A 57,671-nucleotide genomic window follows, 5' to 3' on the forward strand; every position below is an offset into this window, starting at 1 on the left:
AACTGGTACAGTACAATGTTTTAAAACCCGAACAAACTACCACTGAATTGTACGACCTTTCAACAGATATTGGCGAGGAACACAATGTGGCAGATAAACATCCTGAGATTGTAAAAGAACTTCTGGAACAGATGAAATCTGCACGAACTGAATCGGAAGTGTTTACTTTTCAGTCTCCAACGATTATCAAGTAAATTACTAAATGGAACAGTTAACGCCGGCTTTTTATAATTTTCAGATAAAAAATCAACTAAACATAAAAATGAGACCGCAAAAATCGCTATTCTGGTTGTTCTTGATTCCCCTGTTTTTATCGGCTTGTAAAAAACAGGCGGAGATAGTTCCCTCGCCTCAAAAAATCGATTTCGACTGGCAATTTCATTTAGGCGATGTTAAAAATGGCGAATTGCCGGAAACTAAAACTGAAAACTGGCGGGTACTGGATCTTCCTCATGATTGGAGTATTGAAGGAGAATATAGTCAGGAAAATGGAAGTGATTGGCAGTCGGGCTTCCTCCCGGCCGGAATTGGCTGGTACCGGAAAACGTTGTTCTGGTCGCCCGAATGGGAAAAGAAACAGGTGAAAATTTATTTTGAAGGCATTTACATGAACAGCGATGTTTGGATTAATGGTCACCATCTTGGTCACCGGCCCAATGGTTATGTAAGTTTTGAATATGATTTGACTAATTATCTGAAAAAAGGGGAAAATATTATTGCCGTAAAAGTAGATCATTCCAAACCCTTGTCGGGACGTTGGTACACCGGTTCCGGAATTTACCGGCATGTTTGGCTAAAAATTAAGGATCCTGTTCATATCGCAAATTGGGGGGTGCGGGTTACGATGCCCGATGTCACCAGAGCCCAATCTGCTTATAATGCTTTTGTTAGCATCGTAAATGAAGGGAATAGTAAAAAAACAATGGAGCTTAAGTTAACATTGTTTGATAAAGAAGGAAATAAAGTTTCGGGCATAACAAGCGAATTTAAACCGGGAGAAAAAGGAGACAATATTATTGAACTGAGTGGAATTCTTAAAAATCCACATCTTTGGTCGCCGGAAAATCCTTATTTGTATAAATTAAAAACAGAAGTATACCAGGGAGGAAAGTTGAAGGATGAAAATATTCAAAAAGTAGGCTTCCGAAAATTGGAGTTTGATCCGAATTTGGGTTTTAAATTAAACGGGGAAGTCACAAAACTAAAAGGAGTCTGTGATCATCATACGGCAGGAGCAGTAGGAGCTGCAGTTCCCGACGATGTTTGGTTATACCGCTTAAAACTATTGAAAGAAATGGGATGTAACGCCATACGCACTTCTCATAACCCTTTTTCTCCCGCGTTTTATAACATTTGCGACAGCCTTGGACTGATGGTGATGAATGAATTTACGGATGGCTGGGAAACAGAAAAAGCAGCCTCTGATTACGGACTTTATTTTGAAGAGTGGTGGAAGACAGACGCTGCGGATTTTATTAAGCGCGACCGGAATCATCCTTCTGTAATTATGTGGAGCATCGGAAATGAGGTAAGGAAGCCTACCCGGGAAACCCAAAGACAACTGGTCGATTTTTTTCATCAGAGTGACCCAACACGACCGGTAACACAGGGAGGTATCGATCCAACCCGCAATATGAAAGGGGATAATCTACCCTCTCTTCTGGATGTAAAAGGGTTCAATGGTGATGGTGAGGAAAAAAATGTACTGGAAGATTTTCATTCCCGTGAGCCCGATATTCCGGTGGTTTGTACAGAAGTTCCACATACTTACCAAACCCGCGGAGTATACCGCACTACAACACAGTGGCGGCGGCGCGATTTCCCTGCGATGTGGGAAAAACAAAGCTGGGATGGAACGATGCGTGGACTGGAAAAGCGGATTTATCCTATCCCTAATTTGGCGAAGAAAGAAGTTTTTCCCGAAGAAAAATGTTTAACATGGTATAAAGATGGCAAAGCATTCCCGCTTCAAATTACCCATAAATATGAACCGCATTTATACTATCAATCTTCTTATGATAATGCTTCGGTTCGTAGTAGCGCAAGAAAAGCCTGGCAGCGTACCCGCGATCTTGATTTTGTAATGGGACAGTTTCGCTGGGGCAGTTTTGATTATCTGGGCGAAACAAACGACTGGCCAAGCCGATTTGCTAATTTTGGAGTAATCGATATTTGCGGATTTCCAAAAGACCACTTCTTTTTGTACCAAAGTATGTGGACAACCGAGCCTATGGTGCATATTCTACCGCACTGGACACATCCCGGAAAGGAGGAAACAAAAATTCCGGTAGTAGTATATACCAATTGCAATGAAGTGGAACTTTTTTTGAATGGAAAATCTCTCGGCATGCAGAAATATGAAGATGAACAACTGGTTTGGATGGTTCCATACACGCCGGGAACAATAAAGGCTGTTGCCAAACGAAATGGGAAAGTTGTTGCAGAAAAGAGACAAACAACTGCGGGCAAAGCAGCAGAAATTAAACTTTCGGCAGATAGAACAAAAATTCGCGCGAACCGGACAGATGTTGTTTTTATCAGCGCGGAAATAACAGATGAAAATAGCACTTTTTGCCCAATGGCTGATGACAATATCGAATTTGAAATTGACGGCCCGGGGCGGATTATTGGTATTGATAACGGAGATCCAATCGATCTTTCAAAATATAAAACGAACGAACGAAGGGCATTCCGGGGAAAAGTGATGTTGATGATACAATCAACAGATAAATCCGGTGTTTTAAAAATAAAGGCACATTCAGGAACAAAAAAATCGGAAACGTTAGCGATAGACGTCCTCTAGCTAAAAAAACAAAGTAGAAATGGATGGTTACGATAAAAATGACTTTGATGAATAACAATCAATAAAATTGCAATTATGAGAAATGCTTTTTTTACTATAATTTTTATGAGCTTTCTGTTTTGTATTCATTCAGAAGCGCAGGTAGAAAGGCCTAATATTCTTTGGATATCGCATGAAGATTTAAGTCCCATTTATGGGTGTTATGGCGATAAATACGCCACTACGCCAAATATTGATAAACTGGCAAAATCGGGGATTATTTTTTTCCGTGCTTTTTCCAATGCGCCGATTTGCGCCCCTGCCCGGACAACATTAATTACGGGAATGTATGCACCTTCTTTGGGAACTCAGAATTTACGTTCAGATATCCCTGTTCCTGAAGACATGAAAATATTGCCGGAAGTTCTTAGGGGCGCCGGTTACTACACTTCAAACAACGTAAAAACAGATTACAACTTCAGTTTTGAAGGGCGGTGGGACGATTGCAGCAAAACAGCCCATTGGCGAAACAGGCCGGAAGGAAAACCGTTTTTCAGCGTTTTTAATTTTATGATTACTCATGAAGGGCCGATTAATGCTTTGCGTAGCGAGGATACTGGGCAATTGAAAAAACATCACGATCCGGACAAAGCAAAGTTGCCTCCTTATCTTCCTGACAGTCCGAAAATGAGAAAAATATGGGCACACATGTATGATTTGCTTTCTGTTTTTGACAACGATGTTGCTCATCTGTTGGAACAGTTAGAAGAAGACGGATTGCTGGAAAACACCATAATTTTTGTTTTTTCTGATCACGGACATGGTCTTCCGGGGCACAAGCGCTGGCTGGACAATTCGGGCCTGCAGGTACCTTTTGTCCTTCATGTGCCGGAAAAATACAAGTACTTGGTTTCTAATATCAATACGCCAAAAACAGATCAGATAGTAGGCTTTGTAGATTTTGCACCAACGGTAATCTCTCTTGCCGGAGCACAAGTGCCGGAGATGATGGAAGGTAAAAATTTTCTGGGAGAGAAAAGTCAATCAAAAAAATATACGTATGGCTACCGCGACAGGGCGGATGATTGTTATGACATGTCTCGTTCTGTCTGTGATGGCCGGTATATTTATGTCAGGAACTTTATGCCGCAGATGCCTTATTTTCAAAATGCAATTATTTTTCATAAAGCGGGGAGTTATGAAGAAATACACCGGCTTGAGAAATTGGGGCAGTTGCCTGAAGGCACCCAAAAGATGCTCCGGCGGAAACCCGCGGAACAATTGTTTGATCTTAAAAATGATCCTTTTGAACAAAATAACCTGATTGACAAAAGTAATTTACAGGATGTAGTTGCCAATTTAAGTGAAAAGCTGAACAGCTGGATGCTAAAACATCATGATACCGGTTTGTTTAACGAAGGTGAAATGATGCAAAGAGCAAAAAATTCTCATACCAGCGTTTTTGAAATGGCACGGGATTGCTCGGATCAGGATTTTGCAAGGATTCTGGAAGCGGCTCAAAAAGTTGGTAAAATAGAAGATGTTAAAGAATTGATCCCTTATCTGAAAGATGAAGACAGTGCCGTCCGCTACTGGGCAGTAGTTGCACTTGATGCTTTCGACGGGGACATTTCCGCGGTAGATGACATCCTTACTTCTTTGCTTGATGATAAGGCTGAAAGTGTGGCGATAAAAGCAGCCGAATTAAAAATTAAAAGACAGAATGACGAAAAAGCGTTGGATACCCTGGCAAAAATGTTAAAGCTCGATTTTGAACCGATGGTTTTGCAGGCAGCCATCAGTACGAGGTTGATTGGAGACAAGGCGGCTCCTTTAATCTCCGAAATTCAAAATGAAATTATGCCCCGTTACTCCGGGAATGTTTGGGGGAGATACCAAAACTGGTTATACCCTATGTTTATTGGTATGGCCCTCGATCAAACTCAAATAAATTGTGGTTATAAAGTTGAAATAAATAAATGACCTCAAGAATATTGAAAATAATTTTTTGAAAACGAACACTTTCAAATCCAATTAAATTTGATACTAAAGAGCTTGTTTTTTTATAAGCAGGCTCTTTTTGATGTTTTATATTGATTTACAAATCTTTTTTCTGTTATTCAATGAGGGGAGGGGATAGGATAAGGCTTTTTTGTCGGTCTGCAGGGATTCGAACCCTGGACCCGCTGATTAAGAGTCAGCTGCTCTGCCAACTGAGCTACAGACCGATTAGTGAAGCAAAATTACAATATTCTTTTTGAGAAAGACATTTTTCGCTATAATTTTAGTACAACCGGTTTACTCAGTTCGCTTTCGTTATTTAAACGGTCGAGTAATGAAATACGAATTTCGTATTTTTTCTTTTTCCGGTTAAGGCGTTCAAATTGATATTCGTCTCCCTTCAAAATTGAAATAAAAGAGTTAGGATCATCTATATCCAGGTTTGTTCCTTTTTCATTGATATAAATCAGAATTCTTGTAGGAGTATTCATTTCGTCTTTGGTATCACAAACTTCCCATTTTATTTTTTTGCCTCTTTTTTTGATTTTTACAACCGGTTGTGGGGGAATACTGTCGAGCCACGGCATGGGTGGTACAAGCGCCGTAGTTTTGTATAAGTGGTTTTTTAAGCTGTCTTGGAATCCCATTAAATCGCGCAAGAAATGCTTGCTGCTGTAAAATGCAGAACCTCCAATTCCCCGGATTTTTCTAAGTGTTTGTATTTGTTTTGGCAGTTCGTCGGCCATAGTCCACTCTTTTATTGTTGATGCCGGGTCGCTTTTATAAACACCATGGCCAATGTACATCGCCCGCCTGTATGCATGGTTTTTCCACCAGTTGGCAAGCAATTCAAAATCCACCAATGGGTGACCAATTTGCCAGTATACCTGTGGCAGGCAATAGTCGATCCACCCTTTTTCCTGCCATTTTATAATGTTGGCATACAAATGGTCGTAATTGGTTGCTCCTGCTTTGGTGTCTGAACCAAGCGGATCATCTGCTTTGTTGCGCCATACGCCAAAAGGACTGATCCCAAATTTCACCCACGGTTTAACAGCTTTAATGGTGTCGTTGAGCATTTCTATAATAATGTCTACGTTTTCGCGTCGCCAGTCGGCCTTATTTTTCAGAAAGAAACCACGACTGTATATTTTAAATGAAGTAGTATCTGGAAATTCTTCTGCAAGCGGGTAAGGATAAAAATAGTCATCAAAGTGAATGGCATCCACATCGTAGCGTAAAACAATGTCTTTTACAACCGAAGTTACAAACTCGCGTGTTTGTGGTAACCCGGGATCAAAATAGAGTTTATTGCCGTATTCTAAAATCCATTCCGGATGTTCAAATGCAATGTGGTTTCCTGCCAACGGTTCATCTGCTTTTTGTGCAACCCGGTATGGATTTAACCAGGCGTGGAGTTCCATTCCTCGTTTATGGCATTCGTCGATCCAGAATTTTAAAGGATCATAAAAAGGCTCGGGTGCTTGCCCGGGTATTCCTGAAAGGTAACGCGACCAGGGTTCCAGGGTTGAAAGATAAAATGCATCTGCTGCCGGGCGGACTTGCAGTATTATGGCGTTCATTCCTAAATCCTGATGCAGGTTTAAAATATCGGTAATTTCCTTTTTTTGCTGCTCTGTTGAAAGTCCTGGTTTTGAAGGCCAGTCAATATTATTTACTGTGGCAACCCAAACAGCCCGGAATTCAAATTTGGGTGAGTAAACCTGGGTCTCGGTGGGATAAACCAGAAAGAAAGTGACAAGAAACAGTAAATATCGCATTTTGGTAAATTCAATTTTTTAATTTAGCAAATGTATACATTACCCAAATAGCAAAAAATCATTTTACTGATTTCTTAAAATGAAAAGTCTGACACGTTAATTTTTCTAATTTTGAAGTATGATTTTAATTGCAGACAGCGGATCTACTAAAACGAAATGGTGTTTTATTTCTGATAAAAATAAAACAGAATTTTTGTTAACCAACGGTATAAATCCTTATTTCCGGACGACGGAGGACATTGTAAAAGAATTAAAACAGGAACTTTTACCTAACCTCTCCGGGCGGGTAAGAAGCATCCACTTTTACGGAGCAGGAATTGTAAACCCGGAGGTCGCTAAAGTCGTTGAAGATGCATTGAAAGTATTGTTCCCCGGAGCAACAATTGAAACCAACAGCGATTTGTTTGCAGCTGCACGGGCTACACTTCAAAATAAGAAAGGGTTTGCCTGTATTTTAGGAACAGGTTCAAACTCGTGTTTATACGACGGAGAAAAAATCGTTGAGCACGTTCCTCCTCTTGGATTTATATTAGGAGATGAAGGCGGAGGAGTTGTTTTGGGCAGGAAGATTCTGTCCGATTTTTTAAAAGGTTTGATGCCAGAGGTTTTGACGGAAAAATTTCGTCAGAGTTATCCTTTTCAATACGCAGATTATCTTCAAAAAGTGTATAAAGAAGAACGCCCCAATAGATTTTTGGCTTCGTTTGTTCCTTTCATCCATCAGAATATTCAGAATGGATACTGTAAAAAATTAGTGGAAAAGTCATTCGAAGAGTTTTTAATTCGGAATGTTTTTCAATATTCAGGCTTTCAGATACATCCCGTTTGTTTTATTGGTTCTGTTGCATTTTATTTTGAAGATATTCTGAGGGCTGTTTTGCTGAAGAATGAGCTTAATTCCGGAATTATTTTACAGGAGCCGATGGAAGGATTGATAAAATTTCACACAAAAAATTAAAGTAAAAATCAGATGGTAAATATAACTGAGTCGAGCTCAAATTACGATAATCTGGAGAAAATGTCGATCCGTGAGCTTCTGGAAGGAATTCATTCTGAAGACAAAAAAGTTTTACCGGCGGTAGGGAAAGTTATTCCGCAAATTGAGAAATTGGTTGCGGAAGTTGTTCCCCGTGTAAAAAAAGGCGGGCGCTTGTTTTATGTTGGTGCCGGAACCAGCGGGAGGTTAGGAATTTTGGATGCTTCAGAGATTCCTCCAACTTACGGCGTCGGTTATGGTTTGGTGGTTGGGTTGATTGCAGGGGGAGACCAGGCTATCAGGAAAGCTGTTGAGTCGGCGGAGGATGATGAGAATCTTTCCTGGAAGATATTAAAAGAGTATAAAATCAATGAATTGGATACTGTAGTTGGAATAGCAGCTTCGGGCAGAACTCCCTATGTAATTGGCGCCGTAAAAAAAGCTAAAGAAAACAAGATTTTAACTGCATGTATAACAAGTAACAAAGAGACGATTCTCGCTCAAAATGTAGACATACCGATTGAAGTTATTGTTGGCCCTGAGTTCGTTACCGGAAGTACCAGAATGAAATCAGGCACTGCGCAAAAGCTGGTTTTGAATATGATAACCACAGCGTTGATGATTCAACTGGGGAAAGTGAAAGGAAATAAAATGATTAACATGCAGTTAACAAACCGAAAACTGATTGAAAGAGGTACAAAAATGATTACGGATGAGCTCGGATATGCTGAATCAAAGGCGAAACGTTTGTTGCTTTTACATGGCTCGGTTCAAAAAGTACTTGATGAGTTTAAAGCAAAAGAGCTTTAAAGAAGTCTTTTAGTTTTGGTTATTCAAGTAAGAAAAAAATTGATATCTTTGTCAACTATACAGTAAGAATATTTCTGTATATTTATTTGAAATAAAGGAATAGTAACAATATTTAAGAAAAATCATCGGGCTTACCGTTCTGGTAAGTTTGTGGTTTATTAGGTTTAGTTGGTTTAGGTTAGTTCCCGTGTAGGGGACAAAAAAGGCTGTCAGGGGACAGCCTTTTCTTTTTTTAACAGCTGCATTCAGAAAGGAAACCCTTAACTTTGTAAAAAAAGAAGATGAAGACACTGATTAAAGATGCGACGATTATTAATGAAGGATTAAAGTTTAGGGGAAGTGTATTAATTGGTGAAGACAAGATAGAAAAGATTTTTTTGAAAGTACCTCCTGTAGATTTTGATTTTAGTGGTGTTGAAGTTATTGAAGCTAAAGGTTTGCTTCTTATCCCCGGCGTTATTGATGATCAGGTACATTTTCGTGAACCCGGACTAACCCACAAAGGCGAAATAGCTACAGAGAGCAGGGCTGCTGTGGCCGGTGGTGTTACAACATACATGGAAATGCCAAATACCAATCCGCAATCGGTTACACAGGAAGAGCTCCAAAAGAAATACGACAGGGCGGCCTTGGTTTCTCCGGCTAATTTTTCGTTTTACATGGGGGCAACCAACAATAATTTGGAGGAGGTATTAAAAACAGACCCTTCAACTGTTTGCGGAATAAAAGTTTTTATGGGTTCTTCCACCGGAAATATGCTGGTTGACGACGAAGAAACATTATCTGAAATTTTTAAAAATGCACCAACTTTGGTAGCAACACATTGCGAAGATGAAGCAACCATTCGTAAAAACAGCGAAATAGCACGTCAACGATATGGCGAGAATGTACCAATTTCACGTCATTGCCATATACGCAGCGACGAAGCTTGTTATATTTCTTCATCAAAAGCAGTAAGTTTAGCTTCAAAATTTAATACACGTTTGCATGTCTTACATCTGTCCTCAGCAAAGGAGATGGAGCTTTTCTCGCCAGGAAAAGTAACTGAAAAAAATATTACAGCGGAAGTTTGTGTGCATCATCTTTGGTTTGATGAGCGGGATTATATTACTCACGGCACAAGAATAAAGTGGAATCCATCTGTTAAGTGTGAGAGCGACAAGGAAGCACTTTGGGAGGCGTTGCTTGATGATAGATTGGATGTAATTGCCACCGACCATGCTCCTCATACATTTAGCGAAAAAAACAATACTTATTTTAAAGCACCATCCGGAGGCCCACTGGTTCAACATTCTTTGGTGGCCATGCTCGAAATGAGTAAAAAAGGGTTTATTCCAGTCGAAAAAGTAATTCAGAAAATGTGCCATTCCCCGGCTGATTTATTTAGGATAGATCGGCGCGGTTATATTCGCGAAGGCTATTTTGCTGATTTGGTTTTGGTGGATCCAAATAAATCGTGGGTGGTTTCTCCTGAAAATATCTTGTATAAGTGTGGTTGGTCTCCGTTTGAAGGGAGTGAATTTACTCATCAAGTAGTAAAAACTTTTGTTAATGGCATATTAACGTTTGAAAATGGACAAATTACAGATGATGTATTGGGGCGCAGAGTAGGCTTCATAAAACAATAACAATTTATTTAAAATTGTAAAATTCTTTTTATTGAAAGCATAGTTAATTTATATTTGCGCAAAATTTGAATTTTGGAAACTGCGCAGTTTCTTCCATATTTAAAGGGGCACAAAAATTTTATCGAACTTCAGAAAAAACTAATTGCCCCCCCCGGTGAAAAAATTTACCTGCAGGGATGCATTGGCTCTTTTAAGACGACTTTACTTGCCAGTCTTTTTCGACAAGTAAAAAAGAACTTTATCGTTTTTCTGAACGACAGGGAAGAAGCCGCTTATTTTTACGACGATTTAAATAATCTCGGTTGGGGCGAAAATACTCTCTTTTTTCCTGCTTCATTCAAGCGTTCCATTCAGTACGATTCAACCGAACAAGAAAATATTGTTCAGCGTACCGAAGTGCTGAACAAGTTATTGGATAAAGAGAATTCCTATTTTTTGGTTACTTATCCCGAGGCTGTTATCGAAACCGTAATTTCACAGGCAGGGCTTGAAACAAATACGTTGCAAGTAGCAACAGGTGATAAAATTTCAATTGAGTTTATCAACGAATTTTTATTTGAATACGGTTTTGAGCGTGTGGATTTTGTTTATGAACCCGGACAATTTTCAGTGCGAGGTAGTATTGTCGATATTTTTTCATTTTCACACGATGATCCGTATCGTATAGATTTTTTTGGCGATGAAATTGATTCCATTCGCAGCTTTAATATCGACAACCAGATTTCAAAAGATTCTTTTAAACGGATTACAATTGTTCCGAATATTCATAACTCAAATATCGAGGGACAAAGAATATCTCTGATTGAGTTTTTAAATGATGAAAATATTTTTGTCGGGAATAATTTGGAACAGTTTTTTGATTTCGTTACTGAAATTCACCGGCAAACAATATTGGCAAAGGCTGATGTTGAAAATATTCTGGAACAGGTTATTACCGGCGACGAGTTAAAGAAGCAACTGCAGCAGGAAACTGTTTTCGACTTTGGCAGCGACCTGTTTTTTGAACCCGATTCTGTTTTGGAATTTTCAAATTCGCGCCAACCTGTTTTTAATAAAAATTTCGATATGCTGGGAGAAAATCTGGTTGAATATCGGAAAAATGGTTATGAGATATTTATTCTTTCCGGAAATGAAAAACAAATTGAGCGCTTAACGGCTATTTTTCACGATACAGACATTAATGTCAAATTTACGCCGGTAAACTTTGTTTTACATGAAGGATTTGTGGATAACGACTTAAAAATTTGCTGTTATACAGATCATCAGATTTTTGAACGTTATCACCGTTTTAAGTTAAAAAACCGGAAAGCAGAGAGAGAGGCAATTTCTTTAAAAGAATTAAACAAACTTCATCCGGGTGATTATGTCGTTCATATCGATCACGGGATTGGAAAATTTGCCGGTTTGGTAAAAACTGAGGTAAACGGAAAAATACAGGAGGCAATTCGTCTGGTTTACAAAGACAATGATTCGTTGTTGGTAAGTATTCATTCGCTGCACCGGATTTCAAAATACAAGGGAAAAGAAGGAGCAGAACCAAAAATAAATAAGCTGGGCACCGGAGCGTGGCAAAAAATGAAAAACCGCACCAAAGCGAAGGTGAAAGATATTGCCAAGGAATTAATCGCGTTATATGCCCAGCGTAAAGCTGAAAAAGGATTTGCATTTTCAGACGACACATACTTACAAACCGAATTGGAGGCTTCATTTATTTATGAAGATACTCCCGACCAGGAAAAAGCTACAATTGCGGTAAAAGAAGACATGCAAAAAAGCATGCCGATGGATCGCCTGGTTTGTGGTGATGTAGGCTTTGGAAAAACCGAGGTGGCAATTCGTGCCGCATTTAAGGCTGTTGCCGATAGTAAACAAGTAGCAGTGCTTGTTCCCACTACAATTTTGGCATTACAACATTACAAAACTTTCTCTGAAAGGCTGGAGGATTTTCCTGCGAAAATTGAGTTTGTAAGCCGCTTGAAATCTACTTCTGAAATAAAAAGTACCTTAAAAGATTTAGCGGACGGGAAAATAGATGTTATAATAGGAACACACCGGCTCGTGAGCAAAGATGTGAAGTTTAAAGATTTGGGTTTGCTCATTATTGATGAAGAACAGAAATTTGGAGTCTCGGTAAAAGAAAAACTGAAACAGTTTAAAGTAAATGTTGATACACTTACGTTAACGGCAACTCCTATTCCGCGAACTCTCCAGTTTTCTTTGATGGGCGCCCGTGATTTGTCGATTATACAAACACCGCCACCAAATCGTTATCCTATTCATACCGAAGTTCATGGATTTAATGACCAGTTAATTCGTGAAGCAATTTCCTACGAAGTAGAGCGGAACGGGCAGGTATTTTTTATTCACAACCGGGTTCAGAATATCTATGAAGTTGAAGAAACGTTAAAACGAATAGTGCCGGGAATAAAAACAGGGGTGGGGCACGGACAAATGGATGGCCCGAAACTGGAAAAAGTAATGCTTGACTTTATAAACGGCAAGTTTGATGTTTTAATAGCAACTACGATTATTGAATCAGGACTTGATATCCCGAATGCTAATACCATTATTATAAACCAGGCGCAGAATTTTGGATTAAGCGACTTACACCAGTTGCGGGGCAGAGTAGGGCGCTCAAACAAAAAAGCATTTTGTTACCTGATAGCACCACCGCTTTCAACTATTAATGCCGAATCCCGTCGACGGTTACGTGCTCTGGAAGAATTTTCTGATTTGGGTAGCGGATTTAACATTGCCATGCAGGACCTGGATATCCGTGGTGCAGGAAATATGCTGGGGGCCGAACAGAGTGGTTTTATTGCAGATATTGGTTTTGAAACCTACCATCGTATTTTGAATGAAGCTATCCAGGAATTAAAACAGGAAGAGTTCAAAGGAGTTTTTGACGAAGAGGATTCAAAACAGACACAGGCATTTTTAAATGTGAAGTTTGTTAACGATTGCCAGATTGATACCGATCTCGAATTACTCTTCCCCGCAGATTATATCCCGGGAACTTCAGAACGAATGTTGCTGTACCGCGAGCTGGATAATATTGAAACCGAAGAACAATTAAAAGAGTTTGAAAATAATTTGATTGACAGGTTTGGAAAATTACCACAGGAAAGTTCTGAATTGTTGGGAGTTGTTAGTCTGAGATGGAAAGCGATAGATTTAGGAATGGAAAAAATTATCCTAAAAAATAAAAAAATGATCTGTCATTTTGTTTCCGACCAGCAATCCGCATTTTACCGGTCCGATGCATTTATTCAAATTGTTCAGTTTATTCAAAAAAGAAAACTGGATGGGAAAATGAAAGAAAGTGACCAGAAATTAAAGCTTACATTTTCGAACGTTCCGAATATTGAAACAGCAGCTTTTTACCTTCAGAGAATTATTGATGAAATTAAACGTTAAATAAAAAGTACGCTGTACGCAACCCTTTTATTAAAATCACATCTAATGTTCAGTAAAATAATGAAGGGAAGAACGTTTTACATTTGTATAATATATTAAATTGATTAAATATGAATTGGAAAAGACTTTTATCAAACGTATTACTGGTTACAATGATTTTGGGATTTACTTCCTGCTTCGATGATGAAGAAGAAGCATTTAGCATTGAGGCAGATGTATACTACATTAATAAACTTGTAGACGGAGAATGGATGCATGGAACAACTTATTATGTATATGGAAATGAAAGCATGTCGTCGGCGAAAGTTACAACACCGGTTACAAACGAAACCATCGAACTTGAAGCAGCAGCGGCCTATTATAATGTAATGGTTAATTCACCTGCGCAGGAAGACTACTCAGTAAATATACCGGAAGAAGGTAATTTTCAGTTTGAAGCAACAAATCAAAAAGGCGAAGTATTATATAGCACAGATGCACAGGAATTTGTTAATCTTGAAGGAGCAGAAATTGATAGTATTGGATTTGATAACAATAATTTTTTAATGTACGTGACCTGGAACGAGATAGAAGAATCAGATGGCTATTATTTAAAGATGTATGATTCTTCAGATGAGCTTGTTTTCGAAGGTTATGGTGTACCTAGCGACGAGACTGAGTTTATCATTTCTGAGTATTATTCTACAGGAAACTGGATAAAAGACCCGGTTGAAGGTGATGATTATGAGCTTTTATTACAGACCTTTGTTTATGATGACGATGCTACAAACAGTAATTTAGCATACAATATTAAAGAAGTAACGGTTACAGATACAATGATAAACTGGGATTTCTGACACATTTATACCGATAATATTGGGAAAGCTGCCTGTTTAGGTGGCTTTTTTTTGTTTTATGTAGTCATTTACTATGGAAATAGTAGAAATATTATAAAAATAGTTTTTATTCTAGATTTTTAGTACTATGTTTGTAGTAGTAGTTTTTAGTATTATGAAATCACTTACCAAGGCAGAAGAACAAGTTATGCAGATCCTTTGGGATTTAAAAGAGGCTGTAGTTAAACAGGTTGTTGAGAAATTTGATAATCCGCAACCGGCTTATACAACTGTTGCAACAGTGATGAAAGTATTGGAGAAAAAAGGTTTCGTTTCTCATAAAAAGATAGGGAATACACATCTTTTTTTCCCGGCCGTTAGTAAAAAGGAATACACAAAATTTCAGTTCAGTTCTCTTTTGAAAGATTATTTTAATGGTTCCTTTCCTAAAATGGCAACTTTTTTTGCCAAAGAAAATAACATTAGCATCCAGGAATTGGAGGAAATGCTGAAGATGATGGAAAATGAATTAAATAAAGACGAAAATACGAAATAAACATGGAAGCATTATTTACATTTTTGGTAAATGCATCTGGAGGAATTATCCTTTTTTACGTCGTTTACTGGGTTTTTCTTAGGAATGAAACTTTCTATAATGCAAACCGGTGGTTTCTTTTTATGGCTTTAATCTCAGCTGTTTTATTGCCATTGTTCCCATTAAAATACCAGGTTATAATTGAACCTGAAAATAATGCAACAGTGTTAAAAACCATTTCAGATACTTTTAAACACATTCCTGTCGTCTCCGGTACAGAGTTTGAACGTCAGGGATTTAACTGGCATCAGGGAGTTTTGTTGGTCTATTTAACCGGAGCTTCAATATTCCTTTTACGACTATTGATTCAGACTTTTATTCTTATTTACCTAATAATAAAATACCGGGTAAAATCGCTGGATGGAATCCGAATTGTAGAAAACGAAAAATATGGTTTACCATTCTCTTTTTTTAATGTTGTATTTATAAATCCGAAATTTCATAAACAGGAGAACCTGCCGGAAATTCTGGCTCACGAGAAAGTGCACATTCGTGAGAATCATTGGTTCGACCTGCTATTTATAGAACTGTTAACAGTCATCTTTTGGTTCAATCCATTTATATGGTTTTTTGAACGATCAATGAAACAAAACCACGAGTACCTTGCCGACAAGGGTGTAGTTTCCATGGGGTACAGTGTGGCGCGGTATCAGGCTTTATTGTTAAACCAGTTAATGGGCATGCAGATTATTGGAATTACCAACAACCTGAATTTTGCCCTTAACACAAATCGATTAAAAATGATGACAAAAACGAAAACTTCCGCTCTGGGGCGGGTAAAATTGTTGTGGGCTTTGCCCGCAGTGGCATTATTGCTATTTGCTTTTGCGGAACCTGAATATAGAGTATCGTCTGCACAGAATAATAAGAATACTAATACAATAGTCGATTTTTCAGGACAAAAAAAGATAACGGTCAGGGGAATAGTTTTAGATGAAAAAGGAGACCCTCTGCCGGGAACATCTGTAGTAATTAAAGGAGGTACCAGGGGTACTGTTTGCGATATGGATGGAACATTCAAACTGGATGTGCCGGAAAATGCCAGCATTGTGCTCTCATTTGTCGGGAAGAAAACCATTTCTGATTCCTACGCAGAAATTACATCCGGAGAACAAAAAGGTGATACTTTTAACCGGAAATACACGATGAAAAATTTTATAACTACTATTGTTAACAACTCCTACGACGGAGATTATAGGACCTCTTACGACGGAGAACGGCTTGCTCCTCCACCTCCGCCACCACCACCTCCGCCAAAAGAAGCTGTGCCTGCAAATGGAAAAACACCACCTCCGCCAAGTGTAATACAAGGTGACGAAGAAGTGTTTTATATTATAGAAGTTATGCCCCATTTTCCGGGTGGTTATTATGCCAGACAGGATTACATTTTGAGGATGCAACAAGAAATTGCAAAAGCAGAAGGCATAAAAGGAAAAGCAAAAGTATTATTTACCGTAAATGCTAAAGGCAAAGTTACAGATATCAAAATAGTGGAAAAAGATAATGAAGGAGCAGCCAGGGGGGCAGTCATGCTGGTATCGGGAATGCCCGACTGGACACCTGGGAAACAACGTGGAAAGGCTGTCCCGGTAAAATATTTGCTGCCGGTAGTATTCAGATAACAGAAAATTAGAAATACTTATTTTATTTACCCGGTGTACATAATGTTAAGGAAAATGAAAAAAAATCAGCTAATTGCGATTTTACTGCTTTCAATTTTTGTTTTTTCCTGCAACGAAAAATCAAAACAAACTCAATTAACAGTAAAGGTTGAAACGCTTGAACCTAATGTCAATATCAGTGAACTTACTTCTGATTTTATGAAATGGTGGACGTATTATTCCTATAACATTTCTTTATCATCAGATTTTACAGGTTTAAACGAACAGTCAGAAACGATTGACAAAAAACAATTTTTGGAAAAACTAATTACAGGCAATTATATTCCTCTAAAAATAAAATCGGACAATAAAATCGAAACATATAAACTTTATCAGCTCGACTCTATCGCAGACAAAGGAATTGGAAGCACAATAAAAAATGTATCAACCAGAGTCTATGGTTTATATGAAATGGAAGGAACGCCCATTCCACAGTTTAACTTTATCGACCTGGAAGGAAATAGCTACACCAACAAAAATACAAAGGGGAAAACGTTAATTCTAAAAACCTGGTTTATCCACTGCGGAGCTTGTGTAGCCGAATTTCCGGAACTAAATGAATTTGTAGAAAAATACAAAGATAGAAATGACATCATTTTTCTGAGTTTAGCGTTGGATACTAAATCGGAATTAGAGAAGTTCTTACAGCAAAAAGAGTTTGATTATAAGGTAGTTCCTAATCAGAAGGAGTTTATTATTAAAAAATTATATTTGAATGCCTTTCCGACCCATCTGGTTGTTGATGAAAATGGAACAATATTAAAAGTGGTAAATAAGGCATCAGAAATGATTGCCTTTCTTGAAAATGGAAAGAAATCAACAGACAAAAAATTACCACCGCCATCTTCAGCAGCACCGCCGCCACCACCACCACCACCACCGCCACCTTCGAAATAAAAACTTACATCAACCTTTACAAACAATTTTGAAATAGATGCGAAAAGGAAATATTAATCTTTGGATTTTGGGTGTTTTATTTGGTTCGATACTGGCATATACAGGTTGGACTGGGGTGGGGACACAAACGTTTTTAATGGGAAAAACCAGTGAAATTTCAGGAAAAGTAATCGAGGTATTTCCAAATAAAGAAGTACAAAATTTCAGTCGAAAAATTAAATATGTTTACTCAGTAGATGACAACTTTTATGTTGACTTTAAAAAGCTCGGAACAGAAGATGCAAAGCAAGAAATTGGAAATGATTTGAAACTTATTTATTCGATTAAAAAACCAGAAAGAAATAGAGTTCAAAGACTTTCTTCAAACTATGACAATTCAGTCGGAAAAAAATATTATTCGACCAAAGAAAATGGTTATATAGAGTTACGACTGATTAACGGAATCTTCAAATACAAAGAAGCTGCAGTAGGAGGTAAAATAATTCATGACTTTGTTGGAGAATATAAAATCATCAATGACTCCATAAAATTCGAGAATTATATATTTGAGACTGATAATGAGCATAAAAACAGGCCTGAGCTTTTTGTGCTTTCACCAGGCAATCACCGTCAATTAGTTGATGTAAGCACAAAAAAAATTTTTAAAAGATTTCATTAGTTGTGATTAAATTAAAAAAATTATGCACAATAAATACATATAGCAGGGCAGGTTTGGTGGTATGCTAACTGCGCCCTGAGGCTTTGGGATCGTTTCGAGTTCTACCGATAACTATCGGACAAGAACGCTCACCGAAATCCGCCTCAACAAAAGAAGCAGTACCTTCCATTGGAAAAAAATCATCTCCACCCCCCTGTAAAACAAGGTGAAGAAGAAGTATTTTATATTGTGGAAGATATGCCCCATTCCGGTTGGTTGTTATGCTATGCAGGATTACATTTCGAAAATGCAACAAAAATTGCACAAACAAAAGGAATAAAAGGAAGAGCAAAAGTATTGTTTGCCGTAAATGCTAAAGGCAAAGTTGCAGATATCAAAATAGTGGGAAAAGACAATGAAGGAGCAGCCAGGGGGGCGGTCATGCTGGTATCGGGAATGCCTGACCGGACACTTGGGAAACAACGTGGAAAGGCTGTCCCGGTAAAATATTTGCTGCCGGTAGAATTCAAATAACAGAAACGGAAATAGTTATCTTATGTTTTACCCTGATTCTAAAAAGTCAGGGTATTTTTGTTTCAGGCTGATGAATATAGTCTGCTGCTCAAATTGATGTTCTTCATATGAAAAAATGCAACCAGAGTATTTTATTAATAAATGAGATTTGAATTTATTCCTCATTTTCAAATCAAATTGGTAAATTGGACGCAAAAATATCTAAACCAATTAAAATCAAACAAAAATGACTGAAAGACGAGATTTTATTAAAAAGACCCTGGCAGGAACAGCAGGAATTGCAATTGGAGGAATAGGGTTCAGTGCCAAATCTTATGCTTCGATTATGGGAGCCAACGAAAGAATTACCATGGCTGTAATTGGTATTCGGGGGCAGGGAAACGGGCACATCAGCCGCTGGTGTGATTTGAAAGAAAACAGAAATGTGTTTTTGAAAACCATTTGCGATGTGGATGAAGAATTGTATCCGGAAAGAGTTAAAAAAGTAGAAAATGCTATTGGTACAAAACCGACGACAGAATGGGACATGCGCCGTGTGTTTGACGACAAGGATATTGATGCAGTTTCCATTGCAACTCCAAACCACTGGCATGCACTGGCAACCATTTGGGCTGCTCAGGCCGGGAAACATGCCTACTGCGAAAAACCAGCCTGTCATAATGTTTTTGAAGGGCGGAAAATGATAGAAGCTGCCCGGAAATACAATGTTCGGGTACAAATTGGTTTCCAAAACCGCTCCATTGCCAATGTGATGGAAGCTATGAAATTTTTACATGAAGGCGGTATTGGCGACGTGTACATGGCAAAAGGATTATGCTACAAACCACGCGATTCGTTTGGTATTTCGGAAGACAGTTTGCCACCGGAAACTTTACATTACGACATGTGGCTCGGACCCGCAAACTGGCGCGCTTACAACGAGAAGAAAGGACACTATAACTGGCACTGGCACTGGGATACAGGAAATGGTGATACCGGAAACCAGGGACCACATCAGTTTGATATTGCCCGTTGGGGACTGAATAAAAAGGAACATCCGGTTTCGATTTTTTCCGCCGGAGGTATTTATGGAATTAGCCCGAAAGAATGCTCACAGGAAACGCCAAATACACAAACTTCGTTGTTTACATACGAAGACGGTAAAGTTTTGGAGTTTGAAACCCGCGGACGTTACACAAACGGCGAATCGAGCTTGAGTGTGAAAATCGGAAATATGTTTTATGGAACCGATGGTTATCTGGAACTAAACGGAAGTACATGGAAAGCTTTCCGTCAGAGGGAAAAAGAACCTTTTGCCGGCTCTGATATGAAAACTTCTGAAGTTCCTACTGATCCAACATTCTTGGCACCTCCGGGAGGAACAGAACATTACGCAAATTTTATTGATGCAATTCGCTCCGGAAGTAACTACGATTTACACTGCGATGTAAATGAAGGTTTCTATTCATCGGCCTTGCCTGCTTTGGCTAATATTTCATATCGCTTAAAAAGGGAATTGAATTTTAAAGGCAAATATGAAAAATTTGCCAACGATCCGGAAGCTGATATGATGTTGTCGAGAAATTACAGAAAGCCTTATGTAGTGCCGGATGAGGTTTAAAGAGTAAAAACAAATGTGATTTAGTTTATTATAAATGAGAAGGGGATTTTCAATTGAAAATCCCCTTTTTCATAACTAACTTAAACTAAAATTTAGATTTCCACACAAAAGTGGAAATATTTTAAGCAATCTTTTATTCTCCATCGACTTCGCCAATAGCTACCATTGGGTCGACGTTAGGCTCACCGGCAGGCTGAACAACATGTGTCAATGGCTCAATGTTATTTTCAGAACCATCATATCCTGTAGTTTGATTCAATATCGCACCTACATTGCCTATAATAAAATCTTCATATACAGGCCAAAAGATATGTTTCGGGTCCATGGTGTATTTTATGTCAGGATAGGTTGACCACGCAACATTTTCTCTAAAGAAATTATTTTTTTCTATCATCCTGTCGTAGTAGAAATTGTTTTGCGACAGCGATTTTTCCATGTCCTTGCCATCCCAGGAATAAGTCTTGCCATTGTAGCATGTTTTCCCTGTTTTGGCAAAGATTACCGAAATCCGCGCCAGTTCAAAGTGGCGGTATTCTTCTCCATACAACTCACGGGCACGTTCATCCAATATTGCCCCGATTCCCATGGATTGTAAATCTCCGGCAGTATACATTTCCTTTGCATTGGCACGCTGACGAATGACATTCAAATCATCGGCTGCGCCTGCATAATTTTCCTGCCAGAAGCGGGCTTCTGCTCTTATCAGGTAAACTTCTCCCATACGCATTATATACATATTCTGTTTCCCACCATCCTGGCGTTTTACCTGGTCTTCATAGTTGTGTGCCCAGAATTTGTATATCGGGTAACCAAACCAGCAGCGGATGGAATCTTCGCATAATAATGTGCCATTGTACCATAGTCTTGCCGGCTGGAGATACCATTCCGTCTCACTTAGGTCTGGATTGTCATAAACCATCATATCCATGTCAAACCAGTTGCCTCTTTTATGACGGTAATCCTGGTTGTCCATTTCTCCTCCCTTAAACTGCCAGAGTTCATATTGCCCGTAATTGGTTGTGCGCGAAAACCCCTGACCACGGCCAAACTTCATCATTTGTTTTGTAACTTGATCCTGACGGATGTCCATCCCGGTTACCGTTCCTGATGGTGGAGCTTTTACCCCCTTGGTTGTACTTACGAAGTTAGGCCCCCATGCCCGAGGACGGGCTGACCTTCCCTGGCTTCCATCGACAAATGGTGCATTAACTATAGTATATATTCCTTCCGGGTTATTTACCTTCTGGTTGTTTTCATTATCGAACAGTAAATTTACCGGGTCGGCAGGCTGCTCGCAGTCAAATCCCGGAATCAACTCGCCGGTGAAAGGATTTTCGTTGTTTCCAACCATCACTGTTTTTACGCCTGATGCATCCACGTCGGCCTGGGTAAACAAACGTGCTTGTCCACTGCTTATCACTTCATTCATCATGGCCTCCGCATCCGAAAATCGCTGGTTCATCATATAATATTTGGCCAGCAAAATTCTTACGGCATTTACAGGAGGTTGGCCTATTGGTAACTCGCTTTTGGGTTTTACCCATTGTTCTGCCCATTCCAAATCGGCGATCATCTGGTCCCAGATACCCTGCATGTAAAATGCTTTAAAATCCTGGCGCGCTTCCGAAATTACATTTAACGGGAAAGCTACGTTCCCGTATCCCAATGTAAGTTGAAGGTAGAAAAAGGCGCGGCAAAAATACGCGCTTCCCAACAGATGGTTCCTTTCCGGATCATTTGCTCCGCCTGCCCATTCAGGGAAATCAATATTGTCGATTACTGTGTTCGCATTCTTAATCTGTTGATAATCCTGGTCGTAGATACGCCGCATGCCGCGCATCTCACCATCATAGTCAGTCTGCGGTGTGCAATACGTCCTCATGTCAACAGATGGCATATTGGGATTATCCGTTTTACCTGTTGTTATGTAATCGCCCATGGCAGCGTCAAACTGCAGGTCTCCTGCATCACCATTCCACTGATTGAAAATCCCTTTTAACGCTGCATCCAGCGCGGTCTGTAATCCGCTCTGATTTACAAATGTATTCTCCGGGCTTAAGGTAGATAACGGTTCCTGTACAAGAAAGTTATCATTACATGACATGGTAAATACCAGCAAAAATGCTAAAGCCAGTCCTGCTATATTCTTTATTTTTTTCATCTCTTATCTTTTTTTCAGTTATGTATTTCTTTCATTTAAACGTATTACAATGAAATGTTCACGCTAAAGGAATAGGTACTGGGCATATCGGTGGTTGATTCCGGGTCGCCCTCTAACCACTTTGTGAAAACGGCCGGATTATCGGCTGTAAAAGCTATCCGTGCACTCTTGAGCTTAAGCGGTTCCAATAAATCTGACGGGATGGTATACCCCAGTGATATATTCTGGATACGCAAGTAGCTCCTCGATTGCCAAATCTGTGCACTTGCCAAGTTAATGGAGTTGATCCTGGCAGCGGTATTGATCGGATTGTCGGGCGTCCAGTAAGGAAGGTTCCACCAGTTATGATTTTTAATATACGACTGAGAGTTGTTAAACGGCTGTGAGGTTCCACCGTAATAACCCAACTTGGACAACAATATCACTCCCAAGTCAAAATTTTTGTACTCGAAATTGTTAGTCAAAGTCATGTACCACGGCGCGGAGGTTAGTCCCTGGAATACCCTATCTTTTGCATTGATGACTCCATTATCATCCTGGTCAACATATTTGAAGTCTCCGGGAAACAACCCATACTTGGCAGCTTCTGTTTCCTCTCCTATCTGATAAACTCCATCCATCTCATAATCCCAGATGATATCCTTGTTCTCACCGATAAACCAGCCATTGGAAATATCGTCCGGTTCTTTCATCACTGTGTTGCCATTTTCATCAACCGTCGCTACTTTTTCACCGGTAAGCGATACAATCTTATTCGTGCTGTAGCTTAAATTGTAATTAGTGGTCCATCTGAAATCATTACTCTCAATATTTATCGTGTTTACCGATAAATCTACTCCGCCGTTTTTCAAACTTCCTACGTTGGTGGTAATCTGTTGAAAACCCGTTAATATCGGGAGCTTTTTATCTAACAGCAATTCTGTGGTTTTTGATGTATAAACATCTATTGAACCTCTTAATCGTCCTTCCCACAAACCATAGTCAAGTCCGATATTGTAAGCCTGGTTTTTCTCCCATGCCAGGTTCGGATTGGCCATCCGGTTTATATAAAGGTATGGGGCAATAAAGTAACCTCCGTTATAATTAAGGTATTTATTATCGCTCAAAGTAGCATAGGCTGCATACTTGCTTAGACCACTACTGTTCCCGTTTACTCCCCAACTACCGCGTAGTTTCAGGAATGTCAACCACCCCGGTCGGCCGGCCATAAATCCTTCGTTGGTAAGCGTCCATCCTGCTGAAATGGATGGGAAAGTAGCATGTTTTTTATTTAATCCAAAACGAGAATAGCCGTCGCGACGGATAGAGGCTGAAAGGTTGTAGCGGTTACCATACGAATAGTTCACACGTCCCATTAATGCATCCCTGGTGATAACTTCGTCATCCGAATCTGCGGTAGGAATCAAACCAAACGCAATCGCATGGAATCCTAGCGCTTCGGTAGGTGAAAAATTCGTTGCGGCGGATTCGGTATACCACGACTGGCTCTTTTCAGTATTTACCAAACCCGTTACATCTAAACGGTGCTGTCCAAATTCCTTGCTCCAGTTCAAGATATTGTCCAACTGATACTCATAAGACTGATTGTGGCGTCTTTGTACATATCCCCCGTTATTCCAGACAGGGTTGGCGCTGTCTTCGTAACGTAATCTCTTCTGGAAATCAAAACGGGGAGAAAAATTTGAAGTTAACTGGATTCCAAATGGAAGCGTTAACTTGGCATACAATGTAGTAAATATCCTGTAACGATCGTACTTGCGGGTTGTATAGGCAGGATCCAGGTACGGGTTGCCCCGGTTCGAACCGGCTCCCGCTGTTTTTAAATATTCCCTCGGATACTTATTCGGCAAATCACCGATGGTCGGAATATTATCATTATAGACTACATTTTGCCACGGGGCATCGTACGGTGATGCGGAGCGGACATCAGCATCAATTGGTTCGTCTCCTTCATCCTGGTAGGCAAAATTAGCTTTTATCCCTAAATTCAAAAAACTGGTTGCTTTTACATCGAGGTTTAACCGGGAGGTAATTTGTGAAAAACTTTCTGCCATAACTACCGACTGACTGTTGGTATAACCCAAGGACCAGTAGTAGGATACATAATTGTTTCGTCCGTTCACACTCAGGTCATAATCCTGGCGGATACCGGTATGGTATAAAAAGTCATTCCAGTCAAAAGTTCTTCCCAACAGGTAGTTTTCTTTTTCATTGGTTTCAAAACCAAAGGCATTAAGCCAGGCTGTGGTAATAACCGTTGGATCGGTTTCTCCAGATATTCCGTTGGCATCCAGCCAGTCGGACTGATATTCTGATGGAACATTCTCATATTTATCAAATTTAGACCAGGGATTCTGTGACAGGCTGTTGATAGATTCATTCATATCAGTCAACCAGGTCATAACTTCATCCCCTGCCTCGTGCCAGTTTAAATGTTTCCCGCGGGTAACAATACCCAGTTTGGCACTCGCTGTAATGGTTGGTTGCCCTGTACTACCAGTTTTCGTGGTAAATACAATTACACCGTTCGAGGCACGCGAACCGTAAATGGCTGCTGCACTGGCATCTTTTAATATGTCAACAGTGGCTATGTCGTTGACATTGATTGCGGTAATGTCTCCGTTAAAAATAACTCCATCCAGTACTATTAATGGTTTGTTGGCTTCTGCTTCTTCATCAATATCATCATCAACATCTGCTTTAATGGTATTGTTTGCCCGTATCTCAAAATCAGGGGTGTTCTTGGCACTCGTACTGTAGCCAACCTTTAATCCCGGCACTGCTGAACGAATCAACTCCTGCACGTTGGCCGGCTGGTACTTGATCATCTGCTCCGCATTCACAGATGAAACTGCACCTGTAAGGTCCTGTTTCTTTGCAGTACCATATCCAATTGCTACTACTTCTTCAAGGCCAATTGCATCGGTTTCCATTGTAACGTCAATTGTTGATTGGTCAGTGACTTCAAATTCCTGTGTTTTCATCCCCACAAATGAGAATGCGATAGTTGCACCGGAAGGAACATTGGAAATGGTATAATTTCCGTCGATATCAGTTACTGTACCATTTGTAGTTCCTTTTTCTACTACGGTAACACCCGGAACGGGAGCTCCATTTTCACCAGTAACTGTTCCTGAAATTGTTGTGGTTTGTTGGGCATAACCTGCAAATTGGATGAATAGAAAAACTCCAATTAGAAAAATTTTAGACAAGAGCCCAAAGCGTATTACACACAAAGAACTTTGCGTTGTGTTTCTTTTCATAGGTTTAATTATTAAGTGAGTAAAATATCGATACTTGTAAGCAAATAGATGCTAAGTCTATGTGTTTCAAAAGAATTATATCATTGAAAAAAAAAAGAAAGGTATCTACATAGGCGTACTGGTTTTAGTTATGTTAATTACGTTTAATTTACAAAAAAATACAACATATAAATGCCGCTTCTAGTTTTCGTTTACTTTCATTGTAACCTGGAATCAGGTGTTTCCGTTAGCGTTACCGGAAAATTACAACATTAACTTCAAATAAAAAAATATCAGGCTATATGTCATACAGCATGTTTTCTCTATGTTTGTTTATAAATTGTTGATATTTAGGTGTTTTGTGTGTATCGGGAGCATGGAAATTAACTTTTATTTTTTTTAAATATTTTTTGAAAATAATGAAGGCTGTGCAGTTGGTTGTCTTTCAGTTATTTATATTACTTTTCATATTTATTAAACCAGCTGCGCAGTTTCATTTTTAAAACACCCCACAAAGCTTCGTTAAAAATTCCTCCACTCATTTTTGAAGTACCTTCCTGTCGATCGGTAAAAACAATAGGAACTTCAACTATGTTAAAACCAAATTTATATGCTGTAAATTTCATTTCGATTTGAAAACCGTATCCTATAAGTTTAATTTTTTCAAAATCAATGGTTTCCAGAACTCTTCTGTGGTAACATTTAAAACCTGCGGTGGTATCTTTTACGTTCATTCCGGTTACAATGCGAACGTACATTGATGCAAAATAAGACATAAGTACCCGGCCAAGCGGCCAGTTAATAACATTTATTCCAGATATATATCTTGAGCCAATTGCCAGATCTGCGCCATTGACAGCAGCCTGGTATAATCTTTCCAAATCATCCGGATTGTGAGAAAAATCGCAATCCATTTCAAATATATAATCGTATCCATTTTCCAGAGCCCAATTAAAACCTGCAATGTAAGCTGTTCCCAAGCCCAGCTTTCCTTTTCTTTCAAGAATGTGTAATTGATTTGGAAACTCTTTTTGTAATCTTTTAACAATGAGAGCTGTTCCATCGGGAGAATTGTCTTCAACAATCAATAAATGAAATGGTACATTTAGCGAAAAAACTTTTCGCACCATTTTTTCCACATTTTCTTTTTCGTTATAAGTAGGAATAATTACAAGGTTCTTCGACACTTTTCTTTAAGTTTTGAATTCGTAAACGAAAATACACTTTTGTCAGTTAATTAAAATGCATCGGGTTTAATATTTATTTTAAAAAAACTTAAAAAGCAGCCTGTGACCCTTCATTAAAAGAACATCTTTTTAAAATTCAAGTTAAAAAAATGTATAAATGTCATTATTTATTTTGTTTTTGTGTCATAAGTTTTCAATAATATTCATTTTTGTAGAAGTTAGGTAGTAAAAGAATTGGTTAAATGGAGATAAAATGCAGAAAAGCAGGTGACGAATGTTATGGGCTAAGAGAAATGATCTTGCTCTTTGACATTAGCCAGCGTTTAATTCAAACCCGCCAACTCAAGAATGATTTACCCACCATCCTTCGTATGATTGTTGAATATCTCGAAGCAGAACGAAGTTTTCTTTCAATTTTTAACAGGGAAAGTTCAAAAATATATATTGAAGCAGCATATGGACTAAGTTCGGCTCAACAGGCAAAAGGAAAGTATGAATTGGGAGAAGGAATAACAGGAAAAGTAGTAGAAATGGTACGGCCTGTGGTTATTGAAAAGATTTCAAAGTCCAGTCTGTTTTTGAATAAAACAAACCAGGAAATTCATAAAGACGGAAAAGAACTTTCAATAATTTGTGTGCCCATTGTAGATAGTGCGAAAGTTGTTGGAACTTTGAGTGTTGTGAGGATTTATAATCCTCGAATTTCTTTTGATGAAGACATTCGAATGCTGACAATCATCGGTTCTTTAATCGGGCAGGTAGTGCGGTACCGGCAGGAAAAGATGGAAGAGTTGGAGCTACTGAAGCAGAAAAATCTGGAACTGGAGACAAAGCTCTCAGGTATCAAGAATTTAAATATGATTGGGAATTCATCAAAGATGCGTGATGTTTTTTCATTGGTTCAGATGGTTGGGAAAACAAATTCTACTGTACTTATACGTGGAGAAAGTGGTGTTGGTAAAGAACTTGTTGCCGATGCCATTCACATGGCCAGCGCGCGAAATGATAAAACCTTTGTAAAAGTGAATTGTTCTGCCCTGCCCGAATCACTAATTGAAAGTGAATTATTTGGACACGAGAAAGGAGCTTTCACCGGAGCCGATTCACAACGAAAAGGGAGGTTTGAACTGGCAAATAAAGGAACCATATTTTTGGATGAGATTGGTGATATTCCACTGTCGGCGCAGGTGAAAATACTGAGAATAATTCAACAACGGCAATTTGAAAGACTTGGTGGAACCGAAACAATAAGCACCGATGTGCGGATAATTGCAGCAACCAATCGGAATCTGGAAGAAATGATAAAAGGCGGAGAATTTCGCGAAGATCTATATTATCGTATTAATGTTTTTCCGATTTTTATTCCATCGCTTCGCGAGCGCAGGAATGACATTCCGTTGTTGGTCGATCATTTTATTGAAAAGTTTAACAAAGAAAATAATTCAAAAATAAAACGAATTACTACGTCTGCACTTAATATGTTAATGGTATACTCGTGGCCAGGTAATATCCGCGAGTTGGAAAATTGTATCGAACGGGCCTGTATTTTAAGTGGCGATAATGTAATTCATAGTTACCATTTGCCTCCTTCGCTTCAAACTGCTGATTCAACAAATACTTCGGCCAAAGGGGGAATGATTTATACCGTGGAGCAGGTAGAAAAACAATTGATACGGGAAGCATTGACATCAACCAAAGGCAACATTGTAAAAGCTGCGGAAAATTTAAAAATTACCGAAAGAATGTTGGGTACCCGGCTAAAAAAGTATAATATTGAAGCTTGGAGATTTAAAGTTTAGAAAAAGCAAAAAGCATTAAACTGGGGTGATGAAAAAAAGAATTGTTCAGGTTGATTTAAACGATATAAGGCACTGCGATGCATTGCTCCAGCTTTTGAATGACTATATGCTCGATGAAATGGGTATTGGAGAACCAATGCCGGCAGAACTGGGACCCAAAATCATTAAAGGCCTGAAAAATCATTCGGCATATATCGGTTTTTTTGTTTGTATTGGCGACGACTTTGCTGCCCTTGCCAATTGTAACCTTAATTTTTCAACCTGGAAAGCTAAACCTTTGATTAATATTCACGATTTTATCGTCTGTCCAAATTACAGAAAATTAGGCGTTGGTCTTTTTTTGTTGAACGAAATAGCTGTTTACGCATCAGAAAAAGGATATTGCAGGATAAATTTGGAAGTCCGAAACGACAATTATAAAGCTCAAAATCTTTACAGAAAGGCAGGTTTTAAAGAATGTAATCCGCCAAATTATTTCTGGGAGAAAAAGTTATAATTTTTTTGTATAAATTTTTCGGAATTAATGAATTAAATGCCCGGACAAGATTTTTTATTTAAGAGCAACAAAGAAGTTTTTAAGGATATTTTTCTTGATTACTACCAGCCACTTTGCCATTTAAGTAGCTACTATCTTGAAAATGAAGATGAAGCAAGGGGTGTGGTGCAAGAAGCTTTTATAAAATTATGGGAACTTAGGAATGAGTTAGGACAAGATTCTAATATAAAAAACTTTTTGTTTACTCTTGTGAAAAATGGTAGTCTGAATGTTTTAAAGCGCCGAAAAGTTCTTTTGAAACATCACAACAAGATAAGAGAAGCAGAAATTCACTATCAATTTGAAAGTTTGAGTAGAATTAACGAAGATTATCTGGAGTTTAAAGAGCTAAAAGAAAAAATTGATGTTGCCATAAAAAATCTTCCTGAGCATTGCCGTGTTGTTTTTGAAATGAGCCGGTTTAAAGAAATGAAAAATCGCGAGATTGCTGAAAAACTTGGAATTTCCCAAAAAGCAGTAGAAGCTCGGATGACCAAAGCGTTAAAAATACTAAAAAATGAACTGAAGGATTATTTGCCTGCAGTGCTTTTTGTTACCTTTTTTCTCCCGTAGCTTTTTATAAAAGTTATTTTTTTTACTTTTTCGCAAGGGTATCCTTTTGTTTGATTGTTTATTCATAAAATAACAATCTGCTCATGAATGAAGGCTTGTGGCTGCATATTATCACAGGAGAGGCCACAGATAAAGAAAAGGAAGTGTTTTTCAATCATTTGAAAAGTGATAAAAATGAAGAAGAACTATTTTATAAAGTAAAAAGTCTCTGGTTAAGGACCTCGATGCATCATACGGATGCAGACGTTGAATCAGAGTTTGAAAACGTATGGCGAAAAATTAAACTGCAAGAGAATAAAAAGACACCCGTAGCAAGTGCAAAGATGTTTCGCTTAGCGGCAGTTTTTATTTTACTGCTTGGGATAGGAGGCATCGCAGGTTATCTGGTTTCTCAGAAAAACTTTGGCTATCGCGGACCAGGACTCCAAAAATATATCGCCACCCGCGGAAGTGTAAGTATTTTGGAATTATCTGATGGAACAAAAGTCTGGCTGAATTCTGAGTCAGAGATTACCTTTTACGAAGATTACAAAAATAATCAACGCTATGCAGAACTGGCAGGAGAAGCCTATTTTGAAGTTACGCATCGTGAAGATTGTCCGTTGATAGTAAAAGTTGGTAATCTTTTGGTTCGCGACTTAGGGACAACTTTTAATATTAAAGCTTATCCTGAAGACGATTATATTGAAACATCTTTGGTAGAAGGCAAGGCTGATATTTTAACCACTTCCGGAAAAAAAATTATTGCACTCAACCCGGGTGAGAGCGCCATGTATCATATCACTGAAAAAAAGATGGAACTCCGAACAATTGCTGATAATGTTCTGTCGGCATGGAGAGAGGGTAAATTTGTTATACGAGATCAGAGTTTGGAGGATATTTTTAAGGAACTCAGCCGTTGGTATGGTATCAAGTTTGAATTTCAAAATGATGACCTGCGGGATTACCGGTTTACCGGAAATATTAAAAAATCTACTACTGTTTTGCATGTTCTGAAAGTTTTGAAGGCAGCTACAGATTTTAATTATAAAATTATTGAGAATGTAGACAAGCCCGATATAGTCATAGTTTATTAGCTTGAGTTAATTTTCTTACAACCAAATAATTTAAAATGAGAAAGCCTATGAAATATTTATAAACAAAACAAAACCGGGATGCTGACAACATCCCGATCTATTCTTTTTGAAATTTTGGTTTTGGCAATTTACCGGTTACCAAAACCGCATTATTAACAAATAAGCAAACAAAATTATGAAGAAAAAACGATTTTTCCGAGCCGGAGCATGGCCTGGGATTAAGAAATTATTGGTAATCATGAAACTAACGACTTTTTTATTGTTTTTTTCTGCAATGGCGATGGCTACCGGAAGCTATTCACAAGATATCCGGTTTGATTTAAGTGTTAGAGATGCCTCTATTGTGCAAGTACTGGAGGAAATTGAAAAACAAACAGAATTCGGATTTTTATTTAAAACGAATCAATTAAACCTGGATGAGCGATATACGCTCGATTTGAAAAGGACGAAAATAGAAACCGTTATGAGTAAGCTCCTCAATGGTGAACTCTATTCTTATCAAATAATGGATCGTATTATTGTAATTTCAAAACAGAGTACAGAGGTGTCAACTGATGGGGAGCAGCTCTCAGAGCGGGTTACAGGGAAGGTTACAGACAATAACGGGCAACCGCTTCCCGGAGTTACCGTGTTGGTAAAAGGAACAACCAACGGAACAGTTACCGATGCAGATGGACAATACATTTTGTCTAATGTACCCGAAGATGCTACTTTGCAATTTTCATTTGTAGGAATGTTAAAACAGGAAGTGCTTGTTGGAAATCAGACCATTATTGATGTTGCTATGACAGAAGATGCAATCGGTCTCGATGAAGTAATGGTTGTTGGTTATGGAACGCAGAAAAAGGCTGACTTAACCGGTGCCGTTAGTGCTGTTCAGGGTGAAGAACTGGCTAAAAAAATTGATGTAACCAATACCGCAACAGCTTTACAAGGATTGTCTCCGGGATTGACAATTCAAAACTTTGCTGGGGAACCAGGTGACGAAGATGTTAGAGTAAGGATTAGAGGAAACGGTACCCTTAATAATTCCGACCCTTTGGTATTGGTCGATGGGGTTGAACGTTCTCTGGCAACAGTTGAACCGAGCGATATAGAATCGTTAACTTTACTGAAAGATGCAGCTTCCGCTGCAATTTATGGTTCAAGGGCAGCAAATGGTGTTATCCTTATCACTACAAAACGAGGAGCACTCGAAGGTACAACTGTTAATTATAGCTATAATGTTGGTTTTCAGAATACTTTGGGTTACCCTGAAGCAGCAGATAAAATTAGTTGGCTTAACCTTGAAAATGAAGCACAGGTTAACGCAGGGAGCGACCCGATACATACTCAAGAGCATATTGATAATGTTGCTGCCGGAAGTGACCCGTTACATTACCCTTTTACGGTTTATGAAGACTACCTTTTTCATACAAATGCGCCTCAGCAGCGTCATAATATATCTCTTACATCCGGAGGAGAAAACGGAAGAATATTTGCTTCAATAAATTATCTCGATCAGGATGGTGCAATTCATCGATTCAACAACAAGCGTTTGTCTGCCAGAATAAACTCGGATTTATATATTACGGATAAGTTGACCGCTAATTTCAATATGAATTACATGAACAGGAAAGCAACAGGTCCGGGTTTTACAGCACAGCGACTGGTTCAGGCAATGCTTCACATGAACAGAACCATTGTTGGTAAATATCCGGACGGAACCTGGGATTTAATTAGTGGACAATGGAATGCCATTGCCATGATGGAAAATGGCGAAAGAGTATCTGACAGGGATGAAGTTGTTAGTCAGGTAGGACTTGAATATAAAATTTTGCCTTCTCTCACATTTAAAGGAGATATTACCCTGAAATCGTATGGGCAGGATGAGAGTACTTTTATGAATTCACTTCAGGGAATGAGAAATTATTTTACAGGCGAATTGGTGACTGTTGGGGGTTGGTTTGCAGTTAATAATCTTACCGAAAGGCAGGAAAATACGAAGGAGTGGAGCCAGAGGGCATACCTGAATTTTAATCAAACATTTGACAAACACTCCGTTGAAGCAACCGCTGGATATGAAGGTATTAGTAATAAATATAAATGGCTTCAAGGGTACCGACAAGATTTTTATAACAATGATTTGCGTGATTTAAGTTCGGGCGCGTCTGCGGCACAAACAGCAACCGGAGGACGTGAAGAATGGGGACTCCAATCATTCTTTGGAAGGGTGAACTACGCATTTGATTCCAAATATCTTTTGCAGGCAAATATTCGCTACGATGGTTCATCCAGATTTGCTGACGGTAAAAGATGGGGGCTTTTTCCTTCATTTTCTGCAGGATGGCGCATTTCTCAGGAAGGCTTCCTTTTGGATAACAGAATTATCAGCAACCTAAGGCTTAGGGCATCGTGGGGGCAGTTAGGTAATCAGGATATTGGTCTTTACAGATATCTGAATACATATAATCTTGAAGAATCATATGCATTCAATGATGGTGTCGTTTCCGGGGCTGCCGTTACAACAGCCGGAAATCCGGAAATTACATGGGAAACTACAACTATGACCAATGTTGGATTTGACCTTGGTTTATTTGATAACAGTATGGAGATAATTGCAGAATATTACTGGAATCTCACAGAGGATATTTTGCTTAGTTTACCAATTGCTCCAACTACAGGTGTAGGTGCTCCAACTCAAAACGCAGCCTCAGTTTCAAATAATGGGTATGAAATTTCGGTAAAATATTATAGCCCGAGAAGAAATGACGGCGGATTCCAATACTCTGTAGGACTTAATTTTGCGGATGTTAAAAACAAAATTGAGGATTTAAAAGGAACAGGTCCTTATTTCCCCGACAAATTTACAGTTTGGCAAGAAGGATATTCTATGACTTCCCTGCGCGGGTTGAAATCACCTGGCTTATATCTATCTGAAGCTGATTTTGAAAAGTATCCTGCCAAATTAGTTCCCCAGGTTACAATGGGGGATATAATATATGAAGATTTAAATGGTGATGGCGTTATCAGTCAGGCAATGAACCCTGATGGGGATCAATATATAATGGGAGATGAAGATCCGCATTACGAATTTGGTATAAGCGCTGAAGCAAGTTATAAATCATTTGATTTTTCGGTATTTTTTCAAGGTGTATTGCAGAAGTACCATACTCTTGACGGTGCGCTGATGGAAGGTCCAAACTGGGGTAACTTTATTCCTGCAATTATGGCGAAAGAAACATGGCATCCAACAAGAAATCCAAACGGAACATGGCCACTGGTAACTTATGGAAACAGTTGGAACCTTGTTGAAGCTGATTTTTGGCTTCAGGATGCAAAGTATATCAGGCTGAAAAATATTCAGCTGGGATATACCATTAGACCGTCCAAATATATCTCTAATGTCAGGGTTTATTTATCGGGTGAAAATCTGCTTACGCTTACTCCTACAGAACTTTTTGATCCTGAAACACCAAGAGGTAGGAGTCAGTTCTTTCCTCACACAAAAGTTGTTAGTGCTGGTGTGAATATTACATTTTAATAGAAATGATAAAACTAAATGAGTTTGTTATGAAAAAAAATATTATTATCTCATTCATATTTATATCAATTCTCGGACTTTCTGGCTGCAATTTAAACGAAGAATTAAACACAATCCCTACAGGATCAGTTTCCGAATTGATTTTTTGGCAATCAGAAAATGATGCACTGTTAGCAGTTAATGCAGCCTACAGGGAACTTGACGGAAATGGATTGGCATATTTGGCAACTACAACAGATATAGCTATGCATGCTCCCTCCGGCCCGCAAACATTGTATGATATCGCTGTGGGTACAATCGACCCAACAAATTATAATGTTAGCGATTATTGGGAACGTTATTGGATTGGAGTAAGAAAAACAAATGACCCAATCAATAATATCGACAGAATTGAAAATGGAGATGCAGAGTTGTTGGCAAGATTAAAAGCAGAAGCCAGGTTTCTTCGTGCGTATTACTATACCATGCTCACTACCTTGTGGGGTGATGTTCCACTCATTACCGAACCATTGGAGATTCAGGCTCAGGTAAGCCGCACCAGTAAATCGGACGTTGTCAATTTTATTATTGATGAATTGGATGCAATTGCAGGCACACTGCCTGTAAGTTATACCGGAGATGATATTGGAAGGGCTACACGTGGAGCTGCACTTGCATTAAAAGCAAGAATCGCTTTATACAATGAAAGGCATGAAGTTGCCCGTGATGCAGCTAAAGCCGTAATGGATCTGGATGTATATGAATTATACCCTGATTATGAAAAGTTATTTTGGTATGAAGGCAAGAATTCAAGTGAAGTTATTTTTGACCACCAGTATGCTGTAGGCTACGGATATACGAATTATATCAGCCGATCGGCATCGTCGCTTGGAGGAGGGTCAGGTATTGATCCATTAAGATCATATTTACTTTTACACGAGTATAAGGGGGAAGAAAATCCTGAAAATGAATATGAAAACCTGGATCCCCGTTTTGGGTATAATGTTTTTTATCCGGGAGCTGAAATGCCCAACGGTGAGATTTACGATTCAAGACCATCCAGTACAACGGCTGATAAAATTGGGTCGAGCGAATTTGCAACAAACTACGGATTCAATGTCAGAAAAGGTATTGACTGGGAAATAGATGGAACGAATGCAGAACAGTCAACAATTAATTTTATTCTGATTCGATACGCAGACGTTTTACTCATGTATGCGGAAGCAAAAATTGAATTGAATGAGTTGGATGATTCTGTTTATGATGCCATCAATCAGGTACGTACTCGCACGACAGTTGAGATGCCTGCAATAACCAGTGGTAAAACTCAGGATGAATTGAGGCAAATTGTCAGAAACGAACGTACTGTTGAATTAGCTTTTGAAGGGCTTCATTTGTTTGATATGAACCGTTGGGAAATGGGGGAAGAAAAAGCGCAGCCAGCGTTAGGAATAAGGTACAAAAATGAGAGCGGTGATTGGGTTATTGTGAACAGAAACTTAACCCGAAACTTTAGAGCTGACAGAGATTATCTTTGGCCGATACCTCAGGAAGAAGTTGAAGTAAATGCTAACATTGGACAAAATCCAAACTATTAGATTTTAGAAAGAAGGTTCTGATGAGGGATTTTTATTTGATTTCCTCATCAGAGCTTTAATTTAAATCTTTCTATTGTATCGTGTTGGTTGCTGTTACGCTACATGTTTTTTTAATCCTTATCATGTAGTGCGATATTAAATTGCTTCAAATATAAACCTGAAGCAATCAACGATGGGCCTGGAAATAGTTTTGCGAGTTGTAATATTAGATTTTCTTTTTATAAAATTTGGTTTATCGAATGTTGAATTTATGTGATATCCACATTGTTGTTTAATAAGCACAAATTGGGCTGTTTCTAATATTTAATTCAGGAATAAAGTAAGGTTGAAAAAACAGAAGTTGAGGGGCTGGAATCATTTTCAGGTGAATTTTTATAAAATAAAGTAAATAATATGAAATTTGATCGTAGAGACTTCATTGCCAAAACAACATTGGGAACCATTGGTGCAGCAAGTATTTTAGCTGCCTGCTCTTCAAAAAAAACAAAAACGGGAGAAATACAATTACCTGAATTATTGGATCAGGCTCCGGATGGGAAGATAATAAAAGCAGGACTTATCGGCTGCGGAGGCCGGGGAACAGGTGCTGCAATCAATTTCCTGGATGCCGGACCAAATCTCCAAATTACTGCTTTGGGTGACGTTTTTCAGGATAAGATAGACAGTTGTCGGGAAAAATTAAAAACGGAAAAAGGAGTGGAAATTGCCGATGAAAACTGTTTCTTAGGTTTTGACAGCTATGAAAAAGTAATTGATTCGGGCGTAGATCTTGTACTTTTGTGCACTCCTCCTCATTTTCGTCCGGAACATGTAGAAGCTGCAGTAAACGCACGTAAACATATTTTTATGGAAAAACCAATTGCTGTCGATCCTGTCGGAGCACGTTCGGTTATGGCATCGGCAAAAAAAGCTGAAGCCATTGGTTTATCGATGGTGAGTGGAACCATTCGTAGGGTACAAAAAGATTATATGGAAACACAACGGCGTGTGGCAAATGGCGAAATAGGTGAAATTACAGGGGCAAATATCATCAGAAATGGTGGTGCTTTGTGGTACCGTAACCGTCAACCCGAATGGAGCGACATGGAATATATGATACGCAACTGGGTAAATTTCTGCTGGCTTTCCGGAGACCATATTACTGAACAATTTATACATGAAATTGATGTAATGAACTGGCATGTTGACAAAATACCGGTAAAAGCGATCGGTTGGGGCGGCCGGCAACGCAGAGTAACAGGCGACCAGTACGACTTTTTCAGCATTGAATATGCCTACGATAACGGGATGCGCACCCACTGTGCAGCGCGCCAGATTAACGGATGCACAAACCAAAAAGTACAGCAAATAAACGGAACAAACGGATATGCCGATGCTGCCGGAATGATTTACGACTTAGAAGGTAATGAAATATGGAAATATCCTCATCCGGAAGAAGGGGATACAAACTCACAATGGAAAGTTACAAATCCGTTTGTGCAGGAACACATTAACTTGGTTACCTCTATCCGGGCAGGAAAGCCAATTAGTGATGCCGAAGCACAGATAAACTCAACACTTATTACAATAATGGGCAGAATTTCGGCATATACGGGCAAAGATGTAACATGGGAGGAAATGTTAAACTCTGATTTATACCTTGGACCCAAAACCTATGTTCTTGGCCCGGTGCCTGAAATAAAGGAAGAAATTCCGGTGGCTGGTGCACCTGCTCCGGGAAGTTTGTGAGATACCTTTTTTTAGAGTTCTTCAAATAGTAGAGAATTGAAGTAAGATACAGGTTCGACTGGTTTATAAATCGAAGTTTTTTGTGAAATGCTTTTATCGATTTTTTATAAAAGGTAAACCGGTAATTTTTTATCGAATAAACTACTTAATCTTCTTAAAACTGATAATATGAAATTCATTCTTGCATTTTTTTTTATTGCGTTTACAACGCTGTTTACTATGGCTCAAAACGAAAAATTGAATATTGTAGTAATAGGGGCTCACCCTGATGATGCTGATCTTAAAGCAGGAGGTACAGCTATTAAATTTGTCGAACTCGGGCACAATGTATTGTTTGTTTCACTTACGAATGGTGACGCCGGACATTATAAAACAGGAGGTGGTGCTTTGGCTAAAATTCGAATTGCAGAAGCAAAAGAAGCCGGCAAAAGATTTGGAGTAACCTACAAGGTTCTGGATAATCATGACGGAGAGCTGATGCCTGATTTACATGTGCGTTTGCAACTTATCCGTTTAATAAGAGAGTGGAATGCAGATGTGGTCATTGGCCCGCGCCCGAATGACTATCATCCCGATCACCGAAATGCTGCAATATTGGTACAGGATGCTGCGTATATGGTTATTGTCCCGAATGTAGCACCGGACACTCCTTCTTTGAAGAAAAATCCTGTATTTCTTTACGCCGAGGACAGGTTTCAAAAACCCTATCCTTTTCGCCCCGATATTGCGGTGGATATTTCAGATGTAGTTGATCAGAAAGTATTTGCTGTATCTGCTCATAAATCGCAATTTTTTGAATGGTTGCCCTGGGTTGACGGCTCTTTGGATTCTGTCCCGCCAACAGAAGAAGGGAAGTTGGAATGGCTTAAAAATCTTCGGATACACCAGGTTAAACCATCTGTTAAACAATCATTGATAAAATGGTACGGAGAAGAGAAAGGAAATAAAGCAGAAGTTGCCGAAGCTTTTGAAATATGCGAATATGGCAAACAACCCAATAAAGAAGATATTTATCGGCTGTTTCCCATGTTGAGGGAATAGTGCAAGGTGTTTAACCCAACAGAGATAAAAACAGAGAAAAGATTAATTATAACATTTTAAATTATGGCTCTAAAAAAAGAATTTGTTTTGGTATGTCTCATTATTTCCGTATTTCTGTTAGAATCAGGCATTTTAAAAGCTCAGGTTCAGGTGGCCACATTTGGAAAGAATATTAATTATGAAGATGTTCTTTCAGCAAAATTTAAAAAGGCAGAGCCTGTAAAATGGATCCAGGTGAATACCAACACCGATACATGGAAAGTTGACGGGAAAATTCTGAAATGTACAGGGCTCCCCATCGGCGTAATTCGCAGTGAAAACGAGTACGAAAATTTTATTATGCACATCGAATGGAGTCATCAGGAGGCAGGAGGTAATTCCGGGACATTTGTGTGGAGCAAAGCTCAACCTGGCGAAAATCGTCTTCCTGATGGCGTTGAGGTACAGATGTTGGATTTGGAATGGGTAAAATTGAATACCCGCGATGGTAAAGAACCGCCTGTTGCATATGTTCATGGCGAATTGTTTGGTGTTGGGGGAGTGGAAATAACTCCTGAAAATCCAAGAGGCAAGCGCAGTAAATCAAAAGAAAACCGGGTACTGGGGAAAAAGAAATGGAATACTTACGATGTTGTTTGTGTTGACGGTAATATAAAACTTTCAGTTAACGGTAAGTTTGTAAATGGTATCACTAATTCATCGCAGAAAAGGGGTTACATCTGTTTGGAAGCAGAGGGAGCAGAAATTCATTTCAGAAATATTCAGATTATTGAATTAGATTGATTTACACAGAGAAAGCTGAAAATTATTTTTAATAGTTAAAACCAAAAAGAATGAACAAAAACGGAATAAGTCGTCGTAATTTTCTTCAAAAGACAGCTATTCTTGGAGCGACCAGTATGCTAACTCCTGGATTAGTATCAGGATTAAAAGCAAACCCTGCATCAAGAATGGTAACAAACGATATATCTATTGCTCAGTGGTCATTGGTCGATGAAATCAGAAAAGGAAAGTGGAAAACACTTGATTTTCCAAAAGTTGCACGAGAAGATTTTGACGTCAATGGTATTGAATTCGTCAATACTTTATTTGAAGTTCCAACATTACACTATTTAAAAACACTGAAACAGAATGCAAAAGACTATGGCATCTCCATGGTGCTGATAATGGTTGACGACGAAGGGGAGACCTGCACCCCATCAAAAGAAGAGAGAAAGCAAACCGTAATAAATCATCAGAAATGGATTGACATTGCCAATTATCTGGGATGCCATGCAATTCGCACAAATTGTCGCGGACCAGAGAATGCTCCAAAAGATGAAGCCTTAAAATGGGCAACAGAAACATATAATATGATGCTAGAGTACGCGGTGCCTGCTAATGTTAGTGTTTTGATTGAAAATCACGGAAGGCTTTCTAACGATGCTGACTGGATGGAAGCTTTGATGAAAGAAGTCAACCACCTTTATTTTGGTTCTTACCCGGATTGGAGAGAACCTGGCCCTGAGTTTGACAACGTAAATTTTCTTCGTAAAATGTTGCCATACGCAGGTGGTAATTCCTATCGTAACCAACCAACGGAAGAATTAACGGCGCAAATGATTAAAATGTGTAAAGACGCCGGTTATCGGGGATGGTATGGGATTGAGTCAAGTGGACGCGAAGCAATCCATCAAGGTAGAGCATTGTTAAAAAAGTATTTGTGAAAACACTTATTGGTCGAATAGCGTTGCAAGTCCCTTCAAAGGAGGGATTTAAATATTATGGAGAAACCTCGAATTGAAGGAATTGTAAAATATACGATTAAGGTATTTTTAATAATAATAAAATTCTAAATATTATGGACTTATCAAGAAGACAATTTACGAAGATTGCCGGACTGGCAACCGTAGGAACAGTTATTTCATCGAATTCCGTTTGGGCCGCCAACAGCGACACATTGAAAGTAGGACTTATTGGATGCGGCGGTCGCGGGACAGGTGCTGCAGAGCAGGCTTTAAATGCTGATCCGAATGTGGTGCTTTACGCAATGGCTGATGCTTTTTCTGATCATCTGGAAGAATCATATAATTCATTGAAACAAAAATTTGGAGAAAAAGTACAGGTTACTGAGAATAAAAAGTTTGTGGGGTTGGAGGCGTTCCAAAAACTTATTGATTCGGATGTTGACGTGGTTTTGTTGGCTACACCGCCTGCTTTCCGTCCGGAACATTTGGAAGCAGCGATAAATGCAGATAAACATATTTTTTGCGAAAAACCATTTGCTGTTGATGCTCCGGGTTTACGCAGGGTAATGATGGCAGCAAAAAAAGCAAAGGACAAACAGCTTTCCCTTGTTTCAGGGTTTTGCTGGAGATACCATATCCCAAAAAGAGAGACATTTGGCCGTGTTTTAGACGGACAGATAGGAGAAGTAGTTGCAGCTGAAGCTACATATAACACTGGTGAATTGTGGTACAAAGAACGTCAGAAAGGTTGGTCGGATATGGAATACCAGTTACGTAACTGGCTTTATTACAACTGGCTGTCGGGCGATCATATTATTGAACAGGCCATACACAGTATTGATATGCTTTCGTGGGCAATGGGAGATGAGGCTCCTGTAAAAGTAAGCGGCACAGGCGGACGACAAAAACGTACAGACAAAAAATACGGCAATGTTTATGACCACTTTGGAATAACTTATGAATATTCAAATGGAACCAAAGCCTATGTTTTTTGCCGTCAGCAAACCGGAACTACCCCGTCGTATGCTGTTGAACTTACGGGTTTGGATGGTAAATGCCTTGTGGATTGCAGAACAGGATTACATGAAATAAAAGGAAAAAATCCCTGGAAATATGACGATGATACTAAATTTACAGATGAAAACGCTTATAAAAAGTCGAAAGTAAAAAATATGTATCAACAGGAACACGACGAATTGTTCGCTTCAATCAGAAGTGGAAAGCCTATGAATGATGGGGAATGGATGACTCGTTCCAATTTGCTGGCTATGGCTGGTCGAATGGCTGCTTACTCAGGAGAGACCATTTCATACGAACAGGCACTCTCTTCGATGGAAGTATTATTCCCGGGAGATATCTCGTGGAAAACCAAATACGACATTCCGATTGCCGTTCCGGGAATTAAAAAATTTAAATAGAAGGACCATGAACAGGAAAAATTTTATTAAATCGACAGCACTTTTGGCGGGAGCAGCGACAATACTTCCCTCCACACTGTCGGCAAGCGTATCGCAGATAGAGGGTGCAGGAAAAGTTACCCTGAAAAAAAGTCTTGGCTTTGGTATGATAAAAGAGGAGTTATCTCTGACTGATAAATTCAAACTGATAAAAGATTTGGGTTTTGATGGGGTAGAGTTGAACAGCCCAATTGATTTGGACAAATCCGAAGTGCTGGAGGCCAAAGCAAAGTCGGGTATTGAACTTCCAAGTGTGGTAAATAAAGATCATTGGAAAAAACCTCTTTCTGATCCCAATCCTGAAGTGCGAAAACAGTGTATCAAGTCAGTTGCCCAGTCGTTACAGGATGTAAAAGACCTTGGTGGCGATACTGTTTTAGTAGTACCTGGAGTTGTAAACGAAGAAGTGGATTATGAACAGGCTTACAATACAGCACTCGATTCCATTCGGGAATTAATCCCTTACGCAGAGAAAACGGGGATGCAAATTGCGCTTGAGAACGTATGGAATAATTTTTTAATCAGCCCGGTAGAAGCCAAACGATTCGTGGATGAAATCAATCATCCGTTAGTGGGCTGGTATTTTGATATTGGTAACATTATGCGCTACGGTTGGCCCGAACAATGGATCAAGACACTTAATTCGCGCATTATGAAACTTCACATCAAAGAATACAGTCGCGAAATGATGAATACGAAAGGGCTGTGGGAAGGTTTTAAGGTAAACCTGTTGGATGGAGATAATAACTGGCCGGTCGTAATGAAAGCAGTGAGCGAAATCAATCACCAGGGAGGTTGGTTAACAGCTGAAGTGAGTGGTGGAGACAGAACGCGTCTGAAAGATATATCAGAACGAATGGATAAAATTCTCGGATATTTGTAGTTTTAGGCTTAGTTAAACAGTGTGAGTACAAATGCCAGGGGGTGAAGCCCCTGGTATTTTTGTTTAATTTTTTACTATTATATGATAGATATTAATTTATGAGTATAAATAATCAAACTTCAAAGGTGGCCTTACCGGGTAGAGTAGTGTCTGTAGATTTTTTTCGTGGAATTACCATGTTTCTTCTGGCGGGTGAATCCACAAGATTGTTTGGACAGTTGCTGAAAATTGATAGTGGGTTTATGCAGTTTCTTGGAACACAACTCGAACACCACGAGTGGCACGGCCTGCATTTTTGGGATCTTATTCAACCGTTTTTTATGTTTATTGTGGGAGTAGCCATCCCATTTGCAGTTGCCAACCGGAAACGAAAAGGCGCTACCGATAAACAAATATTGTATCATGTTTTAAAACGTTCCTTTTTATTGTTGTTTTTTGGCTGGGGACTTTATTTTGTTGCCGCAGGCAGACTGGTTTTTCGTTTTCAGAACGTATTGGCACAATTGTCTGTTACATATCTGGTTGCCTATCTTATTATGAATAAAAGTTTTCGCTTTCAGATAATTTTCACACTGCTTATTTTACTTTTAATTGATCTCGCGTACCGGTATTTCCCGGTAGAAGGTTTTAACCATCCCTGGACAAACTACGAAAATTTAGGTGCCTGGTTCAACAACAAAATTGAAGGTGTAGATAAAGCCAGCGAGTGGGCTACGCTTAACTTTGTTTCAACAACTGCGCATACCGTTTGGGGAGTACTTTGTGGCAGGCTGTTGCAAAGCGACAAAAAACCGATAAAAAAAATACAGATTTTAACGGTAGCTGGAATAGCTGCTTTACTTATTGGCTTTTCTCTTGACTGGTTGAATGTAACGCCAATTATTAAAAAGATAGCAACTTCTTCTTTTGTATTTGCAAGCGGAGGCTTGACCATTCTTGTTCTGGCATTTTGTTACTGGCTCATTGATGTCAAAAAACTTTTCCAAAAAGGTTCGTTGTTTTTTATTATTGTGGGAATGAACAGCATTTTTATTTATATGTTTTTTCATCTTGGAGGATCTGGTTGGATTCAGGAAATTTTAAATCCGTTTAGCGAACTTCTGTTTTCTTGGGGAGGTGAATTAGTTGTCGGAATCATAACAAGCCTGGCAACCTGGGCAGTACTTTGGTATATCACTTTTTGGCTTTATAAAAACAAGGTATTTGTTAAAATCTAGTCGAGATGACAGGTTCTTCCCGACGTAAATTCGTAAAAAAAACAGTAAAGGCTGCTGCCGGAGCATCAATACTTGGCAATATGCAAATCATTAGTTCCTGTACCTCAGGGAAAAATGCTTCCGATGGATTGGAAATATTTATTCCCATGCCTGTTCAGGTGGTAATCGACGATGTTGGCTGGTGGTCAGGGACAGATGGAAGCGAGTGGCAGGAGCCATATCGTACAGGTATAAATCGAAATCATGTTCCAGCAGATTATCAGGCCATTGTTGAGCTTGGAAAATCTTTGGGGATTAGACCGCAGGCTGCCACTATTTTATGTGAGTGGGATAAGTATAATATTTTGAGTCAACTTCCTACCAGCACCTGGATGGGAGAAAAATGGGATAATTCAAAATGGGTTGGCGACTGGCTTGATGAAGCTGCTGAAATCATCCGTAATAATAAGGAACACTTCGAATTAACAGTTCACGGTATCGGTCATGAATATTGGGAAAACGGAGCTTTTACACGAGCAGAATGGACGGATTCAAACGGGCAGATGCGTCCTGCAGTGCAAGTTGAATTGCATCTGGATTATTTTGAAAGATTGATGAAGCAACACAATCTGGGGTCATTTCCCAAATCATTTGTACCTACTGCATTCAGGCATTCGTTCGGACCGTCGGAGGGAAGGAAAATTAGCCTGGCATCCCTACTCAGAAAAAGAGGGATAAATTACATTAATAGTCCGTTTGAGTCAATGTATAATTCACACCGAATCCAACACAAACTTTTTGGATTTGATGATGACGTAATTACTATCGACAGAGGTAAAGATGAGTTTCCATGGTTAACTTTTCCCGGAAATCCTTCTAAAGGATTAACAAGCCCTACATGTGGTTTGCATTGGCCCAATATGTTACATCCTGAGCCTGAAAGAAACTTGGAAGTGGTTCAAAAATGGGTAAACTATTTAAAACCCTATAATGAAAAGCCTGAAATGATGTTGGCTCCTGATTCTTTTTGTTTTCAGCAACAATTAGTCCATCATTCACTTACCAAGACTGAGTTAAAAGGTAATTTAATTATTTTTGATTTTTCTGAAACAGATAAGCTTCCGAATAGAATAGGAAAAGAAGGGCTAATTATTAAAGTACAAACAAATAAGCCTGTTCAGTTTAAGTCAAATGGAATAATAATAGAATCACAGTCTTCCGTTCAAAATGAAAAGTATTTGTTCACGCTTAAGCTAAGACGAATAGCTAATTCAAAAGGTGCACAGATTATTTTAAGTCGGCTCATGTGATTGATATCTTCAAACGAGTGAATAAAATCGATCGCATCTGTTTTCAATAAAATTTGTTGTGTTCAATAATATCCTTTACAAGTTGACATAGCTTAAATGATGAAAACATCTTCCAAATTATGTCAAAAAACTATTATAAAAAGTCAAAAAATACATGTTTTGCTAAATCGTTTAAGCAGATATTTGCTGTGGATGGATTTTTATTTTCTTTATGTTAAAATATCAACTGAGTTTCGGTTATTAGGATTTAAGAAACAACTGCTCTTTTCTTAATTAAAATGATTTGAAAAGGAAAAGTAAGGTTGTCTTAAATATTGTTGAGTGTTGGTATTTATTAGTTTAAAGGTGCTTTTGAATATTGCGAATATCTAGTATAGACATCGATTATGGATAAAAAGTCGATTTATAGAATAACTGATTTATTAGAGTATTAGAGAAATATGGATCACTCTACTACTTTTTTTAGATTAAGAAATACTGAAAAAATTTAATGATTATAGGATTATTAAAACTTTGATAGACCGTTTATTAGTTCGAATTAACAACCAGTAAAATCTAAAAGCCTATGACGTAAACCAAGTAGACCAAGAAAAAACCGAGATGCCAACAACATCCCGGCTTATTCAATTTTAAATTTTTGGGTTAGGTAATTTTGCGAGTTATCTAAACCATAATATAAATAATAATCTAACAAAATTATGAAGAAAAAACTTTTTTTCCTAGGCTGTCAATGGTCCGGGATGAGGAAGATGTTGTTAATGAGTGGGTTGTCAGTATTTGCACTATTCTTTTCCGTAATTGCAATAGCAACCAATAATTATTCAGTAAATACTCAATTTGACTCAAAAGAAAAAAATGCTCCTGAATTGAATGTATTGGAGGACGGTATTCAGAGCCAGAAATTAATTTCCGGTAAAGTGACTGACAGTCGCAATATGCCGCTTCCTGGCGTAACTGTAGTTGTTAAAGGCACTACTCAGGGTACAACTACAAATGCAGATGGAGAATACACAATCACAAATGTTCCTGAAAATGCAACGCTTCTGTTTTCGTTTGTTGGTATGACAACAAACGAAGTTGAGGTTAATGGTCAGGGAAATATTGATGTTGTGATGGTTGAAACTGCCATCGGGTTGGATGAGGTTGTTGTAACAGCACTCGGCATTACCAGGGATAAAAAATCACTTGGATATTCAGTTGGAACAGTTGACGGCGAAGAATTAAATGAAACACCTCAGGCTAGTGTACTTAGCTCATTGCAAGGAAAGACTGCTGGTGTACAGATTTCTCAAACCTATGGTGTTAAAGGTTCTTCTATGAATATGGTAATTAGAGGAGCGACATCGTTAAACTCTGACAATCAACCCTTATTTGTTGTCGATGGTGTGCCGGTATACAATTCTACAGGTACCCTATTCAATCAGGCTGATCTTGGTAATGCTATATCAGACCTGAATCCCGATGATATAGAATCAATTTCAGTATTAAAAGGACCTAGCGCTGCAGCTCTATACGGTTCACGCGCAGCGAACGGGGTAGTACTTATTACTTCGAAATCAGGTTCAGGAAAGAAAACGGGTATAGGGGTAGATTTCAATACATCATTTATTGTAGATAATCCGTATAGCTATCTTCCTGTTCAAAATGAGTTTGCTTCAGGGCAAGAAGGTGCATTTGTATTTGAAAACGATGCGTATGAATTTTGGGGCCCTGAGTTAAACAAGGGTTTTATTGCGCAGCAAAGAAATCAGGATAGTCCAAGCGAATTGATTTCTCATGAAAACAATATAAATCGTCAGCAGGATTTTTATCAAAACGGCTGGACACAAACCAATAATGTGGGTATTAATGGGAATTACGACAATGCTAATTTTCACGTTTCTTTAGGTAACTACGCTAACAAAGGCATTATGCCGAATATAGATTTAAAAAAGAATAATATTGGCATAAATGGAACAATGAATCTGACTGATAATTTGGACGTAACTGTAATGACGTCTCTTAATGAGTCAAAATCAGATAACAGACCAAATACTGACAATAGTTTTCTGACTCCAACACGAGCTATTTTAACTATTGGACCACAAGTTGACATGGCTCCTTATATAAATCCGGAAACATGGTGGATGCCTAACCAGGAAGGGGTAGTACAACGCAGATGGAAAGAAAGATGGAATAATCCTTACCTGATGCAAGAATTAGCAACAACTTCTTTTGATCGTAAACAGGCAATGACAAAAATACAAGTGAGTTGGGAATTTGTAAAGGGTCTTAAATTTTCAGCAAAATATTTACGAAGTAATTTTAACCAAAAAGCTGTAAATCAAAGACCATGGGATACCAATAATTCACCCAATGGAAATTTTGATATTCAATACTCCAATTTTAGAGAACAAAATTGGGAGGGCCTTTTTTCTTATAACAAAACATTGACCGATTTCACCCTATTGGCCAATATTGGTGGAAATCTTCGAACCAATCATCAGGAAAACATTCATAACTCGACAACTAACCTGGTTATTCCCGGGTTATATACCATTAGTAATGGAGGTCCCGGTTCGGTGACATATACTAACTTTTGGAGTGAAAAGAAAGTGAACAGTGTATTTGGGCAGGCATCTTTAGGCTATAAAAATATGGTATATCTTGATCTTACGGCGAGAAATGATTGGTCTAGTACATTACCAAAAGAAAATCGCTCATATTTTTATCCATCGGCTTCTCTTAGTCTGCTTGTACATGAAATGATTGATATGCCAGAATGGGTTAGCCAGGTGAAGGTACGTGCAGGATATGCTCAGGTAGGTAACGATGTAGATCCTTATCAGCTTCAAAGATATTACGAATTTGGTGAAGATTGGGGTAGTACTAAAAGAGCCAATCTTACTAAAATTGCTAAGAATGCCCAGCTAAAACCGGAAATAGCTACATCGAAAGAAATTGGAGCTGACTTGGCTTTTTTTGATCACAGAATATCTCTGGATGCCACATACTATACTATGGATAATAAAAACCAGGTACTTGGCATTAGTACGCCAATTACTTCAGGAGCTGAAAGTAAGCAAATAAATGCTGGATTGGTAAGAAGTAAAGGATGGGATGTAACTCTAAACACCTCTATTATCAGACAAAAGGATTTTTCTTTTGATTTAGGATTAAATTTCACCAGAAACAGAACTACCATTGTAGAGCTTGCTGATGGGATCGAATATTTCGGGTATTCAAAAGGGTATTGCTATTTTTATACTTATCCAGGCGACCAGGTTGGAGATATTTATCAAGCTCCTTTCTTTAAAGTGGAGGATGAAAATTCTGAATACTATGGGCATGCCATAATATATTCTAATGGCAAACCTAATAGAGATAATAATCCTGATCATTTTGAGAAAATTGGAAACTACAATCCCGATTTTATATTGGGTATAAGCCCTAGCATAGATTACAAAAACTTTAGCCTTACTGCAGTTTTTGACTGGAGATCAGGAGGGGAATTCTATTCAGAGACTCTGAGGCAAGGAAAGAATGATGGAAGGTTTCCAGAATCAATAAATGGAAGTGTAGATTATGATCCTAATGTGGATATAGCACAGCAAATTAGGGAAAATCCTGATAAATACATAAATGAATGGGTAGGAGGCCGAACTGCTGAATATGGAGGTTTTGCATGGACAGATCCAGCAAAAAGAGAAGAAAGAAGTTATATAAATGCAGATGGACAAAGGATTTATATAGATGATGCCAGTTTCGATGTAGGAGTAAGAGAGGACGGAAATGGAGGCTATATCGAGAATTTTGGTGGCGAAGGAACAATATGGCTAAGTCCGTATAATGCGCAAAAGGGAGCAGATAGATATTTGGCATCAGCTAATCTTTACAGTGCTACTTATGTGAAATTAAGAGAGTTATCTCTTACGTATAGGTTCCCGCGGGAATTAGTAAATAAAATGAGAATGCAAAATATGTCTTTATCTCTAATCGGTCAAAATTTGTTTATGTGGACAAAGCACAGTGTATGGGTCGATCCGGAAACGGCTTTTACTGCCATTGATGATGTTAATCAACCGGGCTATGAATTTTACTCCGTAATTCCTCGTACCCGTAGTTTCGGGGTGAAATTAATTGTTGGTTTTTAATTAAATAAATAATGATCATGAAGAAATTACTTATAATATTATTGACAATAGCTCTTATTCCAATTTCCATGTCATGTGATGATTTTGATGAAATAAATAAGAGCCCTAATGATGTGAATCAGATCGATCCAAGTTTTCTATTTACAACAAATACGAAGAATGTAGCCTATTTGTATAGTGATGAGGGCTATTGGGATGGACAAATTGCTTCCACAGTACAGTATTTCAATGTGGGCGATGGTTATAATTCGGAGCAGCATAATGCTCTATTATGGACGACAGGATTCGCTAGTCCATGGGAAACTATATACGAACATTTAGTAGATGTCCAAGCGATGTATGACCTTAGTATAGAGGAAGGTAATACTTTTTTGGAGGCAGTGGCTTTGGTCTATCGGGCTATATTTATAGATTTGGCAGCAAAGATGTATGGAGATGTTCCCTTTTCGGAAATTAATAAGCTGGATGAAGGAATTGTTTTTCCAAAATATGATACTCAGAAAGAGATTTATGAGACCTTATTAATTGATCTGAAAACAGCAAAGAATATGATAGAGGCAATTCCTGGCTCTACCGTTCCCGTTTTGGATGGATATGACTTGTTGTACGGTGGAGATAAAACGAAGTGGATAAAGTTTGTTAATTCTCTCAGAATCAGGATGTGTTTGTTGTTGAATAATAAAAAAGACGAGTTAGGTGTGAACGTAGACGCAGAATTTCAGGATGCTGCTCAAAATGTTTTCACGAGTAATGACGATAATGCTGTTTTGAATTATCTTGGAACTTCTGCAGGTACTTCTTTTGACAATGGTCCAATGCGCTCTAGTGAACTTAGTTATTCTGAAAGAATGGGATTAGGTTTTCTTAATACTTTAAGAGATCAAAATGATCCGAGATTGTATAGGTGGTTACGACCTGTCGAAAAGAAATGGGATATGAATATTGCTACAGCAACAACTATCCAATATACTGACCCATTGGGGCAGACCTTCCCTGTTGAAGTATTACCTTACCCTAATGGTTATGATTTGGATACAAACATGTACGTTGGATTACCAGTTGGTTACCAAAAGTCATGGACTTCATATAATGCTGGTCCCCAGGCTACTTCTGTTGAACCAAAAACAACTCCGTTTAATAGCCGTCTTGCCGAGATGTATTTTCAAGATGCGAATGAATATGTTGGAATGGTTATTATCACCTATTCTGAAGTTGAATTTATATTGGCAGAAGCAGCAGCCATTGGTGCTTTTGGTGTCAACGATGCAGAATCTCACTATAAAAAGGCCATTATAGCTTCTATGAATGATTGGGGAATATATAGTGACTACGTAGGTGGCTTTGATTTTGATGACTTTTATACTCAGGAAAATGTTGACTTGAGTAAAGCCTCAAATATACATGAGCGCATTATGACTCAAAAATATATATCAATGTTTTTCAGAATGGAGCCATGGTTCGACTGGCGTAGAACAGGTTATCCTGATTTTGAACCACCCGTCGATGCAGATCAGCCTGCATTGACTATAAGGTATCTTTACGATACACCTAATCCACCAGATCCTGCGTATGTCGCAAACTACAATGAAGCAGTTGAGAGATTAGAGAAAACTGAATTTGTGCAGAAGCCATCAAAAGATGATAACCGCTCACGAATGTGGTTACTGCAAGGTACGGGCAAACCTTATTAAATTTATCTCGTTTTAGTTTAGTTTTAGTTAGTACTATCATAAAGTATAAATGAAAATACCGGGATTACAATCCCGGTATTTTACATTATGTGCTAATGTGTCCAAATATCGGCTAATCTTGTTTCGTAGCGGTATCCGTCCTACCAACCAGGTCTCCTATTTCAGTTCGACTTTTCCCATGTGTTTCAATCGGTTGGGATTACACACCACGTTTTCCGGCAAAGGATATACATGATGTTGTTCATTATCATAATACTCCCAAAAGTTTTGCTGCCTTACTTTCTAATGCAAAAAAATATGCTGACAGCCATCCTGAACAACCTAAAATAATTACTATTAATGCCTGGAATGAATGGGGTGAAGGAAGTTACCTGCTTCCTGATATGCTCAACGGTTATGGATATCTTGATGCTGTGAAAGAAGTTATGTCGGGGGAATATGATATATATGTTGAGTAGTATTTCATTTTGGTCTAAAACGGGTTTTTATAAGCATTTACACAAACTAACTATATGTCTGTATTTTCAACGTAATTAAATAATTTACCCTCCCGGGTTTTTCAAATTGAGCGTTTTTCCAGTAAGCGTTATTTTTTTTGCTTAACGCAAAATATGCCTGCTTTCGCTAAATACACAAGGGGTATCCCTTAAATATTTGTATTTCCATATTTATTTATTCCTTTCCTACCAATTTGTAGGTTAACCCTATGTTAATTCATTTTAACTTGTTGATTATCTGATGCAATTACCGTCTGCGACTTGAATGTAGATGCTTAATACAAATCTTACAATTATGTAGGACTTTTGGGTTTTCTTATTTAAAATCAATTTTAACAAGATTTTCTTATCGTCTGTTATTCAGTTTTTTATGAAGGCGTGTTTTAAAAATATGTTGTCGAGCATGTTTTTTGGCACATCTCTCGTTAAAGGCTTGCCAAACGAAAATTAAATTTTTAAAACTGAATAACATGAGAAAGATTGCTATTTACGGGAAAGGTGGAATTGGTAAATCAACCACAACCCAAAACACTGTTGCAGGACTTGTTGAAGCAGGGAAAAATGTAAAAGTAGTAGGATGTGATCCAAAAGCTGACTCCACAAGGTTATTGCTTGGAGGATTGGCACAGAAAACAGTTCTCGATACACTCCGAGAAGAAGGCGAGGATGTAGAATTGGAAGATATTGTAAAAGTAGGTTACGGAGGTGTACGTTGTGTTGAATCCGGCGGTCCTGAACCTGGAGTAGGTTGTGCAGGTCGTGGTATTATTACTTCGATTAACCTTTTGGAACAGCTAGGTGCTTGGGACGAAAGTTTCAAAATCGATTATACTTTTTATGATGTATTGGGTGACGTTGTTTGTGGTGGTTTCGCAATGCCAATCCGCGAAGGGAAAGCACAGGAAATTTACATTGTAGTATCAGGCGAAATGATGGCCATGTATGCTGCCAATAATATTTGTAAAGGGGTTAAAAAATATGCACAGGCTGGTGGTGTTCGTTTGGGTGGATTAATCTGTAACTCCCGAAAAGTGGACAATGAGAGAGAGATGATCGAAGAACTGGCCAAACGCCTTGGCACAAAAATGATTCATTTCGTTCCTCGCGACAACATGGTTCAACGCGCTGAAATCAACAGAAAAACAGTAATTGAATATGATCCATCTCATAATCAGGCGGATGAATATCGTGCTTTGGCGAAAGCTATCGACGAGAATGACAAGTTTGTTATTCCGGAACCTCTGGAAATTGAAGAACTGGAAAAGTTGTTAATCGACTTTGGTATTGCCAGCTAAAGCGCAAATTGTCATTTCGAATCCTGAGGTACGAGGGTGAGAAATCTGTTCTTGGAAAAGGATTTCTCCTCATTCTTCGTCGAAATGACAAAAGAATAAATCATATAAAAATCAAAAATCAGGAGGAACAAATATGTTAATGATTAGAGCAATTATACGTCCCGACAAATCAAGTAAAGTTTTGAAAGCCCTTTTTGAGGCTGGTTATATAGCAGTTACAAAGATTCCTGTTGTTGGCCGGGGAAAACAAAGAGGGATAAAAATCGGGGATGTAACCTACGATGAGCTTCCCAAAGAGATGTTGATTATGGTAGTTAAAGATGAAGATAAAGACTTTGCAGTAACAACCATAATGGAAGCTGCCCGCACCGAACCAAAAGGTGTATTCGGAGATGGTAAAATTTTTATCTCTCCGGTTGAAGAAGCTTATACAATTAGTAGAGGAACGAAAGAATTATAAACCATTAAAGTTTTTGAATTATGAGAATGATAATGGCTATAATCAAAATTGACAAAATGAATGAGACCAAACGTGCTTTAACTGAAGCCGGTATTACTTCAATGACGGCTACAGGTAAAGTGTTTGGAAGGGGGAAAGGCTTTTGGGATGCTAAAGTAATGGAGGGCGCAAAAAAAGATATGCCCGAAGCACTTGCACATCTTGGAAAAGAGCCCAGACTCAGACCTCAGCGTGTGTTGAATATTGCAGTTTCCGACCACAATGTTCAATTAACAATCGATACAATTATTGAAGTTAACCAGACGCCTGCTCCCGGAGATGGAAAAATCTTTGTCCTTCCCCTGGATGATGCATTTCGGGTTCGTACCGGTGAAACAGGCACGACAATTCTTTAATTAAAAAGACAAAATTATGCCGAATAAAAAGAATTATACAAATGGACTTCCGGATCCTTCCGAATTAAAGGAAGAGATTCTGAAAAAATATCCAAGGAAGGTAGCTAAAAAAAGAGCAAAGGCGATGATCGTCAACGACCCTTCTGAAGGTCAGGAAATCATGGCTAATGTTCGCACCATTCCCGGAATTATTACACAGAGAGGATGTACCTATGCAGGGTGTAAAGGTGTGGTTCTTGGTCCGACAAGAGATATTATAAATATTACACATGGGCCAATTGGTTGTGGTTTTTACAGCTGGCTAACCCGCCGTAACCAAACCAAACCTGCTGAAGGCGAAGACAATTATATGCCTTATGCATTTTCTACTGATATGCAGGATGAGAATATTGTTTTTGGTGGTGAACAGAAATTGAAAACAGCCATTCGCGAAGCTTTTGAAATTTTTAAGCCAAGCGCAATCAGTATTTTTTCCACATGCCCGGTTGGGTTGATTGGAGACGATGTACACGCTGTTGCCCGTGAGATGAAAGCCGAACTTGGGATTAATATTTTTGGTTTCAGTTGCGAAGGTTATCGTGGAGTTTCTCAGTCCGCCGGTCACCACATCGCCAACAACGGAATTTTCAAACATGTTGTTGGAAATACTGATCGCGAACGTACCGGCAAATTTCAGGTGAACCTGATGGGCGAGTACAATATTGGAGGCGATGCTTTCGAGATTGAAAGAATTTTCGAAGAATGCGGAATTACACTACTTTCAACTTATAGCGGAAACTCAACCGTTGAAAGCTTTGCGTATTCACATACTGCCGATTTGAACATGGTAATGTGTCACCGTTCCATCAACTACATTGCCGAGATGATGGAAGAAAAATACGGCGTTCCATGGATTAAAGTAAACTTTATCGGTGCTGAATCTACTGCAAAATCGTTGCGAAAACTTGCTGACTATTTTGGAGATGATGAACTAAAAGCCAAAGTAGAGGAAGTTATTGAGCGCGAAATGGCTAAAGTGAAGAAAGTTGCTGAAGAGGTAAAACCCAAAGTGGAAGGGAAACTGGCCATGATGTTCGTAGGTGGTTCACGTGCCCATCATTACCAGGATTTATTTAAAGAATTAGGAATAAGAACCGTTTCTGCCGGTTATGAATTTGCACACCGCGACGATTATGAAGGACGTGAAGTTATTCCAAATATTAAAATTGATGCCGATACCCGGAATATTGAAGATTTGGAAGTTACAAAAGATGAGGAACACTTCCGCGACGACCTGGTGACCAAAAAGGCAAAACTGGAAAAAGAGGGTTACACATTTAAAGATTACCAGGGAATGATGCCTGAGATGTCGAAAAATGCCCTTGTTGTTGACGATGTAAACCATTGGGAAACTGAAAAACTCATTGAATTCTACAAACCGGATATTTTCTGTGCCGGAATTAAAGAAAAATACGTGGTTCAAAAGTATGGAGTGCCATTAAAACAATTGCACTCATACGACTACGGCGGACCTTACGCTGCTTTTGGCGGTGCTGTTAATTTCTACAAAGAAATGGAACGAATGCTGGCAACCAACATATGGAAACTGGTTGATGCTCCGTGGAAACACGAACCGGAGATTGTAGGAAGTATTTCAATTGAGGCTTAAAATAGGAGGACAAAATTATGATACTACGTCATACAACAAAAGAAGTTAAGGAAAGAACCGCGTTGACTGTTAATCCGGCAAAAACATGCCAGCCGATTGGTGCAATGTATGCAGCTTTGGGTGTTCACGGATGTTTGCCACACAGTCATGGTTCGCAAGGGTGTTGCTCGTACCACCGAAGTACGTTAACACGCCACTACAAAGAGCCGGTTATGGCATCAACAAGTTCATTTACCGAAGGTTCTTCCGTATTTGGTGGACAGGCTAACCTGTTGCAGGCAATCGATAATATCTTTGGAATTTACGATCCGGATATTATTGCTGTGCACTCTACCTGTCTGTCTGAAACCATTGGAGATGACTTAGGCCAGATTGTAGGAAAAGCAAAAGATGACGGTAAAATTCCGGAAGGAAAACATGTAGTTCAGGCATCAACACCAAGTTATGTGGGTTCTCATGTAACCGGTTATGCGAACATGGTGGAAGCATTTGTAAAATATTTCTCATTCAACACCAACGAGAAAATTCGCCAGGTAAACCTGCTTTCAGGCTGGGTAGAACCATCTGATATGAGAGAAATAAAGAGGATTACTGAAATGATGGACATCAAATCTGTACTTCTTCCTGATACATCGGATGTGCTAGATACTCCAATGACCGGTAAATACAAAATGTATCCGAAAGGCGGAACAACAGTGGACGAAATTGTAAGCATGGGAAACAGCATGAAAACAGTTGCCATGGGTGAGTGGTGCAGTAAAAAGGCTGCTATCATGCTCGACAATAAATGTAAGGTTCCATTTAGTTTAACAGATGTTCCGATTGGATTGAGTGCGACTGACCGTTTCGTGCAGGCACTTTCAACAGCAGGAAAGGTTTCTATCCCGGAAATAATTTCAGAAGAACGTGGCCGGTTAATAGATGTGATTACCGATATGCACCAGTATTTCTACGGAAAACGTGTTGCGCTCTGGGGAGACCCGGACACTTTGATTCCGTTGGTAGAATTCCTGGTTGACATCGATATGAAACCGGTTTACATTGTTTCGGGAACTCCCGGAAAACGTTTCGACAAGAGGATGGAAGAGATACTTAGCGAAAAAGTTCCGGAAGCCAAATACAAAAACGGACCGCAGGCTGATATGTTCCTGATGCACCAGTGGATTAAGGAAGAGCCAGTGGATTTGTTAATTGGCAACACGTATGGTAAATACATTTCACGCGATGAAGGTATTCCATTTGTTCGTCTTGGGTTCCCGATTCTTGACAGAATCGGACATAGCTACTTCCCAACAGTAGGTTATCAGGGAGCTATCCGCATTTTGGAAAAAATCCTTGGTGAAATCATGGATGAACAAGATGCCAAATCACCGGAAGAGTCTTTCGAATTAGTAATGTAAATATTCCACAAATAGATGTCATTTCGAACTTGAGGCACGAAAGTGAGAAATCTGTTTCAACGAAGAGATTTCTCAGTCGTACCTCCTTCGAAATGACAGGTAAAATGAACTACAATGAATCAATTTCTGAAAGACAGGGAAACACAAATTGTGACCAAAGGGAAACAGAGCGCAGAAATCGCCTGCGAGAAGAAAAGTCTGGCGGGTTCAGTCAGCCAGCGGGCATGCGTGTTTTGTGGTTCAAGGGTAGTTTTGTATCCAATTGCTGATGCACTGCACGTTATTCACGGACCGGTTGGTTGCGCTTCTTACACCTGGGATATTCGGGGAGCACTTTCATCGGGGCCGCAATTGCACCGTCTGAGTTTTACCACCGATTTAAAGGAAAAAGATGTGGTTTTTGGCGGTGAAAAGAAATTGTATCATGCACTTTCTGAATTAATCGACAAGCATCAGCCGAAAGCCGCGTTCGTTTTTTCAACCTGTATTATTGGTGTTATCGGCGATGATGTGGAAGCCGTTTGCCGCCAGGTTACACGCGAAAAAGGAATTGATGTAATTCCGGTAATGTCGGAAGGTTTTAACGGAACCAAAAAAGATGGCTACAAAATTGCCTGCGGAGCGCTTTCAAGGTTGGTAGGAACCGACGATTCTTACAAGCCTTCAAAATACTCTATTAATATATTGGGTGATTTTAACCTTGCCGGCGAGCTTTGGATTCTTGCTGAATATTATAAGAAATTGGGTGTTGAACTGGTTTCCTGCATGACCGGCGACGGCCGCGTGGAACAGATTCGCCGGGCACACAAAGCTACTTTGAATGTGGTTCAGTGTTCGGGGTCAATGGTGCATCTGGCAAAAGAAATGGAAGAAAAGTACGGCATTCCGTTTATGAAGGTTTCCTATTTCGGAATTGAGGACATGTCGGATGCTTTGTACGAAGTGGCTCGTTTTTTCAAAGATGAGGAGATGATGCAAAATGCCCGTGAACTGGTTCGCGAAG

40 protein-coding genes, 1 tRNA gene and 1 pseudogene (1 of these 42 running past the window's edge) are annotated in these 57,671 nt (G+C 38.9%); 37 read left to right on the forward strand and 5 right to left on the reverse strand.

Annotated features, from left to right (window positions below):
* The 3 genes and pseudogenes from K5G00_RS22970 to K5G00_RS22980 form a co-directional block, all read left to right on the forward strand.
* Positions 1–194 (forward strand): annotated as a pseudogene (locus K5G00_RS22970) (hypothetical protein); the annotation flags it as partial.
* Positions 195–262: 68 nt separating this feature from the next.
* Positions 263–2,803, forward strand: coding sequence for a sugar-binding domain-containing protein (locus K5G00_RS22975; protein ID WP_238768812.1), 2,541 nt, complete (start codon positions 263–265; stop codon positions 2,801–2,803).
* A gap of 75 nt (positions 2,804–2,878) precedes the next feature.
* The gene (locus tag K5G00_RS22980; RefSeq protein ID WP_238768813.1) at positions 2,879–4,765 is read left to right on the forward strand and encodes a sulfatase-like hydrolase/transferase; all 1,887 of its coding nucleotides are present in this window, start codon (positions 2,879–2,881) and stop codon (positions 4,763–4,765) included.
* Between the two features lie 172 nt (positions 4,766–4,937).
* Here K5G00_RS22980 and K5G00_RS22985 read toward each other — a convergent pair.
* Positions 4,938–5,010: transfer RNA gene (locus K5G00_RS22985), tRNA-Lys, on the reverse strand.
* Between the two features lie 48 nt (positions 5,011–5,058).
* Positions 5,059–6,564, reverse strand: a complete 1,506-nt coding sequence (locus K5G00_RS22990; protein WP_238768814.1) for a glycoside hydrolase family 10 protein — start codon at positions 6,562–6,564, stop codon at positions 5,059–5,061.
* Between the two features lie 118 nt (positions 6,565–6,682).
* Between K5G00_RS22990 and K5G00_RS22995 the strand changes: the two genes are divergently transcribed.
* The 11 genes from K5G00_RS22995 to K5G00_RS23045 all read left to right on the forward strand — a co-directional run bounded on the left by K5G00_RS22995 (position 6,683) and on the right by K5G00_RS23045 (position 20,134).
* On the forward strand, positions 6,683–7,522 hold the full coding sequence (locus K5G00_RS22995) for an ATPase (protein WP_238768815.1): 840 nt from the start codon (positions 6,683–6,685) through the stop codon (positions 7,520–7,522).
* 12 nt (positions 7,523–7,534) lie between these two features.
* Entirely contained in the window at positions 7,535–8,350 is an 816-nt protein-coding gene (locus K5G00_RS23000; RefSeq protein WP_238768816.1) for an N-acetylmuramic acid 6-phosphate etherase, read from the forward strand.
* A gap of 281 nt (positions 8,351–8,631) precedes the next feature.
* Positions 8,632–9,978, forward strand: a complete 1,347-nt coding sequence (locus tag K5G00_RS23005; protein ID WP_238768817.1) for a dihydroorotase — start codon at positions 8,632–8,634, stop codon at positions 9,976–9,978.
* A 72-nt stretch (positions 9,979–10,050) separates the two neighbouring features.
* The gene (gene mfd, locus K5G00_RS23010; protein ID WP_238768818.1) at positions 10,051–13,395 is read left to right on the forward strand and encodes a transcription-repair coupling factor; all 3,345 of its coding nucleotides are present in this window, start codon (positions 10,051–10,053) and stop codon (positions 13,393–13,395) included.
* Between the two features lie 110 nt (positions 13,396–13,505).
* The gene (locus tag K5G00_RS23015) at positions 13,506–14,231 is read left to right on the forward strand and encodes a hypothetical protein (protein WP_238768819.1); all 726 of its coding nucleotides are present in this window, start codon (positions 13,506–13,508) and stop codon (positions 14,229–14,231) included.
* Between the two features lie 127 nt (positions 14,232–14,358).
* Positions 14,359–14,766 carry a BlaI/MecI/CopY family transcriptional regulator gene (locus K5G00_RS23020; RefSeq protein WP_238768820.1) on the forward strand — a complete coding sequence of 136 codons (408 nt, stop codon included), beginning with the start codon at positions 14,359–14,361 and terminating at the stop codon, positions 14,764–14,766.
* 2 nt (positions 14,767–14,768) lie between these two features.
* Complete coding sequence (locus K5G00_RS23025; RefSeq protein WP_238768821.1) at positions 14,769–16,427, forward strand: M56 family metallopeptidase; 1,659 nt, start codon at positions 14,769–14,771, stop codon at positions 16,425–16,427.
* Between the two features lie 54 nt (positions 16,428–16,481).
* Complete coding sequence (locus tag K5G00_RS23030; RefSeq protein ID WP_238768822.1) at positions 16,482–17,363, forward strand: TlpA family protein disulfide reductase; 882 nt, start codon at positions 16,482–16,484, stop codon at positions 17,361–17,363.
* A 67-nt stretch (positions 17,364–17,430) separates the two neighbouring features.
* On the forward strand, positions 17,431–18,021 hold the full coding sequence (locus tag K5G00_RS23035) for a hypothetical protein (RefSeq protein WP_238768823.1): 591 nt from the start codon (positions 17,431–17,433) through the stop codon (positions 18,019–18,021).
* A 168-nt stretch (positions 18,022–18,189) separates the two neighbouring features.
* Positions 18,190–18,534 (forward strand): energy transducer TonB, encoded by a 345-nt coding sequence (locus tag K5G00_RS23040; RefSeq protein WP_238768824.1) that lies wholly within the window; start codon positions 18,190–18,192, stop codon positions 18,532–18,534.
* Between the two features lie 226 nt (positions 18,535–18,760).
* A complete protein-coding gene (locus K5G00_RS23045) occupies positions 18,761–20,134 on the forward strand; it encodes a Gfo/Idh/MocA family protein (protein WP_238768826.1) in 1,374 nt (457 codons plus the stop codon).
* 133 nt (positions 20,135–20,267) lie between these two features.
* On the opposite strand, the gene K5G00_RS23050 is transcribed toward K5G00_RS23045, so the two are convergent.
* From K5G00_RS23050 to K5G00_RS23060, 3 genes are all read right to left on the reverse strand, one after another.
* Positions 20,268–22,295 (reverse strand): RagB/SusD family nutrient uptake outer membrane protein, encoded by a 2,028-nt coding sequence (locus K5G00_RS23050; RefSeq protein WP_238768827.1) that lies wholly within the window; start codon positions 22,293–22,295, stop codon positions 20,268–20,270.
* Between the two features lie 44 nt (positions 22,296–22,339).
* Positions 22,340–25,558, reverse strand: a complete 3,219-nt coding sequence (locus K5G00_RS23055) for a SusC/RagA family TonB-linked outer membrane protein (RefSeq protein ID WP_238768829.1) — start codon at positions 25,556–25,558, stop codon at positions 22,340–22,342.
* Between the two features lie 437 nt (positions 25,559–25,995).
* Positions 25,996–26,724 (reverse strand): polyprenol monophosphomannose synthase, encoded by a 729-nt coding sequence (locus K5G00_RS23060; protein WP_238768830.1) that lies wholly within the window; start codon positions 26,722–26,724, stop codon positions 25,996–25,998.
* Positions 26,725–26,966: 242 nt separating this feature from the next.
* On the opposite strand from K5G00_RS23060, the gene K5G00_RS23065 reads away from it, so the two are divergent.
* From K5G00_RS23065 to nifE, 23 genes are all read left to right on the forward strand, one after another.
* Positions 26,967–28,523 carry a sigma-54 interaction domain-containing protein gene (locus tag K5G00_RS23065; protein WP_238768831.1) on the forward strand — a complete coding sequence of 519 codons (1,557 nt, stop codon included), beginning with the start codon at positions 26,967–26,969 and terminating at the stop codon, positions 28,521–28,523.
* A gap of 28 nt (positions 28,524–28,551) precedes the next feature.
* Complete coding sequence (locus K5G00_RS23070; protein WP_238768833.1) at positions 28,552–29,019, forward strand: GNAT family N-acetyltransferase; 468 nt, start codon at positions 28,552–28,554, stop codon at positions 29,017–29,019.
* A gap of 36 nt (positions 29,020–29,055) precedes the next feature.
* Entirely contained in the window at positions 29,056–29,631 is a 576-nt protein-coding gene (locus tag K5G00_RS23075; protein WP_238768834.1) for an RNA polymerase sigma-70 factor, read from the forward strand.
* Positions 29,632–29,714: 83 nt separating this feature from the next.
* Positions 29,715–30,707, forward strand: a complete 993-nt coding sequence (locus K5G00_RS23080) for a FecR family protein (RefSeq protein ID WP_238768836.1) — start codon at positions 29,715–29,717, stop codon at positions 30,705–30,707.
* A gap of 175 nt (positions 30,708–30,882) precedes the next feature.
* Positions 30,883–34,230 (forward strand): TonB-dependent receptor, encoded by a 3,348-nt coding sequence (locus K5G00_RS23085; RefSeq protein ID WP_238768837.1) that lies wholly within the window; start codon positions 30,883–30,885, stop codon positions 34,228–34,230.
* A 29-nt stretch (positions 34,231–34,259) separates the two neighbouring features.
* Entirely contained in the window at positions 34,260–35,807 is a 1,548-nt protein-coding gene (locus tag K5G00_RS23090) for a RagB/SusD family nutrient uptake outer membrane protein (RefSeq protein ID WP_238768839.1), read from the forward strand.
* A 393-nt stretch (positions 35,808–36,200) separates the two neighbouring features.
* Positions 36,201–37,535 carry a Gfo/Idh/MocA family protein gene (locus K5G00_RS23095; protein ID WP_238768841.1) on the forward strand — a complete coding sequence of 445 codons (1,335 nt, stop codon included), beginning with the start codon at positions 36,201–36,203 and terminating at the stop codon, positions 37,533–37,535.
* 168 nt (positions 37,536–37,703) lie between these two features.
* Entirely contained in the window at positions 37,704–38,576 is an 873-nt protein-coding gene (locus K5G00_RS23100; RefSeq protein ID WP_238768843.1) for a PIG-L deacetylase family protein, read from the forward strand.
* 63 nt (positions 38,577–38,639) lie between these two features.
* Positions 38,640–39,359 carry a 3-keto-disaccharide hydrolase gene (locus K5G00_RS23105; protein WP_238768845.1) on the forward strand — a complete coding sequence of 240 codons (720 nt, stop codon included), beginning with the start codon at positions 38,640–38,642 and terminating at the stop codon, positions 39,357–39,359.
* Positions 39,360–39,409: 50 nt separating this feature from the next.
* On the forward strand, positions 39,410–40,282 hold the full coding sequence (locus tag K5G00_RS23110) for a sugar phosphate isomerase/epimerase family protein (RefSeq protein WP_238768847.1): 873 nt from the start codon (positions 39,410–39,412) through the stop codon (positions 40,280–40,282).
* A 134-nt stretch (positions 40,283–40,416) separates the two neighbouring features.
* On the forward strand, positions 40,417–41,721 hold the full coding sequence (locus tag K5G00_RS23115) for a Gfo/Idh/MocA family protein (protein WP_238768848.1): 1,305 nt from the start codon (positions 40,417–40,419) through the stop codon (positions 41,719–41,721).
* Between the two features lie 7 nt (positions 41,722–41,728).
* A complete protein-coding gene (locus K5G00_RS23120; RefSeq protein WP_238768850.1) occupies positions 41,729–42,643 on the forward strand; it encodes a sugar phosphate isomerase/epimerase family protein in 915 nt (304 codons plus the stop codon).
* A gap of 98 nt (positions 42,644–42,741) precedes the next feature.
* Positions 42,742–43,860 (forward strand): acyltransferase family protein, encoded by a 1,119-nt coding sequence (locus K5G00_RS23125; protein WP_238768852.1) that lies wholly within the window; start codon positions 42,742–42,744, stop codon positions 43,858–43,860.
* Between the two features lie 5 nt (positions 43,861–43,865).
* Positions 43,866–45,149, forward strand: coding sequence for a hypothetical protein (locus tag K5G00_RS23130; RefSeq protein WP_238768854.1), 1,284 nt, complete (start codon positions 43,866–43,868; stop codon positions 45,147–45,149).
* A gap of 698 nt (positions 45,150–45,847) precedes the next feature.
* The gene (locus K5G00_RS23135) at positions 45,848–49,282 is read left to right on the forward strand and encodes a SusC/RagA family TonB-linked outer membrane protein (protein ID WP_238768856.1); all 3,435 of its coding nucleotides are present in this window, start codon (positions 45,848–45,850) and stop codon (positions 49,280–49,282) included.
* A gap of 68 nt (positions 49,283–49,350) precedes the next feature.
* Positions 49,351–50,973: a SusD/RagB family nutrient-binding outer membrane lipoprotein gene (locus K5G00_RS23140; RefSeq protein WP_238768878.1), complete on the forward strand. Its 1,623-nt coding sequence runs from the start codon at positions 49,351–49,353 to the stop codon at positions 50,971–50,973.
* A 158-nt stretch (positions 50,974–51,131) separates the two neighbouring features.
* Positions 51,132–51,431, forward strand: coding sequence for a glycoside hydrolase family 99-like domain-containing protein (locus K5G00_RS30240; RefSeq protein WP_394800877.1), 300 nt, complete (start codon positions 51,132–51,134; stop codon positions 51,429–51,431).
* Positions 51,432–51,940: 509 nt separating this feature from the next.
* Positions 51,941–52,765: a nitrogenase iron protein gene (nifH, locus tag K5G00_RS23145; protein WP_158867960.1), complete on the forward strand. Its 825-nt coding sequence runs from the start codon at positions 51,941–51,943 to the stop codon at positions 52,763–52,765.
* A 139-nt stretch (positions 52,766–52,904) separates the two neighbouring features.
* Positions 52,905–53,225: a P-II family nitrogen regulator gene (locus K5G00_RS23150; RefSeq protein ID WP_238768857.1), complete on the forward strand. Its 321-nt coding sequence runs from the start codon at positions 52,905–52,907 to the stop codon at positions 53,223–53,225.
* Positions 53,226–53,257: 32 nt separating this feature from the next.
* Positions 53,258–53,620 carry a P-II family nitrogen regulator gene (locus tag K5G00_RS23155; protein WP_262921429.1) on the forward strand — a complete coding sequence of 121 codons (363 nt, stop codon included), beginning with the start codon at positions 53,258–53,260 and terminating at the stop codon, positions 53,618–53,620.
* A gap of 16 nt (positions 53,621–53,636) precedes the next feature.
* Positions 53,637–55,268: a nitrogenase molybdenum-iron protein alpha chain gene (gene nifD / locus K5G00_RS23160; RefSeq protein ID WP_238768861.1), complete on the forward strand. Its 1,632-nt coding sequence runs from the start codon at positions 53,637–53,639 to the stop codon at positions 55,266–55,268.
* Positions 55,269–55,285: 17 nt separating this feature from the next.
* Positions 55,286–56,668 (forward strand): nitrogenase molybdenum-iron protein subunit beta, encoded by a 1,383-nt coding sequence (gene nifK / locus K5G00_RS23165; RefSeq protein ID WP_238768862.1) that lies wholly within the window; start codon positions 55,286–55,288, stop codon positions 56,666–56,668.
* Positions 56,669–56,782: 114 nt separating this feature from the next.
* Positions 56,783–57,671, forward strand: the 5' portion of a protein-coding gene (gene nifE, locus K5G00_RS23170; protein ID WP_238768864.1) for a nitrogenase iron-molybdenum cofactor biosynthesis protein NifE. 449 nt of this gene lie beyond the right edge of the window; only the first 889 of its 1,338 coding nucleotides appear in the window; its start codon is at positions 56,783–56,785; the stop codon falls past the right edge of the window.

This window comes from Maribellus maritimus (assembly GCF_022267315.1).
GTDB lineage: Bacteria > Bacteroidota > Bacteroidia > Bacteroidales > Prolixibacteraceae > Draconibacterium > Draconibacterium maritimum.

What these genes read in the sequence shown, in the direction of transcription:
- K5G00_RS23015 (WP_238768819.1), top strand. Translation starts at nt 13,506, where the DNA reads ATGAATTGGAAAAGACTTTTATCAAACGTATTACTGGTTACAATGATT.
- K5G00_RS23055 (WP_238768829.1), bottom strand. Translation starts at nt 25,558, where the DNA reads ATGAAAAGAAACACAACGCAAAGTTCTTTGTGTGTAATACGCTTTGGG.
- K5G00_RS23115 (WP_238768848.1), top strand. Translation starts at nt 40,417, where the DNA reads ATGGACTTATCAAGAAGACAATTTACGAAGATTGCCGGACTGGCAACC.
- nifK (WP_238768862.1), top strand. Translation starts at nt 55,286, where the DNA reads ATGATACTACGTCATACAACAAAAGAAGTTAAGGAAAGAACCGCGTTG.
- nifH (WP_158867960.1), top strand. Translation starts at nt 51,941, where the DNA reads ATGAGAAAGATTGCTATTTACGGGAAAGGTGGAATTGGTAAATCAACC.
- K5G00_RS23065 (WP_238768831.1), top strand. Translation starts at nt 26,967, where the DNA reads ATGGAGATAAAATGCAGAAAAGCAGGTGACGAATGTTATGGGCTAAGA.
- K5G00_RS23080 (WP_238768836.1), top strand. Translation starts at nt 29,715, where the DNA reads ATGAATGAAGGCTTGTGGCTGCATATTATCACAGGAGAGGCCACAGAT.
- K5G00_RS23120 (WP_238768850.1), top strand. Translation starts at nt 41,729, where the DNA reads ATGAACAGGAAAAATTTTATTAAATCGACAGCACTTTTGGCGGGAGCA.
- K5G00_RS23125 (WP_238768852.1), top strand. Translation starts at nt 42,742, where the DNA reads ATGAGTATAAATAATCAAACTTCAAAGGTGGCCTTACCGGGTAGAGTA.
- nifD (WP_238768861.1), top strand. Translation starts at nt 53,637, where the DNA reads ATGCCGAATAAAAAGAATTATACAAATGGACTTCCGGATCCTTCCGAA.
- K5G00_RS23070 (WP_238768833.1), top strand. Translation starts at nt 28,552, where the DNA reads ATGAAAAAAAGAATTGTTCAGGTTGATTTAAACGATATAAGGCACTGC.
- K5G00_RS23095 (WP_238768841.1), top strand. Translation starts at nt 36,201, where the DNA reads ATGAAATTTGATCGTAGAGACTTCATTGCCAAAACAACATTGGGAACC.
- K5G00_RS23025 (WP_238768821.1), top strand. Translation starts at nt 14,769, where the DNA reads ATGGAAGCATTATTTACATTTTTGGTAAATGCATCTGGAGGAATTATC.
- K5G00_RS22980 (WP_238768813.1), top strand. Translation starts at nt 2,879, where the DNA reads ATGAGAAATGCTTTTTTTACTATAATTTTTATGAGCTTTCTGTTTTGT.
- K5G00_RS22990 (WP_238768814.1), bottom strand. Translation starts at nt 6,564, where the DNA reads ATGCGATATTTACTGTTTCTTGTCACTTTCTTTCTGGTTTATCCCACC.
- K5G00_RS23085 (WP_238768837.1), top strand. Translation starts at nt 30,883, where the DNA reads ATGAAGAAAAAACGATTTTTCCGAGCCGGAGCATGGCCTGGGATTAAG.
- K5G00_RS23110 (WP_238768847.1), top strand. Translation starts at nt 39,410, where the DNA reads ATGAACAAAAACGGAATAAGTCGTCGTAATTTTCTTCAAAAGACAGCT.
- K5G00_RS22975 (WP_238768812.1), top strand. Translation starts at nt 263, where the DNA reads ATGAGACCGCAAAAATCGCTATTCTGGTTGTTCTTGATTCCCCTGTTT.
- K5G00_RS23150 (WP_238768857.1), top strand. Translation starts at nt 52,905, where the DNA reads ATGATTAGAGCAATTATACGTCCCGACAAATCAAGTAAAGTTTTGAAA.
- K5G00_RS23045 (WP_238768826.1), top strand. Translation starts at nt 18,761, where the DNA reads ATGACTGAAAGACGAGATTTTATTAAAAAGACCCTGGCAGGAACAGCA.
- K5G00_RS23100 (WP_238768843.1), top strand. Translation starts at nt 37,704, where the DNA reads ATGAAATTCATTCTTGCATTTTTTTTTATTGCGTTTACAACGCTGTTT.
- K5G00_RS23155 (WP_262921429.1), top strand. Translation starts at nt 53,258, where the DNA reads ATGGCTATAATCAAAATTGACAAAATGAATGAGACCAAACGTGCTTTA.
- K5G00_RS23050 (WP_238768827.1), bottom strand. Translation starts at nt 22,295, where the DNA reads ATGAAAAAAATAAAGAATATAGCAGGACTGGCTTTAGCATTTTTGCTG.
- K5G00_RS23130 (WP_238768854.1), top strand. Translation starts at nt 43,866, where the DNA reads ATGACAGGTTCTTCCCGACGTAAATTCGTAAAAAAAACAGTAAAGGCT.
- K5G00_RS23000 (WP_238768816.1), top strand. Translation starts at nt 7,535, where the DNA reads ATGGTAAATATAACTGAGTCGAGCTCAAATTACGATAATCTGGAGAAA.
- K5G00_RS23135 (WP_238768856.1), top strand. Translation starts at nt 45,848, where the DNA reads ATGAAGAAAAAACTTTTTTTCCTAGGCTGTCAATGGTCCGGGATGAGG.
- K5G00_RS23005 (WP_238768817.1), top strand. Translation starts at nt 8,632, where the DNA reads ATGAAGACACTGATTAAAGATGCGACGATTATTAATGAAGGATTAAAG.
- K5G00_RS23090 (WP_238768839.1), top strand. Translation starts at nt 34,260, where the DNA reads ATGAAAAAAAATATTATTATCTCATTCATATTTATATCAATTCTCGGA.
- K5G00_RS23030 (WP_238768822.1), top strand. Translation starts at nt 16,482, where the DNA reads ATGAAAAAAAATCAGCTAATTGCGATTTTACTGCTTTCAATTTTTGTT.
- K5G00_RS22995 (WP_238768815.1), top strand. Translation starts at nt 6,683, where the DNA reads ATGATTTTAATTGCAGACAGCGGATCTACTAAAACGAAATGGTGTTTT.
- K5G00_RS23075 (WP_238768834.1), top strand. Translation starts at nt 29,056, where the DNA reads ATGCCCGGACAAGATTTTTTATTTAAGAGCAACAAAGAAGTTTTTAAG.
- K5G00_RS23140 (WP_238768878.1), top strand. Translation starts at nt 49,351, where the DNA reads ATGTCATGTGATGATTTTGATGAAATAAATAAGAGCCCTAATGATGTG.
- K5G00_RS23020 (WP_238768820.1), top strand. Translation starts at nt 14,359, where the DNA reads ATGTTTGTAGTAGTAGTTTTTAGTATTATGAAATCACTTACCAAGGCA.
- K5G00_RS23105 (WP_238768845.1), top strand. Translation starts at nt 38,640, where the DNA reads ATGGCTCTAAAAAAAGAATTTGTTTTGGTATGTCTCATTATTTCCGTA.